Below are 41,280 nucleotides of genomic sequence, written 5' to 3'. Positions count from 1 at the left end.
TGATTGGATAGTATGTGGGTTATGTTATGGAAAGATGTTTTATTTAAATATGGATACTCTTACATGGTCTTAAGTTTAAATATTCTCATCTATTATTAAATAACAATTTTACAAATCATTTTTAAGCCTATTCATTACTCTCATACCATAATTATTTGCTCAATAACTGAGTTTACTATATTTTTGTACACAAAACAAACCACCTTTTCAGCTGGCTAAAAAACATATATCTCAATTTCGCTTATGCAGCATATCGTCTGTATGATTCCCGTATGTTATCTTGCCGAATATTGCAATATATCAATGTAGTCTCAACTTTACTATGTCCCATTAAAACCATTACCTCTTCTATTCTCATTCCTCGATTCAAAAGATCAGTAGCAAATGTTCTTCTAAATCTATGTGGATGTACATTTTCTACATTGGCTCTCTTGCCTATTTGTTTTAATAGATACTGCACGCCCGCTACAGTAAGGCGTTGGAATGGCTTTTTTGCTGTCACAAACAACGGTTTCTCTCCTAGCTGCGATAACGTCAAATCTTCTTTTTCCATTCTCCATAAGTAATATTTTTCAATCCATCTTAACGCATTATCATGGATATACACAATTCTTTCTTTTCTGCCTTTCCCGATAACACGGAACTCCTGTTTCTGCATATCAATATCTTTCACATTAAGACTACACAATTCTGATACGCGTAATCCAGTTGCATATAAAAATTCGACAATAGCTGTCTCTCTAACGTCTTTACACGCTGCACGCAAATCTGTCATTTCTTTCCCGGAAAAAGCCTTTTTCAACTTGTTTTCAAGTTTGAATGCCTCTATTCTTTCCACTGGATTGCTTTTTACTAAACCTTCCTGCTCCAAAAATGTCCAAAATGAGTTTAGATATCTTCTGCGCCCCTGCAATGTACGCATGGAAATCTTGTCACGTTCTCTTAGAACTCCAAAGTACCATCGTAAATCCATTGTTGTGATATCTTCAAAACTTTTATTGATGGTATTTCTACATGTCATAATCTCTCTTAGATATTGTTTCAATGTACTCTCCTGCCGCCCAGAAACCAATTTACTGGCTCTGAATAGCTGCATTTTTCTTACGTCACTGTCTGCTCCTAATGGGATTATTTCGCACTTATCTTCCACTATCTTTTTCCCGTGGAAATTAATGTACAAAACATTTTGCAACTGTTCTAGTTGCTCTTTCTCCAAACTGTGACTCATAGCTTGGAGTACATTGGTAATGATCTTCTCTAACATAAAGATACCTCCTGTTTTTTATATTGCACGCAGGAGACTCTTGTTGTATAATAAAGACAGATCTCCCCCTGTGGGTGCATCTATGATATTTGAGGCATCGGTAGCCGCCAAGCAAAGCCGATGTCTCTTTTATTTTACCTTATTTTAGAGCATTTGCAAGATTTTTTACTTTGTAAAATTGTTATTTTGCTTAGTTAAAATGCCGTACAATAGTGCCATCCATTCCATACCAAGCATTTGCGTTATATGAATATATGTAGAGTTTACTGCCGCCTTCACAAGCAAGGCAAATAGTATACATTTCTTTGTCGGCTCTTGCAATTAAGAAACTCCATGTACCGTTTTTCCCAGTGGGATTATATAATTCGCTAGAATTATGTGCCCATGAGTACAATGTACCTTTTTGGCAGTTTTCAATTTTTTGCCGTATTGTTGTTCCACTCGGCTGTGTTAATAAAGATATTTTTGTGGCATCAATCCTATTAAAAAAATCACTATTTAACTTGCTACAAGTTTATTCCAGGATTCCCAAGTGGTCGGGGTGTAGTTTATGTTTCTTCGAAAATAAATAGCTTTGTCACTCGAATCGGTTGAAATGGCAAATTGCGTGATCCAAGCGGTCGAACTATTTCCAAGGTTGTTGGATGTGTTAAAGGTTATTATGATCCAATAGCCCTCAAACGGAAGATTTAAACCCGTTTTGCCTGTTTTGTAGATTCCACTCGCCAACATGTAATTAGCATTAGTGTGATATTGATATCTCGATTGAAAAGCAGCGCAAAAGCTATTTTCGCTACCACTTTCTTTTAGATGAGTGGAAGCCTCACTATTTACTGTAATAAATATGTGATGATTTGACCACTTATATATCCTGATGAAATTGTCTTTTCAGGCATATCGGCGAATATTTTTCCACCACTTATTAGGATGGTTCCATATTGTTTCAAGGTGGTAACGTTGTCATTTGTTCTAACGCTTCCGGGTGTTCGAACTTCAAGAGTATCGCTTAAATGTGCCAAAGCTGGGATATTTCTTAAGTCATCCGTTGCTTCACCGTAATATTTATCAAAATCATCAACAAGTACGTTAACCCTTATCACTACAAGTTTTCCGAAGATGAAAACTTCTATTCTTGAATAGGTTTTATTTATTTTGTCTCTGAAATAGGATACAGGAACAAAAAAAGCCTCACTATTTAACTTAGTAATCGCATTCGCATTCGCAGTGATCGCCTGTTGCATCGCATACGCCAATGCTGAAGTCGGCACATGGTCTCCATCATTAACTTGCACACCACTCATCATAGATTTTGTCACATAATCAGCAATCGCCGTGTTAAAAGCATCATTGGTCATGAGCTTATTGGCAATCGCATCAGCATGATCCGAAATCAATTTATCCATAGCATCCAGTTTATCTTTGAGCAATATATTTTTCGCTTTATCATAAAAAATCGCCTTGACATGAGACCAGGCGAATCGTTCTTTAAAATCTTTTGCATCTGTCGGAAGTCTTAACCATCCTGTTGGGTATGTTGCCATTATATCTCCTCCTATTCTTAATCTGATATATCTGCTCCATCAACAACCATTAATTTTGCCTCTTCAATTTTTTCGTTTAGAAGTTTTCCTTGTACTGCATCTAACGCATATTTCCCTGCGGTTGTTGTGGTGGTATTGTTGGCGAGTGGGGGACGAACATTTCCAATTTTGATTTTAGGCATTACGCATAATCACCTCCATATTTACTCCGAAATTATTACATAGAGATCTCCCGTTGATTCATCTAACTCAAACTCTGGAATGTGATCCCCTTCTTCATAATACAGATATAAAATTCCAGTGTCCTCATCTACTGATAAGGCAAAAGGAGAATTTCCTTTATCTCCTTTGGGGCCTACAACAGACCCCAAGTCAACCTCTCTTGCCATATATACATCCTCCTTAAAAAGTTACGATGTATACACCGCATATAAATGACCATTGCTGATTTTAAACGTTGGGACTTCTCCTGTGTCTCCTTTGGGACCCTGTGCCCCCGTTTCTCCTTGTGGTCCTATAGGCCCCTGTATACCTTGTTCTCCCTTTGGACCTTGAGGACCAGTCAAACCAGTTGCACCAGAAAGATCGGTAACGAATTCATAAGCAGATGAACCTTTTCTATACAATTTTGAGTTGTCAACATGATTGACATCCCCAGTATCAATCATAACAAATTGACCTACTTTTACTCCATCGGATGAGTATCCGCTGTTCATTAATGATATGGATTTATATACCTTGGCAATCGTAAAAGGTTCTCCCGCTGGTCCCTGTGGTCCTTGTATCCCTTGTTGTCCTTGAGGACCTTGAGGACCTGTTGCGCCCGCAGAACCGGTATCACCCTTTTCACCTCGATCTCCTTTATCGCCTTTAGCTCCTTTTAAGGATGCTATATATTGTGCTTCTGTCTTTCCAGAATTTCCACTTTGCGATAGCCAAACTTCATAAGCTGATTTTCCTTGATCTCCCTTTGGGCCTTGCGGCCCTGTTGGACCAGTTTCTCCCTGCTTTCCTTGTGGACCTTGCGGACCAATGATATTTCCTAAATCAACTTCTCTTGCCATTACAACCATCCTCCTTATCAATCATTTTGGTAAATTGCATATAAATGTCCTTCTCTTATCTCAAATTCCGGTGTTTCTCCCGCGGGACCTCTAATTGATTCCAGATCTATTAATTTTATCCAGTCATTACTATCGGTATACCTCCATTGAATTTCCACCCCATTATTTTTTAATTCAATTTCTCTGCCAGACGTACCAACCGGCAATCTCACTCTGGACAATTCCACTTCTCCTGACAACAAAGTCAATACCTTGTCATTCAATTGCAGATTATCTGCCCGGTACCCCCATTCAACTCCATTTATGGCATCATCAATTCGAACCGGAACTTGATTGATACTTCCTCCCAATGGAAGTAATCTTTTATATCCGTCATAATCAGATGGCTCAATATAGTCTTCTGGTTTGTTTCGCTCTTTTATTGGAAAATATCCCGTTAATATTATTCCCTTATCTTCGTTCAAATAAACAATCACTTTGATTTGAGCGTTTATTTGGAGCATTTTATCCGGTATCGAAAAAGAAGAATTTATAATTGAAGTATTGTACAACTTATTCTGTTGAAATATTTGAACTCCTGTGCCATCAGGTATTGGATCTTTATATAAAACAGTCACAGTTTGGTTATATGCCCACTGATCCAGTTCATAAAAAGAACCAACCGTATTAGAACCAAAATTCGCATAAATCATTCGGATATATTCCCCCCATTAACAACAAAGTCTGTAGCTGAAAGTGTTCCCGCTGCATCAATCGTTATACTGGTCCCATCTGGTTTGCTAATACCATTTTTGGATGTAGTTGCAACCACAGCACCGCCAGATGCCAATACATCGTCTCTGGCTTTCTCCGCCGCCGTCTTTGCTGATTCAGCCTGCTCCTTGTAATACTTGGCATTATCGGTACTGCTACCTTCATAAGACGCATCTCCCACAGCCCAACGCTTAGCATCCTTAGAATACGTCAATGCATCATTTGCAGCTGTTTGCGCGGTATTTCGATAGTTCAGTATATCAGCTCGATAATCCGGATTAAGATGATTTTCGTTGATACTTCCTGCTTTAACATCGGCAGTAACATGATATTCATCGTTCGAAAAGCTCTTATTAAATGCGATTGTGTCTGTATCGTCAAAGCTATATGCTTTTATAAGTTCCGCTATATTACATTCCCATTTTGTCCCATCATCTGTCGTCATAGTTAAAATTCCAGCTTCACTTAGCGAAAATGACACAGGAATTTTTTCAATGTTCTGATCGAATGTCTGGGTTGTTCCGTCTAACTGCCGAAAAGTCCAAACACCTGTTTTTTGGTCATATTCAACACTTTTCAACATAGAATTTCCAACAGATACATTCAATTTTTCTGCATCCATTGTCACCAACGCGTCATCTACCTCATTCAAGAACACATCCATGTGATTCAGATTGGTTGCTCCAAGGGCAGTTGCTGTAGATGGTCGGTTCTTCCAGTTGATTCTATTGTACTTTTTTGTCGTGTACGACATTTTGATTCTCCCCCTTTTCTAAAATCTCTCCAATAGTTCCAGAATCCAAAATATCAGCGATTTCCGCAATGATACGTGCCTGTGCTATTCCACAAATTGATATAGTATTCAATAGCTGTACTGCTCTTTGCATTTTTTTATAATCATACGTTAATGTTTTCAATGCTATTTGCCTTTCTGCTTCATTAAGCTATTAAGTCTGCGACTCATGTTTTGAACACCGGAAATTAAAATTCCAATATAGTTGTTGTAATCGATAACGAGATGATCATCTTTTCCAAACTGATACAATGCATTTCCATATTCTTCTGATAGAACATTCTCTGCCACGTCCTGTGCAATTAGTCCAGCACTGCTGATTCCGTTTCTCTTATACTCAAAAAAAACAGGCGTCAAAGAATTTAGAAATTCTTCTGATTCCTGTGTAGCCAAACTTGTTATATTCCGTTTTAGACGCGAATCCGAGTCCTCTTTGGGGATCGGACCCGAATATTTTTTTGCAATAACCCAGTCAATCTGAGATGGATCATCACCTTTGCAAAGAATGATTCCAGCGGCAATATTTTGAATGTTGACTTGAGCACTGTCATCAGCGCCAATTTCATCATCTGTTTTCAACTGTACTACATCCAAACTTCCCAATTCAAAATTTGTACCATCTATTGTGGATGCTGATATTTCATTTGCCGTAATAAAATTACCTTTTATCTCAATACCAGTTAATGTGGAACCAGATATATTCGTACCTGTTATTGTACCGCTGAAATTACCACTACTAGCCACAATCCCATTACAATTCAATGTGCCGTCAGCTGTCATGCTAGACTTGGTAGCTTTCCATGTAAATCGGTTTCCTGTGATGGAAATTTGCCCCGATTCTTGAGAAATTGCTGCTGACAATCCGCCTTGACTAACTAGCAACGAAATATTCTTTGCATTCTGGCTGATTTGACTCTGCAAATTTTCATTACTTTTTGTCAAAACGGTTGTGATCTCCGATTCAGTCTGCGTTATGTTGTTAGATATCTCTCCCTCCGCATCAGTAGCTCTTTTGACTTCAGCCGATATATTCCGATTTGTTATCTCAAATTTAGATGATATATCTTTGCTCAAATCATCCATCGAAAGAACAATTTTGTCCGCTTGCTCCATCAATAGATATGACTTTCCATCAACTTCTTTTATTGGATTGTATAAATCATTGGTTGCATTTTCACTTTCATCAGCTGATGATTCTATGGAATCCATCATAGCTTGACATCCGCTCATGGTTCGTTTCATGCACAAAGTTTCAATCACATCATCGCGAGTTATAATCCGTAGCGCATCTCCGGGTTCTATCCAGGGCATTGCTCGGCATTCCAATGTGCATGGTCTGTATGTTCTGCCATAGACATATGGGAATATTGACTGTGCTATATTAAGCAGCTCAACAACAGTTTTGCCATAAAGTAAGAAGTTCCCAGAAATTGTATAGAGATTTCCCGCATCTCCTACACTAGCGCCAATCTCTCCGTTCTGTTGAAAAATCTGTAATCCAGTATATCCTTCAATCATCTTATCTTCATATTCCAAAGATTTGAAGGACATAATCTGCTGCACACTTCTGCCATCACTTCCCAATTCAGACGGGTAAAGTTCATTGTCATCTGGATATAATGTTTCAGATGGATATAATCCCGTCTGTTGAATCTGAATGTATTTAAGCAATCCATTCTTATCTATGTACCAAAGGATACGTTGATCTGGCAGATGGCTTTTAATATTTCCATGCCAGAAATTTCAACTGGGTTGATTGTCTTTTCAACTTTTAGGGAATCAAAAAGCAGATCCGTTTGAATCTGCCTTACTCCAATATATTCACACAAAGAATCTCGCATCTCACGAATGCTTATCGGAAATGTTAAGCCATTGTACCAGCTTGATACATCCGTATTGAAAAGCCGCATTCGATTGTATGCTGTGATTTTTCTCTTTCGCCTGTCTGACTGCCTCACATATGACTCTACGGTATAATACCCTAATGGAATCTGATATTCCCCCACTTCTTCTGTCAGAAAAAATTCTTTTCCAGTTAAATCTTCAATGACATCTGCCACCACAATTTCCAATAATGCAGAGGAGCATGAGCCAAATTCCAGATTACTGTTATCACACAATGACTCAATGATTGTCAAACTCTCACTTTCAATACGATCGTTTTCAATAAGCACCCATACTTCATTCTGTTCGGACGGGAACAAACTATCTTCTGGGAATAATGTCTCTGCCGGAAATAATGAATCATACCCTTTGCTGTAAAAAGATAGCTTAAATTTTCTTGCATCAGATGGAGTAACATTGTCGCTGACTAATACTTTTTTGAATTCATCAGATATATTAATCATCGTTTCCCTCCAGTCTTTTCAATCTGCTATCCAAATACTGAAAGCAGGCAATCAAAATTCCAATAAAATGCATATATGGGATTCCATAATAACCTGTTTTTGGATCAACATCGTACAACGGCCAGTCAAGGTTATTTTCCATCAAAACTGTTTCAACCTCCTGTGCAATCAGTCCGATTGCTTCATCTCCGGACGATTTGAACTGATATTTCACTGGTCTTAACGCGTCAACCACTTTCATTGCTATTTCTGGCGGAATATCCCGTATATTCTTCTTTAAACGTCTGTCAGAATAATACGTAAACTTCGAACATTGCAAATAACTGAATTCCCCTCTGGTTGCATTAACATACGTGCATTCCTCTATGGATTTTACACTTAATACACCAAGGTTCAACTCTCCTGTGGCCGTTACTTTACTAGCTTTTATATCGGAACCAGTGATCGTGGAACCTTTAATTGTTGCACCAGATACAGTGCCACCGCTTATCGTATTACCAGTAATCGTTGCGCCGGTAATCGTTCCACCACTAATCGTTGAACCTGTGATGGTTCCAGAAAAAGTTCCGTTCGTAGCTTTGATATTCTGGCAAGTCAAAGTGCCATCCGAAGTCATGTTGGAATATGTGGAATTCCAAGAAAAGCGATTGCCTTGGATATTAACTCCGCCACTTTCCACGGAAATTTCCGAAGAAACACTTCCCTTGCTAACTTTTAGCTTGATTGCATCCGCATTCTGTGTAATTTGTGACTGCATCTGATTTGCAGAATCGGCGACTTGTGTTTTTAAAGATTCTGCTGTCAACGTAATTTGCGATGAAAGTTTATTTTCTGACTCTGTCGCTCTTGTCACTTCTGCGGATATCTGATCCGCGGTAACTTTAAATTGTGCTTCTGTTTTCTCTCCTAAATCCGTTACTTTCGCAGAAACCTCTTCGATATTTCGCGTAATAACTGCTGTCTTACCAAGGAGCTGGATAATCTGCTTATTGACTCCAAATACTTCTTCTCTGGTCTGATCTCCTGTTGCCTCGTATGTGTCCATCATAGCTTGGCATCCACTCATGGTTCGTTTCATGCAAAATGTTTCTATGATGTCAGTTTGAGTGACAGCTTGAAGATAGTCTCCTACCTCAATCCAGGGCATCGCATAACACTCGATATTTGCCGGGCGATACGTTCTCCCAGAAATATATGGTAATAGTGTTTGAGCGATGTTTATCATTTCCGCAGCGCTTTTCCCGTATACCAAAAAATTCCCTTCGATGGTATAAACAGAATCACTTGTTCCTACGCTGGAACCAATATCGCCTTCTTCCTGTCGAATCGTCAACCCTGTGATGCCATCGATCATGTAATCTTCATACTCCAATGGCTGTTTGTAGTAGTTGATATGTTCAACTGCTCGATCATCACTACCTTTTTCCGATGGATACAATTCATCCTCTGGATAAAGAGATTCTGACGGATACAATCCAGTTTGTTGCAACTGAATATACTTCAAGGCTCCGGTTCTATCCATATGCCCAAAGCATCCATTCAACTGGCAAACTGCCTTTAATACTTCTAGCCCAGAGATTTGTTCCGGTTCAATGGTCTTTTCAATTTTTAACGAATCAAATGGTAGCGAAATCTGAATCTGACTAATTCCAATGTACTCACATAAGGAATTTCGAAATTCAAACAATGTCATTGGGAACGTCAGTTCATTGTACCATAGAGCCACATCCACATCGAATAAGCGCATATTGTCATACGCTGTAATCTTCCGTTTCCTGCGATCGGATTGTCTTGTGTATGATTCTACGGTATATACACCAAGAATCATTTCATATCCGCCGCATTCTACGCTCAGGGTAAAAGTCCGTCCAGTCAGATCCTCGATAACATCTGCAACCACAATTTCCATGCTGGATGCTTCACAAGCGCCAAATTCCAATTCATCCGAATCACAAAGAGCTTCTGTGATAGTCAACGACTCACTCTCGATCCGATTGTTTTCAATTGTTACCCAGGGAATGCCATTCTCAGCCGGAAATAGTGTATCTTCCGGAAATAACGTCTCATAAGGGTACAATGTATCAGCAGTCTCATCATAAAACGTTAGTTTAAATTTTTTTTGCGTTTCTACACTGGTATTCCCGGAACGATATAGGTCTTTGATTTTTTCTGGCATATCAAGCATATCTACACCCCCTATCTTGCCGCGCCGTACTCAATAAACGCAACTCTGGTAGGATTGTACAGAATATCGTTTCTCTCACGATATACCATATAAGGCTCAAACTCAATGTCTGGCATATACATTTCCCCAGTACAATAGCTCATTGTCCAGTCATTCCAGTATTCTACTGTCATCTTCTGCCTATCCGCTGGAAGAATGGATTTAATTACTGCCATATCAGCCAGTCGTACAGGTTTAATGTCAAATTCTATCTTGGTTGCTTTCGCCGGAAGTACATTCCTGTGGAAAACTCCGTCATTATCGGTATAATCGTCTAGGTCTGTCTCTTGATCTGGCGTACACTTATAAGAACCGGCATGGATATATTTGTTGGGAAATTCCACGCCATTCACTTTCAGCAACCATCCCTCAAATCCATGCATAAAATCTACCTCCATAAATATTCGAGGTTAGCGGCCAACACATATTCGCTGGTCGGTTTCCAAAGCAGACGGATAAACCTTATTCTGCATGATACAATCATATCATGGTTTTATAAGTCTTAAAAACTCACATACAGTAACTAGACAATGTGTGTAATATGCATAAAGATATACTCTCTAATGTTTCCAGACATAAAATGGGACAGTTCCCAATTGATCCGGATTCGCGGTCCGCGCGTCCTGGTCTTAGAACCAAATTTTGTCTTGAAGTATCTATCAATCATCTCTTTGTACATTTCCAAGTCATAAACATTGTACTGCAACAATCTTCCAGTAGGGTTAAGGTACTGGTTGATGATCTGCTTGTACGCTTTGTCACTAAGGATTCTATGAGGAATTCCAACATACTGCTGGTACTTGTCGTAAAAATACAAGATAATCTTGACAAGCTCTTTCTTCCGGTTATCATTGTCTGTCTTTCCAATCATGAAGTATGGAATCTTTTCCGAGATGTATGCCCGGAGCTGTTCGTTGGTGTATTTTGTATGAGGACAAGTACACTGCCCCGTCACGCCCCTATTGGAAATATAATTAGTTTCTCTGCTACTCTGAAATTGAGTAGTATACTTTCTCTTTTTGACATCTTTTTGTGTCAAAGTATACGTTTCCCCTATATTGAGATCTTTATCGCGATCCCGGTAGGAATCTCTGGCCGTCGTATAAGTGAAGTTAGTCTCTGTTGTAGTCTCTGGTAATGGTTGGGTCAAATTGACCTTTCCATTGGTGCAAATTGATCTCTCCATTTTCTCCTTTTTTCGATCAATTTCAGAGGTCTGAACCGGCTGCTCTGCTTTAGTTGGAATCGATGGTTTCTCCAATTTTTCCAGTGCCTTATAATTTATGGAATACCACAGAGTCTTGTCGTTTTTCATCCGGTTAAAATTAGCAACCAGAATAAGCCCTTTCTTTTTCAGTGACTCGAACGCACGTTTTACTGTTGCCACTGAATAGAACGGGAAATTTGTTTTCTGCCAATTCTCGATGGAATTATACACCCACTTTTTACCGCGGATTATATGTTCTGTTTTCTCCAGCCAATAATGTAGCTGCTGTAAAATCAACGCCTCTTTCACTCCGATCTTACATGCCAGCGACGGCGAAAGTAACAATGGATATTCGTTTAATAACAAGCCCATAAATTTTCCTCCTCTTTTTCTATTATGGTAAAAATCAGATTCCCAGATCGGGAACCATATATCACGAATCATGATGTGTTTCTCTAATTATAAGTAATTTCGTATTTCCAGCGCAAGTAAAAAATTTCCTATTTTTTTCTACTTGACTTTTTAATGCAAATTACTTATAATGACATCAATAACAATCCTATAATTTTTCCATCAAAAGTCCGGGTGTGAGGCGATCGCATTCCGGGCTTTTGGTATATCATGACATAAAGAAAGCCCCGGCCAATAATGACCAGGGCTGTTTTAATCTATGAAATTATTTATCTGCGCGTCCAGTAATATGTACTTTTACATCGTCATAAGTTCCTGATGTTGAGTACATTTCAGCTGTATAAGATTCTCCAGCCTGTAAACTAGCGCTTGCACCCATATAGACACGATAAAGATCTATCGGTTCTCCGTTTTTATAAAATACAGCAATCGCTTCTGGAAAATCAATTTTAACAGAACCATTGTTCGTTGCTGCAACTATGGCTTTTTTGCTCTTCTTGATAACATTGGTTGAAATGTTCTGGAAAACAGGTTGCCAATATTTTGTCTGCGTTACTTTTACTGTTGAATCAAACTCAGCTACATCTGGCGAATCAGAACAAATACTATACATGAAAAACGTAGTACCTGCCGGAATATCACATTCACTTAAGCTATCGGCGCTTACTGTCGAACCAACATGATTTTTTCCAACCTCGTTGATGGAAATATCTATAGTAAGAGCGCTATTATTGGTGATTTCGTACAGATGATATGTCGTATAATCATTTCCAAAAATCCAGTCAGAAATCATCAGATCCTTTGTGACTGAATCCGCCGAATACGTGATATGGGACCGGTTCTGAGTCTTGATTAACGCTCCATCAGCTCCAACACGCTGTCCATCCGGTGCTACTCCATTCGACAGCATATAGCCATCAGCTCCGAAGTAATAGTATTTTCCCTTGATTTCTTTCCAGGTATTCGTAGGATAGGAACCATCGTCCTCTTGATACCACCATCCCTTATCATCCTGTTTCCAAGAACCGGCAAATGCTGTTGATGCCATACTCAATGAAAGAGCTGCTGCTAATGCTAAAGCCTTTAATTTTCTCATCCGATATACCTCCCCATGTTTTTCTTACATTATACCATCCGACATGGAATCCGTCATTTGGAAACATTGACAAAAAACAAAAAAATTCTTGTTGACTTTTTCTGTTAGAGTTCCGTATAATTTACTTGTTCATTTAACAGAACCCCTAATAAATCAAATTTTCATTTTTTTGATCCTTTCAAAATGAGCCTCGGAGTAAAAACCGAGGCTTGTTTTGTTTTTTAAGCCCCAGCCAAGAACGACCGGGGCATTCTTTTACTGAATGAGAGAACGAATATCACTGATTTTTAAGTTTTTCTCTTCCATCAGGTCTAAGAGGGATGCAAGCTCCGCGTCTCTCTTCTCTTCCTGCGCCTTTTTCAGATCAGCTTTTAATTTCTCTAATTCTGCTTTTTTCTTCTCAATCTGGTTTTTCAGCTTCTCAATTTCCGTGTCAAAGTTTTTCTGTCTTGCCATGATACAATCCTCCAGTTTTTCTTTTGAGTATACCACGGCAGAGTAGAAAATTGAAGCAGAAGTTTGTTTCCAGGCTACAGCGCCATAACCTGTTGAGCATTGGCGTTCCGGATCTCTTCTTCCAGAAAATACGGCGGCTGGTACGAATTGATGATATCGATCGCTTTATCACACTGACTCCGCTTAATGCTCTTATACGAACGCACTCCAAAATTATATTTCAGATTCGAATATAGGTTGCTGTATAATTTCTGTCGTAACCCTTTGTTCCTATACGCGCTGGAATTGATTCCGCCCAAAACCTCGACGCCCTTTTTCTTGGTCGCTGTCGTGATCCGCTCCGCCTCGATCGGGAGAATTGGAAGATCCGCTTTGATAGCTTCCACATCAGACTGAATCGTATCGATCTTTCGTTCCAATTCCACATTTCCTCTCGCAAGAAGCTGAATCTGCTCTGGGATTGTCAGCGGAATTCCATACGAACCGGTTCTACGGATGCTTGGAAGCACCTCCGATGTTACCCAGCGTTTGAAACGTTTTGCAGAATCCAGTTTGCTGCCGAAGATCAATGAGTATAAACCGGATTCATTGATAATATACATTTCTCTGCTCTGACCTGAGTCGGTAAAACGCCTAGTGAGCTTATCATCTTCTGATATGTGCTTTTTTAGTGCATCAGAAGTGTCTTTATATTTTAATGCTTTAGCCACATCCTTGCCGACAAACCACGGTTCTCCATCAATAGTTACTGTCCGGATGTCTCCGAATTCTCCGCTATTGAAAATTTGCATTTCTTCCATCAGTCTTTGTTCTCCTCCACATCATCATAAATATCCTTCACAATAATGTGAATGTAGCGCAATACCTGCGGATTATTGATTTTCTCCAGCATTTTTACAATGTTTTCTTTGTAATCCATTTTAACTTACCTTTCTTTCCTAAATCTAGTATTGAATTTTTCCTTTGGAAATGATAAGATAAGTAGTGTAAGATTTACTTACATTATCACTTCCACATGGAAGGGCGGATAGAGTAATTGCGGACGGTCAATCTGGTAATTACTCTATTTTTTTTATTCCTCTTCGCTCAATTCTTTATCAACGATTTCTTCAAACCATTTAACCTTTGTTTTTCCTTCCAATTGAAGTTTTTTCTCCAAAGCTTCTATTTTTTCTTTTTTTAAAGAAACATTAAATTGTTTGAAAACTTTTCTGCGTTCTTTAAAGTATTCAGCGCGTCCCTGCTTAGCAACCATTATCAATCCCCCTTTCTTTGTTGCTAACAATAGTAATTATATGCTTGTTGTTAGCAACAGTCAATCCCTAAATTAAAAAATCCCCCAGAAATTTTCCCAGGGGATCTTTTTGATACTAGAACGACACGCCTAACTGTTTACCAGTCCGTTTCCGATACGAAGTGGCTGCTTTCTTGTATTTTCTCTGGAACGCATTGTCATCAAAGACAAGACCTTTACTATTCATTTCTTCCAAAATCTGATTCTGTTCACGTATCGTGCTTTGCAACTGCCGCATCTGATACGTGTACTCTGCCATTTTTACGTCCATCTCTCCCTGCATATTCAAGGAGAGAGCATCCATGTCAAGAGATGCAGATTTGAGATTCGGTTTTTTCGGCAAGTCGAAATTTACCGTTGGAGTCTGCAAGGCGAAATTCTTGTTTATGCCTTTTGCCCATCCTTTTACCGCATCATATGTGGAATCAGCATTGTCAGTAATTCCGAGGTTAAAGCCTTCAACGAAATACGCACCAATTTTTTTCATGACCTTAGATGGGGATGCAACTCCACCTTCTTTTTCTGTTTGACCTACTACAATAGATGCTAAATTCCTAGCAGCCGCTCCAATACTTCCTAGCAATCCATTGTTTTTCAGACCCTTAAGAAAGCCTTCTAGCATGAACTTTCCGACGCTTTCCATGCTATTGCCTTTTTCGTTACTAGCCGCATTCGCACTGTCATGAACAGTCCTGGGCAAATCCTTAGATGCATCCGATAACTGCCCTTTGAGCCCTTCATCTTTAATACCTTCAATCAGGTTCTGATCTACATCCAGACCTAATTGTTTCAGTTTATTAACCAACGGTCCGCGCTCACTAGATTCTGCCTTATCAATTTGCTGTAACAGGTTAATGGCAGTTGTTTGTGTCTCTGATTCCTTGCCTGCAATCGCTTTAATCAATTCATCCGGCACATCCAGACCAAGACCATTAAACAGATTAATCAACTCTGGCTGTTTCAGTTGAACACCATTATTTACCTCCGTCAGCAGACCAATCACCGTGCTTTGAACTCCGGCATTCTGACTGGCGAGGTTTGTAATCAAATCTGACGGAAGTGTGATTCCCAAACTCTTGAACAAACTTTCAAGCTGTGGCTGTGTTGCCTGTACACCAGAAGAAATATTTGCCAACAGTGTTGTTACACTCAACTGAACTTCTGGGGACTTATTGGCAAGAACTCCGATAAACTCATCAGTCATTTGCGGAGCATCTGTCCAAACAAAGTTTTCAGTTCTTCCGCTGATAACTGTGTCTGCTCCATCATCTTAGAGAACATCCCCTCAATAGCCGTGACTGAAATACTGTCGCTGGTTGCAATTTTCTGGGCGAAATCATCGGTAATCGTGATACCAAGATTCTGGAACTCTGTTTTGAGCCCTTCAATACCAGTTTGAATGGTTTGATTGTTTGTTGCTACTCCTGTAGCCGCGTTTTGATAGGCGGTACTGAAATATTCGATATCTCCATTAACATCTGACAACGCTTGTCTGGTATTTCCCAGTGTTTCCGTTGCTTGGTTAAACGCATCATTTGCTGCCTGGTATTCAGCGTCAATTTTTCTCCATTCTACACCGAACGGATCGTAGGTGGTTGTCATACTACCCTCTCCACCAATTCTGCCAGCTTCTGCCTTTTTCTTATATTCATCAATTTTCTTTTGCGACTCCAAAAGTTTCTTCCTGGCTTCTGTCTGGGCATCAACCGCATCCGCAACTGCTTTTTCGCCCTTAATCTGCTTTTCATAAGACTCTTCCAAAGAACTCATAGCAGCTTTAGCTTGTGCTAACTCTTTCTGCTTATCAATGGTTTTTTGAAGTTCATCACGGTTGACTTCCAAAAGACCTGTTTCCCCGTTAAAGTACTGCTCCAGTTCCGGGTACATCTGAACCAAATCTTTGCTATACTGTTTCATTAAAGAGATGTCTTCTGCGGTCGGGTTAGCCTTGCTATGAAGTGCTTCGTACTTATCTGCCATATCTTCTGCCATTTTGGCTTGTGCTTCTCCGGCAGTTCCAAAATCATCCTTCATCTTTTGCGTGGAATCTCTCAGATCCTCGATACGCTGATTGATGTCTTTTTGGCGGGAATCGAAATTGTTTACCCATTCATCGAGTTCTGGTGTTTCCGATAATCCTTTAAGAAAACCACTCCACAAAGAAACAATACCTGTAATCGCTGCCACTGCTAATCCGGCTGGTCCGAACGCTGTATAAAGCGCAGCACTTGCCAATCCAGCAGCAGTTATAATAGCCATGATGTTTGTGGTCAGATTTCCTGTTCCTGTTGCCAAATTTTCAGCTGCATTATATAAAGTGAAAAATTCTCCGGCGACGGCTCCAATACCTAGTGCATATTGAGCAAAAGTAGACAATTGACTTCCAATTGCTTGTAATGTTGTTGGTAATGCGCCAAGCCAATTTCCACTCTGTACGGAATCTCTAAATGTAGTAAATGCAGTTCTAAGCAAAACCACAACTTTTTCAGCTTTCGGCGCTGCTTCTTTTAACGCCACAATGGCATCCGTACTACCTCCTAAAGCCGTTATAAACAGTTTCGCTTTTCCAACACTATTTCCTAAAGCATTCGCAAATTTCTGAATGTTTCCGGTTTTCAACATCGCCGTTACACCAACCAATGTGAGCAACGCCGTCTGTAATGGTGCTGTTTCAAATGTTCCTTTGTAAAGGTTAAAAGCTGCGTTAATTCCGTTCCAAATTGCCTTTCCGACACTTGCTAGGATTTTGGCATAATCAATACTATTGAGGAATTTTCCGATCTGCTGACCGATCATCTCCCATTTGATTTTTGACAGTGCCTCATTAATTGCTGTCAATAAGCCAAGCGCCCACGTGCTAATCGTATGCCCTAATAATCCAAAATCAAAAGTGGAAAAAAACTGGTTTACGCCTGCCGCTATGGAAGCACCAAAGTTTTTCCAGTCAAATGTAGTTCCGAATGAATCAAGGAAATGCAGTGCTGTATTCAGCGCTCCGGCAATCGTTCGACCTAATGCCCCGAACAAATCTGGAGAAATCAGACCGTTCAAAAAATTTGCCAAACCTTTACCGAAATTCTCCGCGCTCTGATAAACGCTATCCCAATCAATTCCGTTCATAGCATTTGTCAGTGTGGTTCCAATATATTTTCCCAGTTCGTACAGAGAATCAATTTCACTCTTGTATTTCTCCAGATAGAATCTCTCCGCACCAGTTTGGCATCTGCACCATTAGCGTTTCCGCCACCAGCACCACCGCCACCGCCTTTACCGCCGGATCCGGAACCATCGTCTGATGTCATGTTGTTTACTTCATGCCATGCAGCAATATAGCGATTCAATTTCTTCGCATTATCAGCAGCTTTACCGGTTCCATCTGCCATATCCTCTGCACCAGCACCAGCCGCATCGAAATCATTCGCCAGTCCTCCGGCATCAATTTCTATTGTCCAGCCGAAGATCGCGCCAAGCGCATTTGCCACCGTTTTTGCAAAAGCAATTACCGATTTCATGACACTATTCAATGCTGTAATAAACGGCTTGAATGCATTAACTAAAACGCCACCGACAATTCCGCCTAATTGCTGGAATTGCTGTACTAAAATTCGCGTCTGATTGGCCCACGTACCGCTAGTACGTGCAAAGTCTCCTTGCGCGATGGCCGTATTAGCCATGACATACTGATAACGTAGCATCGTCTTTTGTGCTTGTGTCATCGAAGATATGTTAGCATCAAGACCGTTTTTTAACGCATATTCTTTTAATGTCGTTTGGGTTAAGTCTAGGCCGTATTTTCTTAACGGTTCTGTCTCACCTGAGAATACAGCCTGTAAACTTCTCGCAACTTCTTTCTGAGATACGTTATAAAAAGATGCCATATCCGCTGCTAGCTTAGTCAATCCGATGGACATATCAGACATCTTACCTTGTGCAAATCCCATCGCCATTCCCATTGCCTGGAAACGACCAGAAATTTGTTTCGCAGTCAACTCAGACATGCCGAAGTCCTGGATAGAATGCTGAGTCAGTTCATCAACCTTGCTTGCGTAATCGCCGAATGCGTTATCTACAACGTTCTGAACCTCTGTTAGGTCTGAAGAAATATCGATCGCTTTCTTAAACCCTTGTAATGCCCTAAGCAACATCCAATAAGTCGCATAGAATTTTCCAATCGCACCGGCCAGACCAGAGAAGGATTTCTTAGCCTTGCTAGATGCACTTGGCAATGACAACAAGCCTTTTGACAGATTTCGAGAACTGTTTCCAGCCTTATTACCTGCATTTGCCAAATTTGCCAACGCCTGTGTCATTTCAAGCACATTTTTGCTGACTTTCGGTGCGGTTGACAATGTTGTCAGCATCTCCTTCAGTGCTTTTGCCAGACTGGTAATATTTCCACTGGCAGCTCTGGTAGCCGTTACTGTTCCAAGCTTTGAAATTCCATTAGCAAGTTCAGTCAATCCCTGTACATCAAACCCACTAAAATCCAATCCCTTTAATTCTGAGGACAGATTTTTGATAGGTGCAATCAGTGCTGGAATATTGGCTGCCGCTTGAGTGACTGTCTTTCTGCCAAGCGTTCCGATCGCCGTCGCGATGTTTCTGATTCCAGTATCATCAAACTGGATTCCATTCAGCATTGCCAAATTGGATGCTAATTGCTGGATCCCGGCTGACGTCTGCCCGATCTCCTGCATTCCAGCCGCGGACGAAATACCATTGGTGGCATTTGCCCCCTGCGCTGACATTCCACTGAGCATGGAAGTGATTCGCTGAATCGTGCTTTCCATCGACGTCAGAGAAGTGATTTCATTTTTCACAGACGCAGAAACGACGCTGCCCTCTTGCTGAAATGCTTTGGTTTTCTCTTTTACTGCACTCGTTACTTCAGAAACTGTAGCTTTGAGATTTCCAAGCTCGGAACTTATTGTATTTTTTCCACCCGCTTGACTAGACAAATCAATACCTTTCATAGTATTTTGAAGCTCTGTTGCGGATCCTGATAACTTTGTAAATGTAGATGATAAATTCGTCAGCTTACGAATATCAATCATATTCACACTGGATGCCAGTTTCTCCAGCGCATTTGACATTCGCTCAATTGATGCGTCCGCTCCCCCTACATCACTGGCTATTTCCAATAATAAAGAATCTATAACATTATCTGCTGCCATTTCTACCTCCATTTGTTTGAGGTCAACAGTTACATTTCATTTCATGTACCGGTAATAAAAAAAGCGGACAAACATTACTGTTCATCCGCCTCTTTCTTTTTATAGCTTCGCGCCATGAAATCCAATTGAAGTAAATATTTCTCCTGCATATCTGCCAATTGTTCCTCATTCAGATTTGAAACATCAACAGGTTTGTTTTGCTCCAATGGATTTTTGGGGTATTTGGCTTTTTTAGAAAAAGCCGCCGCAATGGCATTCATGGTATATGCTCCAATTAGCCACGCTTGATATTCAGTTCTTTCCCACTCGTTTTTGCGACGTTTCCAATATGCATCAATATGCCGTTTAACTGCACCAAATGTCATATGGAAAGCATCTTTTTCGGATAAACCACATTCCAAAGCCGATGGGATTAACTCATTGAGAATTAATTCTCTGAAAGTTTTTTGACTTTGGATGTTGCCCGTCTCTGCGCCCGATTCGGTTTCGGTTCGCTCGATTCTTCCGTGTTCATAGCCTGACTCATGATCTTGTTCAGACCGGTTCGAACGAAAAAATCATCTTCCGCCATCTGATTAAGGCAAATTGTGAATAAATCATAAAAATTTCCAGTACCATCCTCGGAGTGCTCTTGGATATACTGCTTTGCAATTTTCTTGGCGTCATGCATGGAGGATACGGTTCCATCTCCATCCATTCCATGATACTCCTGCAATCCAGCATAAAGCATCAAAATTGCAGTCTGAGGCAATTTTGAAATCTCATTTTTAATTCCCTGCACAGATTCTTTAATCACTTTTTTTCGTGAATCCGGATCGAGTTCTGCAAGAGCATCATCAGCCAAATACGCAGAACCGGAGACTCCGCCCAAAAACTCGATTAATCTATCGATGCAATCGGAACACAAAGAAGCCTCCAGAGTGTATTCAAGATGATAATCCTTACCACCAATAGTTAATGTCTTGTACATAATCAAGATACCTCCCTATCCTTGATTTTATGATCTACACATCTTCTCCATCTGTTGTCGGTTTAATCGCTGTCAACATACCTTTATACTCATCGATTGCCAGAGACAGCTCTGCTACCAGCAATTCATTCTGATCAACCGCAGGCATCGGGATTTTACCGCCCGGCTGAGCAACAATGAAGAATGCCTTAGTAAGATTCGGACTCCAAACAGTAAACCAGGTTCTCTTGTTGGCTGCCAGTCCTTCTGCCGCATCTTCCAACATTTTCTGGTAAATCGTTTCTGTTTCGTTTGTCAAGTTGAACGAAATTGTCCAGTCTCCGCCGGTATCCTGTCTGCCTGCAACATTTCTTGTCTGCTCATCTTCGATGGCAGATGCATCAATTGTCTCTGTACTCAAAGAAATCTCTCCGATAGAGTTACATCTTTGCAGCCATGTATACGCAGTCGGAGCTACACCAGGCGTTGTTTCTACGGCATAACCAGCTCTCATTTTAAGGGTAGAAATACCAGGAATATTTGCTATTGCCATTTAATCTCCTTTCCACCTCATTAATTGTTAGAGGTTAGCGATCACTTCATTTTCAGTGACCGGATTTTTTTTATTTTGTAAACTGTTTCTTTGTTTGATCAATCCATGTTGCCGATGCACCAGATACCATTCCGATCGCGACGGCATTCAGAATATCAGTTGCCGGATAGTTTGGCATGACATACATTCCGACTATTCCCAATATGCCACCAATGGCAGCTACGATAACAGTAATCCACTTATTGTCAATTCCGGATGCCTTAACACCAAGTCCGATGAAATAGCAAATCGCCACAATGGCAGCTACACTAGCAATTCCAAAATCCATTGTCCTACCTCCTTTCCGTTTAATTGCACGAAAAAAGAGCATTAACATTAATGCCCTTATTCCCTTATACTATTTTAACTTATGTTGTTGTTTTGTAAAAAGTCACATTAAAAGGATTCTCCGCAATAAAGCCTATTGTAACGACTGACAACGCGAACAACCGTCTTGTCCGAACCCTCTATCTGTTCTGGTCCGTATGTTCTCCTAAATCCCATTTCCGTCATAGCTTGATGACTGATATTGTCAATTTCATACGCTTTACTTAATGCCTTTTGCCCTTTAGCATAAGAATCCACTTGAAATGCCGGAATGATTGCCGATTCATTTCCATCTAAATCCCATTTATTCCCAGGTGCACCCATCATATAGATAGTAGAATATGGATATTTGTTTGGAATGGCACTCTTTTGCATAGAGCATGTAATGCCCTTTATGCTCTGCATATTTGATAACCATTTTTCAAAAACATCAAGAACAGGATTTTTTACTGTTATCATTAAATTCCACCTCCAAACACTTCCTTGGCAATTTCGTGTATTTTTTGTATAATCTCTACACTAGCTTTATACATTGGCATCGTTGCTTCCGTACCGAAGGATCTAACACTTTCTCCGGTATCAGCTGTATAAAACCATGAATCGTTTTTTCCGTTTCCTTTTCCGTAAGAACCGATTGTATAACCCATTTCCGCACCTTTAGGATTAGGGCTGGTTCCCGGAGAAGTATTGTAATGCACACCAGCACCAAACTCTATAAACAGGATATCTGAGCCCTCGCAAACAAGCGTTGCCTGCGCATAATCTTGGAACGAATTAATTTTTATATATGTGTTGTGTGTTTTATCTGAATCGCCTTGTGCTGCATCCACGTTTTCATTGACAATAGGAATTCCTATTTCCGCTAGTTTCTGCACAAACTCCACATTCTTACTTTTTAACACCTGTCTATATCGTTCCAATTCTTTTTGAGCGTTTCGAATGCTTGATACAGACAGATTAATCTTGATTTTCTTCACGATTTGCTCCTATCTTTTCTATTCCGTATCTGTGAACCAATCCCTTTTCCGCGCCGATACATTTTTTTAAACGGTAATCCGGCAATACTGTTGGTTCTAATGTTTCTTCATCCATTTTTAAAGTTCCATCTTCATTTAATTCTGGTTCTTTGTCTACCCATAACAGCATTCCTTCTTGTGGCTCAAATGAATCCCATCTGTTTTTCCATCGTGTTAAGTATCGATCGTAGTTAGGTACTAAACCGGCAGCTATTTCTTCTGGCGTCCCAGATGTAGAAGATACTGTCATATACCTAATCTCTGGTTTTGAAAAAGTTTTTATCGTATCTATTCCGTTCAATTTTTCAGTTACCATTGAAAAATAAATTTTCTGTTGTTCTCGATTATTACTTCTCACTACGAAACCATCCTTTCTATTATCGTGGGTATATAAAAGATTGCTTTTCCTCCTAGACTCTCATAAACCGATTTGAATATTAAATATCCATAATTGGCAACAATATTGCACACCAGTTCTTCCATGTCAATTACATATTTTGGTTTGGAATATCTATGTATATCACTGATTATATCATATTCCCATAATACTGTATGAGTCATTTCATGAATAAACACAGTAATCAATTCTCTTCCATATAAATCGTTTGAAAGGTAAATCGTATGTTCTGATGGAACAGTAACTCCAAGCGTATAACTTCCCGTTCTATCAATCAATTCTGGATTATATGGACTAACAAATTTCACTTTCCAATCATGATTATTTACCATTAAATATCTGTCCATAGCCCCTCCAATAGCAGAAAAGACCCATGCCACAAAAATGTAACACAGGTCCCTCTTATAACTTACTGCATCTGTTGTACTAATTTAGTTATGTCTGCTTTCATCGTCTGGCGCAATGTAGGATCTGCATCCGACCACATTTCTTTCAGATTTCGAATTACATCATCTGTATATTCCTTTGTGCTATTATCCATCATTCGTTTTGATTCTGCATCTTTGGAATCATGATAATGTCTTCTGTACTCATCGTAACGATCATAAGACTCTCCATATCTGGAATTTTTCTTATCATCTTTTCCTTTGTATGTCAGATAATCATCCATCCACTCATCATCTTGTTTGTACAGATAGGGACGATATCCCATTCTATGGCCTCTGCCTTTTGGGGCAAATCTGCCGTTATCATAGCGATAACGGTCATAGCCCATTCGTTCCATGAAGTCTTCAGAATCTTCTTCATCCATAGCTTCTATGATTCTCATGTCCTTATCGTACTGAGCAAGATCTTTTGCAATATCAACCCACTGTCCATAAATACTCAGGTCCGCCGGTGTGATATTATCCAGCCCTTTAGCCTCAACTTCTCTTTTGACACATTCCGCTATTTGTTTTGCAAATCTATGCATTATCTTACCCCCTTAACAGTCACAGCATTAGTGGCGGATGCCGGTGCTGTGCCATCAATCGATGCCAGCGTATTATTCGGCATACATGACGGATTCCCTAACATCTTAAAGGTTCCTCCGGTCGCGCTCGTCTGTACTACTGTAGCATATCGAGTTCTTGTTCTAACTCCGCACGCTGTGACTTGACGGCAACAACGATTTACCAGAGGATATTGAACTGTCCCGGCGCCAATCTGGAACACAACCGGAGCGCCGATCGTTGCTGTGGTTGGAATTGTCTGACCTAATATAATGCAGTATTTCTGCCCATCGTTATAACTTCCTGCCGGAAGCGTAACAACCAGGTTCCCGTCCGTAAAAGTAATCGCCGTGGAAACAACCAAGTTATCACACATGCGACAAACATTTCTACAAGCCATATTTTACCTCGCAATCTAAAAAAGAGGCGGAGATACCGCCTCTCTGATATTTGTCAACCATAAAAGGCGATTAGCAACAACCGGTATTAGCTGTGCAGCAATTTCCATAGTATCCATACAGATTGGATGCTGGGTATGCCGGAACCGGTAACGGTGCTGTTCTGCGAAGAATCTCTGCCGTATTCGCATCCATTGCCGCCTGCAATACTGCATTCTGGTTAGACTGCGATGCTGCCAGTTTAAGCGACTGGTTCTCTGCCCGAAGATCTGCAGTTTCTTTCTGACACAGATAATCAAGAATTGCTCTCGTTCCCGCATTTTGGTTGTCGATGATATCTCTTGTGTTGTTGTTCATGGTGTTCTGCAAAGCACATGTATTCTGTGCCATGTTAAAGTTGACGCCCTGAATCGCTTCGCGTGTCTCACAGCAGCAATTAGATAACTGTGCCTGAAGAGCGTTTGTATTCTGCATTCCGGCTACGGTATCTGCATTGATGGATTGCTGAATTCCGTTGAATCCTTGCAGCATTCCCACATTCAAACCGTTAAATCCACTCTGCATTGTGTTGTTTAATGCATAAGTACTGTCACAAATCCCCTGCTGAATACCGCGGATGCCGTTTTGAATGTCATTAAGGGCAAATCCCTCATTTATATCTGCTCGTGTCGCCCAGCCCTGGAAACCGGCTCCATTAGTGCCATTGGCACCATTTCCGCCCCAGCCGCCATAGCCGTTTCCCCATCCGCCAAAAATAGCAAAAATCAGGAACAGCCAAATAAACCAGCCGCCATCTCCCCAGCCATTACAGCCATTATCTTTAGAGTTACCTGTTGCGGCAGCAATGTCCGCTAACGAGTATCCGCTTGAAGTCATCATAATTTCAAGCCCCCTTAAATATATTTGTAAATCAAGAGGAATCCTAGGCTTTCCACTCAATCTTACAGCAAAGTTATTTCATGCCAAATTGATTTTTGAGCTGAGATAATGCTTTTTCCGGATCGATATGACGCTCTTCGCATAGATTCCTAGCCAATCTCTCTATTCCGGTACCATCTCCATTTTTCATCATTTGTATAGCATTGTTGAGCACAGGATTGTTCCCGGCTTCCTTTTGTAAAATGGTATTTAATGCTTCTTGAGGATTTCCACCACTTCGCATTAATCGGATTAACTGCATAGGATTAATCATTTTTGACTTCCTCCCCTCTGTATGGATTTGGACGCTTCCATGTGCTGTTGATTATTTTTATTTACCAAATCTTTAATTCCAGATATCTCCTCGAATATATCTTGCCTTAACTGTTCAAACAACGTATTTAGCGTTTCTTCATTTATTCCAGTATTGAGTTGTTCCGATTTATTTTGAGACTCTGGTTGCATCAATCGATATACGCAAATCTGACTTTTCCCATCTGCCTGCAACTGCTTTCTGTATATTTCAGTCCCATCAGATTTTGGATACCAGACTGGATTCCCACTCATATCAACGTCTTTTGCCTTTACCGCATCGATTCCATCGACAATCTGCCCAGAAAGAAACTGATTCTGCTGATTCACTTGCTGTTGTATGGGAACGTACTGCATCTGTGGTTGGTAATTATTGTTTGGTAATTGGGACAATCTTTCCTGATATGGATTGATTGGATTCTGATATGTAGGATATGCCATATTAGGCCATGTTGGATAAGGTTGCACCTATCTTTCCTCCCTTCTTCCTACCTCTATTATACTTAACCAGATAGGAAGAAAACAGGACAGAATATAGACACTTTATGGACATGATTTGAAAATTACTTTTCGAATTTTGTTTTTGATTTTTATGTTTATTCTATAAGCAGTTTTAGACGATATATTCATTCGTTCTGCTGACTGTTCAAGGGTAAAATTTTGAGCTCTTAATAGAAAAAGTTCGTTCTCATCGGGTGTAAAATTGCATTCACTTTCTAGCACTTCTATCTCTGATTTTGTGAAGTCACTAATATTCATTCTCTTGTTACCCATAAAATCCATTCCTCCCTATATGGATCTTATCCGGGGAACGTTCCACCTTTGAGAAAATAGGCGACTACTGCGCCTATAACGGCTCCGATAATGCCAGTAATGGCCGATTCGTATCGTTTGCTTGGCACTGACATTAAGGATTTTACATTATTATTTACTTCATCCACAGCATCTCGAATATGCTGTAAATCATTGGATACGACATCCATACGACGTTCCAATTCTTCAATTCTGGAGTAAAACTTTTCATGCTCCTGACTGATTTTTTTCTTTAAATCCCGAAAGTCATTTTCAAGGGATTCGATTCGATGTATATTTACGCATTCTGATTCACATCCCATCGCCATACCTCTTGGGCCCTTTCTCTCCCGTAAGACTATACTTCTCCCCACCACCGCGCGAAGTATCCCTGCAACACAACGGGAGGAATTGTGTCACGCACCGTCTGTGTTATAAAATTTTTGCAACCGGGATGATTCCTCGAAGATAACTTGCTGGCGTTCCAGCACTGTTATATGAAACCGATACTCCAGATTCAGAATAACTCGTAACACCTTCTTTGCCCTGCTTATCATAGTGATACTGGGCGATTTTTCTGATTTTACTTTTGTATCTTTTCATTGCTACGTTTTTCGCAATATCTTCATCTTCCTTATTTGTGAAACCAAATGGGAACATTTCCTGGACAACATCATCAATTGCATCATCGATCAGCATAAGCAAAAAAGAATCCTGTTCTGGAATATAATCGTGTCCAATATATTCAATTAATTCTCTCAAAATTTGTTCTTTCAAGCCTATACCTCCATCATTTATTTTTTCGACGGTCTGCCTCTTTTTGCTGCCGGGGCAGGTGTCTCAATATCTCCATCGTTAGAAGAAAACGGAGAAACTGTGCTCTCCGCCTTAACCTCATCATCTGGAACCATCTCTCCGGCCGCATAGTAAATACCATCGTGTTTTACAACGTGATCGTATGTCATGCAATGCCTCCTTATTCCTTTACTTTCAGAACATAGATGCTGTCCATGCCCTCAAAGGACGGCAGTGCAATCATAGACGCTGTAGTGAAATACTCTACCGGCGGTCCGTAGATGGTTTTTGTTGCAACTGCGATTCCGCTGTCCAGTACAGTTACATCTACATCAGCATTTCCTCTCAGGGTTCTCTCCTCCGGAGTTACGCCAGCCCAAGTATTACCAAGCGTACCATCGCCAATGATTGTTACGTAATCATCTGGGAAGAATCCTTTCTTGGTTCCGTCAAAATCCTGGTATTTCTTATCGTACAAAACCGGAATAAGACCTGTCTGCAACCGAAATACTTCTTTTGCCTTTGCCTGAGACATGAAGTCTACATTGACACCAGATGTGGTGATAAATGCATTCTTCATTTGTTTGCTCTTGATTAAGTAATTGAATGTCTTACTTGTCATAAGAGCATATCTCGGTGCTTCTCCGATACTTGTCAAGTAATCATAACCATTCTGAATGTCATCCAGAGGAGCAGCGCTATCTGCTTTATCCCATGTACTCGTTCCGCTCAGAGATGCATAGTGCTCGCCCTTCCAAGAAGAATCCTCATCGTAGTTGTACGCATAAATGGTATTGTCAGCTGCGCCAATGGTGATTTTCATTGCTCCATCAAGCGGTGCCAACAAGCTCATTCTCATCTTTTCCATAGAAATTTCAGCACCGTTTACCAAGCTATTTACATCATCATAAATGTGGTTTAAAACCTCGTCGATATACGGATCATTGGAATCCTGCGCTCTCTGAATGTCCATCAGATCACGTTCATCAATCTTCATGGACTCACGGAAGATCGGCATCTCCTCTGTTCTGATTTGGAAACCTCCACGGGTTCTAATGGTTGCCATGCTGTCCAATGCAGACGGTTTCAATGCAACGCCCAACCCCTTGTGCGCTTTGATCCATTTCAGGTCTATACCATTTTTCTTTCTAACCGGGAACCATGTAGTACCCAGGAAAGGAATCGCATTACTTGCTTCTTCTGTTCTACGAAATGCAACAGCAGCCGTAGAGAAAACATCTGTTAAATTCATAAAACTCCTTTCTTCCCCTTAACTATTTGGGGTTAGCGAATGTTATATTCGGTGTAATTAATTATGATTGAGCTGCCGGGATAGTTCCAACAATCGGTGTAGTAGCCTCTTCAAAAACAATGCGGCATCCGGCATTTACCAGTGCGGCTACAAGCGCAGCATCATAGGTTAATCCACTGTTTTCCTGTGCTCTTTTTGTATGGATATATGCTTTTTTAAGCACTGCCGCCTGCGGTCTACTCTCATATACATCATGACGCAGAAGACCAATTGCGCCTGTCCACGGTGTAGCAGATACCGGTCTGCCATCTTTGTCTACCGGTGTACCTGCCGGAACAATTTTTTCTCCATTGTCCGCAGTTTTTACCACTGACGTAAAATCAACGGTCATTGCCGTAGCTTCGCATTCTTTACGATTTAACACTTCTTTCTCCAAACCGACAGAAATGTTTTTTACTTTCATATCGCCTCTTGCCATCGTTAAACCTCCTTATTGGTTTTACATATAATGTTTAATAATATCTGCATTGGCTGTTTTTTTAGATGAACCAGCGGATAACTGCTTTGCTTTCTGCATTGCAAGAGATTCACTTCCATCTCCATGACCAGCAGAGAAATCTTTACGGGACGCTACAAATTCCTGCTCCCAAGCAGCCTTTAATGCTTTAATATGAGTTCCAATAGCTGAAAAAATCTTATCAGCATCCTGTTCCGTAATGGCTTGTGCAAGCTCTCTTGCCTCATCTTTTGCCATCCCGATCTCCTGACTCATACATCTTTCCGTGTACTCTCCAATCTGAAGCTTGTTTTCCAGCTCTTTAATCCGATTCTCACGTTCTTGCTCATGCTCTTGTTTGGCCTGCTGCTCTGCTTCCTCGGCTGTCATTTTGGCTCTTAATTGCTTTTTGAAGTTTGCTGCTTCTGTAGATGCGGTATTCTTTTCATTCTGCAATTTGGCACTTCTGGCTCTTTCTTCTGCCAACTGTGCCATCAATTCTTCTACAGTCGGATGTTTGTCGCCATCGCCTTCGCCACCACCACTACCATCATCGCCATCACCTACACCAGAATTTCCACCATCAGCACCAGTGTCGCCACCATCAGCAAAAATCTGTAAGTGCATTGGAAATTTGTTACGTGTCTCGGAATTAAAAGTTCTACTGATTCTATTCAGCTTCATAATAAAAACCACCTTTCTAAATTAGCTCTGTTTAAGCACATTTCTCTTGTGCCGACTCTTTAACGCCTTGTCGCAGGCGTTCGCTCCTTTAGGTTCTTCTCCAACCATTTATATAAAACGTCCAGTTCCCCGAACGTTATTTTTATTACATGTATTTGATTGAGCATCGGCAGTTCACAATCTGACTTGCACTTGCTCCATATGAAGTGTCTTTAGGATAATCCATGACGGAATCTCCTACCAAAAACGGCTCTGTAATTGGCTTAATGGTACCGCCGACTTCACGGTGATCCTTCCGCTCTCTTTTGTCCCGGATATCAACCCATTTCTTTAAAGTGAATCCAGCAGCTATCGCATCCATGAAATCTTGATGATTCAAAGATGTATTTGATTCGTTCTCTGCCATATATTTAGCTCGATCTGGAGAAACATAATACGGATCATCTGGATTATTCTGCGTTGCTTCAATGACATCATACGATAATGACTGAATGTAATTTTCCATATAGTCATCCAATGCTACTGCACCAGCTATAGCACTACGATATTGATAAATGAATTGAGAACGCACAAATTCAAAATCTACAGTTCCATATTCTTGCATTGAAAACAGAAGTGCAATTACAATTAAAAAGCTCTCTTCCATCTTCTTTGCAAGTTCTATTCTCTTTTTCTTATCTTCTTCGGATAAATCCATGTCTCCGAAATATTTTTCAAAATCAATGCTTCGCTTATTTTCAACAAAATCGTTGACTTCGTCAAAATTTCTAATTCCAATCACAAGGCATACCTCCTTTACGACTGAACTTTACTATCATCAGTATTCATTCCGTCAATAATGGGAGAATTTCCAGTCTGATTGATTGGATCGCCCGAAGTATTAAAATTATGTTCCTGAGATGCATCAGAAGCAGATCCGCTACTCTTCATATTCTCTTGGAGAGCATCTAACATATCCTTGGAATCCAAATATACTTGCTCAGTATCCTCGAACGCATCCACCATTTTAAGAATATGTCGCGGATGTATTCCAGCATTGAAATATGTCGCAAACGTATTCGCCTTAACACTCATGTCTGTGTTTTTCTTGCGCGTGAAGTGCAAATCGATATCACTAGTATGAATCAATCGAATTGGCGCATCCATCGGAAGTTTTCTTTCTGGCACTTTAGCAATCGCTTTCAAAATCAGTGATAATTCTTCACGTTTACCATGTGCGATCATCTGTTGCTCACGAACCGCATCCAGTTCTGTGGCACTCCAGCCTGCTGACATATCTGTGGCGCTTCCTGTTGAACCACCACCAGAATTGTCATATTGAAGAGGGACCTTACAATCTTGCAGAATTTCTGTTCTAGTAGTCTGAATAGCGTTCAATGTGCTAGAACCATCAAACGTACTGGAAAGCGGTTGTATCTTAGATACTTTTCCATCGTCAGAAAAGGTGCACACCCATTCTCCACTCTTAGGACTTCTGCTTTTTCCGTCTTTATCTATAAACGATACGTTATCAGCCCACCATATTTCCTGTGTGCGTTGTGCTACATCATTGGTGAAATCCGAAAGCAGAACATTCAGTGCATCCATTCTGGCTATTTCTCGTTCAAAACATCCAGTGCGGTCGAAAGCACGTTCATACTCAACAATCGGTATTTTCTCAAGCGGATTTTTTTCTTCGCTAACAATTTCTCCGTTTTCTACTTCAAATCTGCTCTTATCTGTATAGCAGGTAAAGTATTCCGAACCATCACGGCAGGAAAAACTCACACCTAATACTTTTTTTTGACCAGGGCCATCATAATAAACCACAAAAGCATACTGTGAATCCAATGTATATAAATCCACCAGAGAACCATCGTCCCAATCATCCGTCTTGATATCAACCATTCGATGACCAATACCACACACTTCAACAAATTCTGCCATGCACTGATCTAGCCATCCAATGTTTTCCCCGTTGATTAGAGTTTCATTCAAGGCAGAAATTCCAGAATCGTCTGTATTGGAATCTGTATCGTGCAACTCTTTATTACCGCGCTGCACCATCGTAACCGGGTTTCCCCAGTTATACGCGATTTTGAACTCTTTCACATAATTCGCCAAATTTGCATGTACTCGGATGTCGATATCTGGACGTATTGTTTTTGGACGAACAAGAGGCTGTTTTCCACGTTCATACTCAATCAGGAACTTCATCTCTTTGACATTTTCTCTGTGGATATTCATTGCTTTATCCAATACTTCCAAAAGATTGTTTCTGTCTATATTTTTATACCTGCTATAAATTCTTTTTCTCCCTATCAACTGTCTTGGCCTACCATTGATGGCAATTACTTTCTCTTCTGATTCCATGCAAAACACACCTCCCTTCTATTCAAAAAGAAAAGCGCCTGGAATTCTCCAAACGCTCTAAATACATTTTTACGATATTATTGTACAATAGTTATATGTATGCTAAAAAGTCACTTTTTTCGAACATTTAATAAAGCAAGAAAATATCTTCTCCTATCATTCATCGCACTCTGTGAACAAGGAACTCCCATCACTCCACGCAAATAGGCATACGAACAATCACGGTCACAAACGAACTTAATGATAAATTTCCATAAGTCTGCATCTACTTCTTTTGCCGTATTTTCAATCAAATCAATCTTTTGCTGTAAAGCCGTGTGTCTCATTGCGAGTTCTGCCGTTGGATCGCTTTTATTGTTGGTCCTTGAAAATGGCATACCATTAAATCCGGTACTATGAACGGTATCTTTGTTATACAGCAATTCGTCTTTCCATTCCTGGTACTGTTCGCAAAAGGCGATCAATTCTCTCCTACGTGCCGGTGTCATGTTGTAATCTTTATAAGTGAATTTTCGTTTATTCATGATACCTCCTAAAATGGACTTGTCATAATTCTGGTTCGTGAAACTCCACTGCCCTTATTCAAAAATACTGCTAATGCCGCCAATGAGTCCGGTGCATCATCATGCTTATTTTTACCAGTGATTGTAAAACTGTAAACTTGATTAAGAAACTTTCGATATTCTTTTGATTGACAACCTGAATCTCGAAAATAAAAGCTCCGAATAGCTTGTGCATTATCCCATATTCTTTGTTCCTTTCGTTGCGATGTTTTTTTTCCTCCTTTTCCGGCATTGACGATCATCTGTTGTGCAAATCTGGAAATCAAATTGATTTGAACTCCACGTTCTTTCAGCATTCCATTTATATCATCCTTGTAACCTTCGCCACCATTATTCGCCTCAAAAAAGGCATTCGACACATGATTCCTGATTAACGCATCCAAGACTTTCGGCTGTGTAATCATCTTTTCGCTGCTATCAAACACAACGTCATGAATGTAAACCGAACCATCTTCATATACATAAGCAATTGGCATGGAAAGATAGTCTGTTCCGCCCAAAGCCACATCACACGCAGCGACCACTTTCAGCGGTGCCACATCAGGCAACACACCATTGTAAAAATTCATATGCTCTGGGTTAAATACCGCGCCATCACGTTCAATCGGTTCCTGCTGACATTGTGCGAACCACGATGCCATATCGTCATTTTCTTCAAATTTTGCACGTTCAATTCGATAATATTTCGTACTGAACCCGACATTATAATCATAATCAAAGTTGGATTCATCTGTTTCTGGGTCTAGCGCCGGTATCTTTAAAACTTCCCATCTGATTCCTTTTGCCTCTGGATTGTTCTCCAGAAATCCCATACGATTCATATAGATATCATGCAGACTCCAAATGGTTCCGTTATAAAGGACCTTGCATTTCTCTTTTTTACGTTTCATAAGGTTGTTATCAAACAACATCTGCTTTCGTGCTAAAACATCCGGACTCAAAACATCCTCAATACCTGCCAAAATATCATCCGCCACCAGCCATCCAGTTGCATCATACAAACCATTCAAACCAGATGTCAGTCCTTTTCCAGATAATGATTTGTATTTTTTCTTTCGTTCCAAATCAACTGTATTAGCTTTAGCATCCGTGGATACGATTCTTGCATTCGGGAAAACATCTGTATGCAAATAAATCGGATCCGTCCATATCTCCTTCACACCATCAAGGAATGCTCCTCCGGCATCCTCTTTATATGAACAGTAAAGATTACTCAGCTCTGTATTTCGGCAGCAATGCCATGCCATTCCAAGTGTGATTATCTGCGTATTATGTGTTGGAACCATTGTTTTCCCAACCAAATACAAACCATCACTATTTGAAACCGTAATGCAGTTGCCTTGTTTTGGAATGCTTCTTGTGATTGATTTGATAGAAATCCTATGTTTCTTTGAAAATTCTTTTAGTTTCTTTCGTTCGATTGTACATGGTATTTCAATTGTTGGATTAAATCCAATGGTATATACTGCATTTCTACCAATTACACCACTGCTTGATATTTTCGGTTCTTCCTTTTTTATAGATGCTCTCCATCCAAACGTGGATATTAAAGAAACAAAGTCGTTTTTTAACGTTTCATTTGCGGTTGAAAACTGATATCTTCTTTCTTTTCTAATCAAACATCCATCCGTGTCCAGCAAGCCCGCCAAAAGTTCCAGTCGCTGCTTTACAGAAGCACATAAATATTCTTTCGGTATGTGTTTATTACAAATTTTCGTATAATAACACATATCATAAGTTCTTAAATCGTCTACCAGTTCCCTGCCAAATACTGTTGTTATTACCCCTGTCGTTTTATGAACGTATTGATGTTTTATTGGATATCCATACTTTACAATTTTATCGACAATAGCAGAATCCGATTGAGGCCCAGAAATGGCAGGCTTTTTATTGGTTCCATCACCCAACCAGGCCCCTAAAACATACGGATGTACTTTTAGTTGCATTTCCGTTCCTGCCATTATCGGCTTTTGAGGAAGATAAAATCTATATCTATCATTAAATCGTTCTTTTCCTATTAAGTTTTGAGTTTCTTCTGTTTCCCAGACACCTCTTTTTTTGTCATAGACAGTCCATTCGTGTCTAAAGTGGCATTCAATCTTTGTGCCATCGGACAATTCCACTGTATGAGTTGTATGATATTTAGGATGAACGCAAATCACTGTAGTAAACTTTCCATCGCTACCAATGACTTGATCTCCTAATTTTAATTCTCCGTGAGTTTTCCATCCACTCTTTGTAAACACTGGCGTATCATCGGCTAATAGCTTACCAACACGCGCCGGCATGTGAATAAATCCCTCATCCAGCTGATCATCTTCCAGTCGTTGAAGCAGATTGACAACCTTTATCAATGTCTTGCGTCTAGGCTGATAAAAGCGTTCCTGGGGTTTTCTATCCTTTTCAACATACAAAGCATAAGAATCCAACAGATCTGGAGCTTCAAATAAAAGCAACTGCCAGTACAAATCATCAAAATTTCCACTTCCTGTTTGTGCTGCCCTATAAGCCGCCATCTGATGCAAATATTGACTGATTTTCAACGCACAGTCTTTAACATCCTTATGTTCAGCGAATACATAATCGCTACGCATATTCAAAATAAGCTGAAACAAATCTTCCTGGCTTTGATAATCTTTCAAACCACATTTCATAATCCGGTCCGCAATGTATTTATACCATTCAAGACTGCCCTCTATTAATTTTGACATATAAAAAGAACCACGCTCCCCCTTTATCAAAAAGTGAAGTCATGGCTCTCTAAATATTGGCTCTCTTGACTAACTATCCATTATTCTGTTAATGATTGGCATAGTGAAACAAAATCGTTTCTACTCAAATTTTTCAATTGCTTACTTGCCAATTCGTGTGTGTATACTGGTCTCCCCATCAACTTGTATGCGTACTGATAGACATACTTCCTATCCTCTCCCGTCAGCATACAAATTCCCGTATAGGCTTCCACAATAGCTGCTTCCTGTTTTGTCATTTGGATAAATTCCCCCATTCCAACAAACCATTGAAATCTATTAAATCTGTGTTACATATTTTTCCATCATCAGTGCAATAGCAATAACCCGTAATAGGCCGCTGCAATAGTTTATGCCGCATGATGCATTTGGAAAAGCCATTGAACGATCGTTTCTTGTCTCCATATGGAATAAATGAAATTAATACCTTTCCAGGATCAGTGCGATTAGAACGAATAATGAGTTTTCCCCACAAATTCACAACTCCGCTATTGTAGGTTATTCCTATTCTTGCCATACCTAAGATGACCTTGTATTTTGATTGAACATCATTCGACATTAATAATAAACTTTCCTTTGCATTTACTGCCCCGACAAATATAGGGCATCATATGTATCTTTGTTTCATAAAAAATTCGAATAGCCTTTTTATGACAAAATGGACAGATGATCCACACCTGTCCATCCGAAAGTATTTTTTTATCAGCTATTCTATTCCATCCCTCTTCTGGTGGATTCATGTTTTTTGAAAAATCACTCATAGCTTTCCAGCCCTTAAAGTAGACCGGCCGTTTCCTGTAAATTCGCATACATACAAGCCAGCGTATTGACAGTTACTCGTAGCTGATTGATTCTAACGCAGTCTTCTTGATGTCTACTTTCCAAATACTTACCTCTGTCCTTAAGATCGGTCAACTGCTTTTGAGTCTCAAACAGATCCTTATTAGCTTTTTCTAGTTGTTCCTTTAAATCAGAATTTAAAATCTCTAAGTCAAGATTCTGTGCTATCACTGTTCCCCTCCTATTGTTCGCAAGCATCGTCCCAAAAACGAAAGTCTGCACGATACTCTGAATCTCCATTACAGCATACGCCATCATAGTGAGCATACCATTTACAAGTGCAACAATATTGTTGCACTTGTTGTTTTTCCATAATCCAGCAAGTGGAGTCGAACCACACGAAAATCCTTCTCCACCGTCTGGAGTTTGCCGGAATCCACAACATTCGTATTCCGTTCCGAACTGTTGTGTTATATGTACGTTTCCCCGGTATATCGCACACGTTCCTCATTTTAGGCATTATCATAACCCAACTTTTATTTTGCCGGACAAGGAAATGGACCATCAGGGAATTGAACCCCGGACACACGGCTTATAAGGCCGCCGCTCTAACCGTCTGAGCTAATGGTCCTTAGCAGAAGGCAGATTGGGTAAAATCCTTCTGCTGTTGCAGTTCACAAACCACCAGCCGCAACAAAGGTATTATCCACAGAGGGTATCAATGTGAATAATCGGGCACCCTGTTAGCCGGGAAGCACAGAGTATCCCGAAAGCCAATGATCGGACTCGAACCGACAACCTACTGATTACAAGTCAGTTGCTCTACCAGTGAGCTACACGGGCAAAACGAATATCTACTATTCGTTTAATGACTCTCTGAATGGCTGATGCGTCCAGAATTTGATGTCATGATGAGCTGGAACATCATACACAATGCCGGTGGTCGGAACTTTGCACGAACGTGCCTTTCTGACAACCTTCTCAAAGCTACCAAATTTATCAATCTGAATGCGTTTTCCCTTTTTCAGTTCACGCCGCATGACTTCCAGAAACTTATCAACGATGATCTTGGTCTCATTTTCCTCAATGCCGGTTTCTTTAGCAACCATTCTAATCATTTCTAGTCTATGCATACTCTTTCACTTCCTTTCCTTAATGCTGTTAATACAGATAGTGGGACTTGAACCCACATGATGTAAATCGTCAGATTTTGAGTCTGATGCGTCTTCCATTCCGCCATATCTGCACATGTAAGTGTAAACCCTGTAAATCACTTACCATTTATTTTTTTACCGACCATGAACTTTACCCAACACATCAAACACTTAATGCGACTACACAAAGCTGTTGCAAGTATTTATATATAAACCTCTAGCCTCTCCATAACGAGATTTATTCTAAGGATTTTTGGTCAAACTGGAGCAGTCAGACTTAAACTGACGACATCTTGATTAAAAGTCAAGCGCTCTAACCAACTGAGCTATGCTCCAACAACCGGCAACGCCGGTTAGCAAATTGTTTATAGTGCTATGCATGGCACTCCTTCCATAAGATTGAGGATAGTAATCGATACGATGAGGTATTTATTACTCATGCGGGGAAATGAAACACTTATGATGTAACCTTATGGAAAAACCATCCGAGCCTTGTGACGGCTCTTTAATCAGCTTTCCGCTAGATGGTGAAGGATCTACAATCATGGACCAAAAAATAATCAGTCCAAACTGGGCTAGTTGGATTCGAACCAACGAATGCAGGAGTCAAAGTCCTGTGCCTTACCGCTTGGCGATAACCCATTTTTAAACTGTCATATATCGGATGGATTTGACAAATTCCCTAGGAATCGTGACTATCTCATTCTGGGTTTCGATATAGAAAAGTTGAGTGTCTTGTGCATATCGGTATGCGTCGCTCTTCCTTTCCAGAATATCTTCGATGTCTTCGGATGTTCCGTCAATATATTCGACTCTTACCACGTCTAAAGCCCCCAAATGCAAACCAATGACAGCACATATGTAACCAACATCGCCGAGAAACCGACAATTGAAAATTTGTTTTCTGGCATTTTAAGCCCACGCATGAAAATTACCAGGCAAGCTGAGAATACCGCAATCATAACTGTAGTAATTATCTTTATTGCTAAAACCATCTTTATCCCTCCGACATCTATAGCCTTAACGTGTCAATTTGTTCCCGTCAAGCACTTTTTTTACTTTTCCAAGGTTATAAGCTCCGAAAATGGGAGTTTTTCAATCCATTTGCAAAAATCATGCCATTCATCCAGCCTGTGATCCCTTCTGGCAAAATAAATGTTCCGCAGAACCGTATAATTTAACATCATGGTTCGTTTCTGGTTGTAGCTGGACGGCAGAAGCTGGATCATCTGCCACCACACTTCTTTTTTAGTTGGCTTGCGATATCCGTTATTGTCATGAATTTCGTAATTGACATATAAATCTCTTACCTCGTTTAAATACTTTACAGTACGCATTAAAAGTTCCATGCTTCTAGTGGTACAGTGCTCATGGCTAAAGTCCTCCAGCGTAAATTCTTTAGCCTGAATTTTATGCATGGTAGAACATGAATTCGCCACAGTACCAACCTTGTAAGTATCCATCTCTTTTAGCCAATACAACGGTGCAGTGACATCAACGGTTACTGGCAAGAATCGCATGAATTTCGAATGATCCGTTCCTGCCGCCACCAGCCGTTTCATCAGCCCTAAATCATTTTCTCCGATGTTCATGTGACCCGGCCAGAACGCACTGTCACTTTTATCCCAACTATTCATCGGGTTACGGGCTCCCATAATCGCTGCACGCCACTGCTCTGGTGATGCTGTTACTGTATTCTCAAGTAAAATCATACCTATTTCCCCTCTACTGTGATGCAATCGTATCTTTCTGAATTGATGGTGTTCTCCATTGCTTCAACTGGATTGTAACCAAGATTTTGAAGAATCTGTTTGAATACTGTCACAGACTGTCCGCTTGCAAGCTGCACGCCTTTACGTCTACTATCTGCATGAAATACATCGTGACGACTATTTACATTCCAGAAAATAATGTTTGGGATTACATAACCTTTTTCTCTAAATGCACGAGCCATATTGTCATAAAATGTCCAGCTATAGTCTTCTGTGCAAAAATCTATTTCCATATCAGAAATAACGACAATTGCTTTGGGCATCTCTTCCTGCGAAATTTTGTGTTTTTCTGCAATTTCAAGGACTCTTTCAAAGGCAATTTCAAGGTCTGTATTATTACCCCAATTTGCGCTGTTTACATTGCAAATTTTCTGTTCAAGTGTTTCTCCTCTCAGAATAACTGTTTCTGGAATGCCCGAAAACGTCATAAACAGATTGTGATATGCTCCAACATTTCTTTCCGCAAAGTAAATCGCAAGTCCTATTGAAGTAGCCAGCGGTCTGCCGTACATAGAACCAGATACATCCGCCATTACAAGAACATTGGAACCCTCTTCTACATAATCCGGCAGTGCTTTCCACTGTGCTTCAAGGACTTTGCTGTTCTCTCTGCCGTATAAGAATTTCTCAACAATATCGTAAGGGAATAATGTGGACGCATTGATCTTCGCATCTCCCTTTTCTACCTTGCCGATAAATTCATTGAATCGTGCCTCGTCATGTTTCATAAAAGCCTTGCGGTAAATCATCATTGCACGGCTGGGGACTTCCGGGTATTTAATCTCATCCCATTTTCCGGCAGACATAAGGCTTTCTACAACACCGATCTGTTTTCTCATACTACGGACAATTCTCTTGAAATTGTAGACCGGATAACCAAGTTTCTGTGCGGTCATAACGCCAAGCCTGCGTTTCCAGTCATTCTAAAATACTGAATTAATATCTCGGCTACCGTTTTGGTACCCCAGAATATCCCCCTTTTTGTTTTTTCGGAATTTTTTGATTTCCTGTTTTTTCAATGAAACCTTTAATAAACTGACAATGATTACAGTCATAAGTTGGATAATTGTCGCACGCCCATTTGAGACAATCCGCACCAATATCTCCACACTCCATCGCTGCCGCGTATTCTGTTGTATAACACATCCTATGAATTGGATACCCTACTTCGAATAAGCATTTGCCCATCTTCACTCTCATAGAATCGTTTAATAGAACTGAAATCAAATCTTACCCCATATGGCACTGGCATATATGTCAAAAGCTCTCCTGTCTCCAATCTCATTTCGCAGGTCCTTGTGCCAAACATTTTTGATTTACACGTTATCTTGAATCGATACCTACCAGTTTCATTCATGCCAATTCGACCCCCTTTTTGTTTTTTGGAAATTTTGGAGGCTCACCCCGCCCCGACAGCCCCGCACGTTTAGACCCCTCCCCCCATGCCGATCCGCTGGTGCTTTTCCTGGGACGATTCCAACAAAAGCGAAAGTGATGAGCCTATAAGATGCTTTCCGATTCGCTTCGTTGCTAACTATTCGTGAAAGAAATCTTTGCCGAATAGTTGAACGTGTAAATATGCCGTATTGTGTTTATTATTTGCATTATTCAAATCTATTAACAGATTTCTTTTATCGCGCCCGTCTGATATAACACGGCTCTTATAACTCCGGCGCTTCCGGTTCTGGTAATTCCAGACTGTCGGCGTATTTCTGGGCGATTTCTTCCCGGCTCTCCTGCGCTGTGGTTCCGGTTGTTACCCTGATTTCCTGCGCTGCCTCCGCGTATCCGTGGCAAGCTTTCAGTGCAAAGATGCAGCCGATGCTGTTTTTCTCGGTCGCTCCATCAAACAATGCGGACTCACTTTCCATTTTCCACCTTTTAGCCGCTCGAGAATGTGCAGAACTTGTTCCGCCTCTAATTGTCCCATTTATCCATGTAGTGATGGTATCGTTAGCCACTCCCACCATGATCGCAAAGTTTAAAATCGTAGGCTTTTTTTGATAACGATAGCATAAACCCGTGTATACATCCCACAACTGATCCAACAGCTCTATATTATCCAAATCTAAATTTGTACCAGTAACCCAGATTGTTTTGCGTTCTGCCGGATTAGCTTTAAACAGATGCATATAAATATGCTTCATCATTCCAGCAAAAGCGGAAGGATTCCCGATCATCTCTTCATGAGATATTCCAAGTTCATTTGTTATATAATCATCTGCATAGTATTCAATCTTATTCTTGTATATTTCAATATTATTCAAATTATTTTGAATATTGACACTATTATCATTTACTGTTTTAATATCATGTTTACCATGAGCCATATTATAAAATTCACATCCTTTTACATGCTATAAA

The 41,280-nt window shown here is 40.2% G+C and carries 51 protein-coding genes and 5 tRNA genes; all 56 read right to left on the bottom strand.

Annotated features, from left to right (window positions below; translation table 11 throughout):
• Positions 1-241 precede the first annotated feature (241 nt).
• The 56 genes from DWX91_RS13500 to DWX91_RS13230 all read right to left on the bottom strand — a co-directional run bounded on the left by DWX91_RS13500 (position 242) and on the right by DWX91_RS13230 (position 41,246).
• The gene (locus DWX91_RS13500; RefSeq protein WP_118539225.1) at positions 242-1,264 is read right to left on the bottom strand and encodes a tyrosine-type recombinase/integrase; all 1,023 of its coding nucleotides are present in this window, start codon (positions 1,262-1,264) and stop codon (positions 242-244) included.
• An 830-nt stretch (positions 1,265-2,094) separates the two neighbouring features.
• Entirely contained in the window at positions 2,095-2,805 is a 711-nt protein-coding gene (locus tag DWX91_RS13495) for a hypothetical protein (RefSeq protein WP_118539223.1), read from the bottom strand.
• 17 nt (positions 2,806-2,822) lie between these two features.
• Positions 2,823-2,987: a hypothetical protein gene (locus DWX91_RS16705; protein WP_182431908.1), complete on the bottom strand. Its 165-nt coding sequence runs from the start codon at positions 2,985-2,987 to the stop codon at positions 2,823-2,825.
• Positions 2,988-3,008: 21 nt separating this feature from the next.
• Positions 3,009-3,194 carry a hypothetical protein gene (locus DWX91_RS13490; RefSeq protein ID WP_118539221.1) on the bottom strand — a complete coding sequence of 62 codons (186 nt, stop codon included), beginning with the start codon at positions 3,192-3,194 and terminating at the stop codon, positions 3,009-3,011.
• Positions 3,195-3,215: 21 nt separating this feature from the next.
• Positions 3,216-3,869 (bottom strand): collagen-like protein, encoded by a 654-nt coding sequence (locus DWX91_RS16445; RefSeq protein ID WP_147354410.1) that lies wholly within the window; start codon positions 3,867-3,869, stop codon positions 3,216-3,218.
• A 17-nt stretch (positions 3,870-3,886) separates the two neighbouring features.
• Complete coding sequence (locus DWX91_RS13480; protein ID WP_118539219.1) at positions 3,887-4,561, bottom strand: hypothetical protein; 675 nt, start codon at positions 4,559-4,561, stop codon at positions 3,887-3,889.
• On the bottom strand, positions 4,558-5,376 hold the full coding sequence (locus DWX91_RS13475; RefSeq protein ID WP_118539217.1) for a hypothetical protein: 819 nt from the start codon (positions 5,374-5,376) through the stop codon (positions 4,558-4,560). Before DWX91_RS13475 ends, DWX91_RS13480 begins: the two co-directional genes overlap by 4 nt.
• Complete coding sequence (locus DWX91_RS13470) at positions 5,348-5,539, bottom strand: hypothetical protein (protein WP_118482457.1); 192 nt, start codon at positions 5,537-5,539, stop codon at positions 5,348-5,350. The genes DWX91_RS13475 and DWX91_RS13470 overlap by 29 nt, the downstream gene beginning before the upstream one ends.
• 2 nt (positions 5,540-5,541) lie before the next feature.
• A complete protein-coding gene (locus DWX91_RS13465) occupies positions 5,542-7,086 on the bottom strand; it encodes a tail fiber domain-containing protein (protein WP_147354409.1) in 1,545 nt (514 codons plus the stop codon).
• 11 nt (positions 7,087-7,097) lie between these two features.
• A complete protein-coding gene (locus DWX91_RS13460; protein WP_118539213.1) occupies positions 7,098-7,763 on the bottom strand; it encodes a hypothetical protein in 666 nt (221 codons plus the stop codon).
• Positions 7,756-9,948, bottom strand: a complete 2,193-nt coding sequence (locus DWX91_RS13455; protein WP_118539211.1) for a tail fiber domain-containing protein — start codon at positions 9,946-9,948, stop codon at positions 7,756-7,758. The genes DWX91_RS13460 and DWX91_RS13455 overlap by 8 nt, the downstream gene beginning before the upstream one ends.
• Before the next feature lie 11 nt (positions 9,949-9,959).
• Positions 9,960-10,370, bottom strand: a complete 411-nt coding sequence (locus DWX91_RS13450) for a DUF6711 family protein (protein WP_118482454.1) — start codon at positions 10,368-10,370, stop codon at positions 9,960-9,962.
• Positions 10,371-10,510: 140 nt separating this feature from the next.
• Positions 10,511-11,566, bottom strand: coding sequence for a hypothetical protein (locus tag DWX91_RS13445; RefSeq protein WP_118539209.1), 1,056 nt, complete (start codon positions 11,564-11,566; stop codon positions 10,511-10,513).
• 304 nt (positions 11,567-11,870) lie between these two features.
• A complete protein-coding gene (locus DWX91_RS13440) occupies positions 11,871-12,701 on the bottom strand; it encodes a hypothetical protein (protein WP_118539207.1) in 831 nt (276 codons plus the stop codon).
• A 255-nt stretch (positions 12,702-12,956) separates the two neighbouring features.
• A complete protein-coding gene (locus DWX91_RS13435; protein WP_118539205.1) occupies positions 12,957-13,157 on the bottom strand; it encodes a hypothetical protein in 201 nt (66 codons plus the stop codon).
• A gap of 74 nt (positions 13,158-13,231) precedes the next feature.
• Positions 13,232-13,957, bottom strand: a complete 726-nt coding sequence (locus DWX91_RS16700) for an ORF6C domain-containing protein (protein WP_182435086.1) — start codon at positions 13,955-13,957, stop codon at positions 13,232-13,234.
• Between the two features lie 272 nt (positions 13,958-14,229).
• Complete coding sequence (locus DWX91_RS13425; protein ID WP_243015358.1) at positions 14,230-14,412, bottom strand: hypothetical protein; 183 nt, start codon at positions 14,410-14,412, stop codon at positions 14,230-14,232.
• Between the two features lie 115 nt (positions 14,413-14,527).
• Complete coding sequence (locus DWX91_RS13420; RefSeq protein WP_118539203.1) at positions 14,528-15,655, bottom strand: hypothetical protein; 1,128 nt, start codon at positions 15,653-15,655, stop codon at positions 14,528-14,530.
• A complete protein-coding gene (locus DWX91_RS13415) occupies positions 15,652-17,571 on the bottom strand; it encodes a hypothetical protein (RefSeq protein WP_118539201.1) in 1,920 nt (639 codons plus the stop codon). The genes DWX91_RS13420 and DWX91_RS13415 overlap by 4 nt, the downstream gene beginning before the upstream one ends.
• 8 nt (positions 17,572-17,579) lie before the next feature.
• Positions 17,580-19,625 (bottom strand): hypothetical protein, encoded by a 2,046-nt coding sequence (locus tag DWX91_RS13410; RefSeq protein WP_118539199.1) that lies wholly within the window; start codon positions 19,623-19,625, stop codon positions 17,580-17,582.
• A 74-nt stretch (positions 19,626-19,699) separates the two neighbouring features.
• Positions 19,700-19,990 carry a hypothetical protein gene (locus tag DWX91_RS13405; RefSeq protein WP_118482447.1) on the bottom strand — a complete coding sequence of 97 codons (291 nt, stop codon included), beginning with the start codon at positions 19,988-19,990 and terminating at the stop codon, positions 19,700-19,702.
• A gap of 62 nt (positions 19,991-20,052) precedes the next feature.
• The gene (locus DWX91_RS13400) at positions 20,053-20,595 is read right to left on the bottom strand and encodes a hypothetical protein (RefSeq protein WP_118482446.1); all 543 of its coding nucleotides are present in this window, start codon (positions 20,593-20,595) and stop codon (positions 20,053-20,055) included.
• A gap of 34 nt (positions 20,596-20,629) precedes the next feature.
• The gene (locus tag DWX91_RS13395; protein WP_147353579.1) at positions 20,630-21,127 is read right to left on the bottom strand and encodes a hypothetical protein; all 498 of its coding nucleotides are present in this window, start codon (positions 21,125-21,127) and stop codon (positions 20,630-20,632) included.
• A gap of 70 nt (positions 21,128-21,197) precedes the next feature.
• Positions 21,198-21,455, bottom strand: a complete 258-nt coding sequence (locus DWX91_RS13390) for a phage holin family protein (protein ID WP_118482444.1) — start codon at positions 21,453-21,455, stop codon at positions 21,198-21,200.
• 107 nt (positions 21,456-21,562) lie between these two features.
• On the bottom strand, positions 21,563-21,952 hold the full coding sequence (locus DWX91_RS13385; RefSeq protein ID WP_118539197.1) for a hypothetical protein: 390 nt from the start codon (positions 21,950-21,952) through the stop codon (positions 21,563-21,565).
• Positions 21,952-22,470: a hypothetical protein gene (locus DWX91_RS13380; RefSeq protein WP_118482442.1), complete on the bottom strand. Its 519-nt coding sequence runs from the start codon at positions 22,468-22,470 to the stop codon at positions 21,952-21,954. The genes DWX91_RS13385 and DWX91_RS13380 overlap by 1 nt, the downstream gene beginning before the upstream one ends.
• The gene (locus DWX91_RS13375) at positions 22,451-22,867 is read right to left on the bottom strand and encodes a hypothetical protein (protein ID WP_118482441.1); all 417 of its coding nucleotides are present in this window, start codon (positions 22,865-22,867) and stop codon (positions 22,451-22,453) included. The genes DWX91_RS13380 and DWX91_RS13375 overlap by 20 nt, the downstream gene beginning before the upstream one ends.
• On the bottom strand, positions 22,867-23,253 hold the full coding sequence (locus DWX91_RS13370) for a hypothetical protein (protein ID WP_118482440.1): 387 nt from the start codon (positions 23,251-23,253) through the stop codon (positions 22,867-22,869). The genes DWX91_RS13375 and DWX91_RS13370 overlap by 1 nt, the downstream gene beginning before the upstream one ends.
• A gap of 62 nt (positions 23,254-23,315) precedes the next feature.
• The gene (locus DWX91_RS13365) at positions 23,316-23,879 is read right to left on the bottom strand and encodes a hypothetical protein (protein ID WP_118482439.1); all 564 of its coding nucleotides are present in this window, start codon (positions 23,877-23,879) and stop codon (positions 23,316-23,318) included.
• Complete coding sequence (locus tag DWX91_RS16440) at positions 23,879-24,298, bottom strand: hypothetical protein (RefSeq protein WP_147353578.1); 420 nt, start codon at positions 24,296-24,298, stop codon at positions 23,879-23,881. The genes DWX91_RS13365 and DWX91_RS16440 overlap by 1 nt, the downstream gene beginning before the upstream one ends.
• Positions 24,299-24,368: 70 nt before the next feature.
• Positions 24,369-25,175 (bottom strand): hypothetical protein, encoded by an 807-nt coding sequence (locus DWX91_RS13360; protein WP_118539195.1) that lies wholly within the window; start codon positions 25,173-25,175, stop codon positions 24,369-24,371.
• Between the two features lie 73 nt (positions 25,176-25,248).
• Positions 25,249-25,488 (bottom strand): hypothetical protein, encoded by a 240-nt coding sequence (locus tag DWX91_RS13355; RefSeq protein ID WP_118539193.1) that lies wholly within the window; start codon positions 25,486-25,488, stop codon positions 25,249-25,251.
• Positions 25,485-25,994 carry a hypothetical protein gene (locus tag DWX91_RS13350; RefSeq protein WP_118539191.1) on the bottom strand — a complete coding sequence of 170 codons (510 nt, stop codon included), beginning with the start codon at positions 25,992-25,994 and terminating at the stop codon, positions 25,485-25,487. Before DWX91_RS13350 ends, DWX91_RS13355 begins: the two co-directional genes overlap by 4 nt.
• 75 nt (positions 25,995-26,069) lie before the next feature.
• Positions 26,070-26,300, bottom strand: coding sequence for a helix-turn-helix transcriptional regulator (locus DWX91_RS13345; protein ID WP_118482435.1), 231 nt, complete (start codon positions 26,298-26,300; stop codon positions 26,070-26,072).
• Between the two features lie 26 nt (positions 26,301-26,326).
• Positions 26,327-26,641: a hypothetical protein gene (locus DWX91_RS13340; RefSeq protein ID WP_118482434.1), complete on the bottom strand. Its 315-nt coding sequence runs from the start codon at positions 26,639-26,641 to the stop codon at positions 26,327-26,329.
• A gap of 109 nt (positions 26,642-26,750) precedes the next feature.
• Positions 26,751-27,095 carry a phage head-tail connector protein gene (locus DWX91_RS13335; protein ID WP_118539189.1) on the bottom strand — a complete coding sequence of 115 codons (345 nt, stop codon included), beginning with the start codon at positions 27,093-27,095 and terminating at the stop codon, positions 26,751-26,753.
• Positions 27,096-27,112: 17 nt separating this feature from the next.
• Complete coding sequence (locus DWX91_RS16695; RefSeq protein WP_182429171.1) at positions 27,113-27,283, bottom strand: hypothetical protein; 171 nt, start codon at positions 27,281-27,283, stop codon at positions 27,113-27,115.
• A gap of 11 nt (positions 27,284-27,294) precedes the next feature.
• Positions 27,295-28,365: a major capsid protein gene (locus DWX91_RS13330; protein ID WP_118482432.1), complete on the bottom strand. Its 1,071-nt coding sequence runs from the start codon at positions 28,363-28,365 to the stop codon at positions 27,295-27,297.
• 61 nt (positions 28,366-28,426) lie between these two features.
• On the bottom strand, positions 28,427-28,843 hold the full coding sequence (locus DWX91_RS13325) for a hypothetical protein (RefSeq protein WP_118539187.1): 417 nt from the start codon (positions 28,841-28,843) through the stop codon (positions 28,427-28,429).
• A gap of 21 nt (positions 28,844-28,864) precedes the next feature.
• Positions 28,865-29,545, bottom strand: coding sequence for a hypothetical protein (locus DWX91_RS13320; protein WP_118539185.1), 681 nt, complete (start codon positions 29,543-29,545; stop codon positions 28,865-28,867).
• A 145-nt stretch (positions 29,546-29,690) separates the two neighbouring features.
• The gene (locus DWX91_RS13315; protein ID WP_118539183.1) at positions 29,691-30,326 is read right to left on the bottom strand and encodes a hypothetical protein; all 636 of its coding nucleotides are present in this window, start codon (positions 30,324-30,326) and stop codon (positions 29,691-29,693) included.
• A 14-nt stretch (positions 30,327-30,340) separates the two neighbouring features.
• Positions 30,341-31,897: a phage portal protein gene (locus tag DWX91_RS13310; RefSeq protein ID WP_118539181.1), complete on the bottom strand. Its 1,557-nt coding sequence runs from the start codon at positions 31,895-31,897 to the stop codon at positions 30,341-30,343.
• A 110-nt stretch (positions 31,898-32,007) separates the two neighbouring features.
• A complete protein-coding gene (locus DWX91_RS13305) occupies positions 32,008-32,421 on the bottom strand; it encodes a hypothetical protein (RefSeq protein ID WP_118539179.1) in 414 nt (137 codons plus the stop codon).
• A gap of 8 nt (positions 32,422-32,429) precedes the next feature.
• Positions 32,430-35,171 carry an LAGLIDADG family homing endonuclease gene (locus DWX91_RS17600; protein ID WP_243034119.1) on the bottom strand — a complete coding sequence of 914 codons (2,742 nt, stop codon included), beginning with the start codon at positions 35,169-35,171 and terminating at the stop codon, positions 32,430-32,432.
• Between the two features lie 587 nt (positions 35,172-35,758).
• Complete coding sequence (locus DWX91_RS18230) at positions 35,759-35,950, bottom strand: cysteine-rich KTR domain-containing protein (protein WP_347559248.1); 192 nt, start codon at positions 35,948-35,950, stop codon at positions 35,759-35,761.
• Positions 35,951-35,984: 34 nt separating this feature from the next.
• The gene (locus DWX91_RS13275; RefSeq protein WP_147354408.1) at positions 35,985-36,221 is read right to left on the bottom strand and encodes a hypothetical protein; all 237 of its coding nucleotides are present in this window, start codon (positions 36,219-36,221) and stop codon (positions 35,985-35,987) included.
• Positions 36,222-36,547: 326 nt separating this feature from the next.
• A tRNA-Ile gene (locus tag DWX91_RS13270) sits at positions 36,548-36,621 on the bottom strand.
• Between the two features lie 140 nt (positions 36,622-36,761).
• Positions 36,762-36,833 (bottom strand) — tRNA-Thr (locus DWX91_RS13265).
• A gap of 14 nt (positions 36,834-36,847) precedes the next feature.
• Positions 36,848-37,123, bottom strand: a complete 276-nt coding sequence (locus DWX91_RS13260; RefSeq protein WP_118482422.1) for an HU family DNA-binding protein — start codon at positions 37,121-37,123, stop codon at positions 36,848-36,850.
• Between the two features lie 32 nt (positions 37,124-37,155).
• Positions 37,156-37,236 (bottom strand) — tRNA-Leu (locus tag DWX91_RS13255).
• A gap of 170 nt (positions 37,237-37,406) precedes the next feature.
• Positions 37,407-37,480, bottom strand: a tRNA-Lys gene (locus DWX91_RS13250).
• Between the two features lie 234 nt (positions 37,481-37,714).
• Positions 37,715-37,786, bottom strand: a tRNA-Gln gene (locus tag DWX91_RS13245).
• Between the two features lie 182 nt (positions 37,787-37,968).
• Positions 37,969-38,139 (bottom strand): hypothetical protein, encoded by a 171-nt coding sequence (locus DWX91_RS16685; RefSeq protein WP_182431905.1) that lies wholly within the window; start codon positions 38,137-38,139, stop codon positions 37,969-37,971.
• Between the two features lie 60 nt (positions 38,140-38,199).
• Positions 38,200-38,856 carry a hypothetical protein gene (locus DWX91_RS13240; RefSeq protein ID WP_118539173.1) on the bottom strand — a complete coding sequence of 219 codons (657 nt, stop codon included), beginning with the start codon at positions 38,854-38,856 and terminating at the stop codon, positions 38,200-38,202.
• Positions 38,857-38,858: 2 nt separating this feature from the next.
• Positions 38,859-39,812: a DUF2828 family protein gene (locus DWX91_RS13235; RefSeq protein ID WP_412693916.1), complete on the bottom strand. Its 954-nt coding sequence runs from the start codon at positions 39,810-39,812 to the stop codon at positions 38,859-38,861.
• Positions 39,813-40,577: 765 nt separating this feature from the next.
• Positions 40,578-41,246, bottom strand: a complete 669-nt coding sequence (locus DWX91_RS13230; RefSeq protein ID WP_118539171.1) for a hypothetical protein — start codon at positions 41,244-41,246, stop codon at positions 40,578-40,580.
• Positions 41,247-41,280 lie beyond the last annotated feature (34 nt).

Source organism: Clostridium sp. AF22-10, assembly GCF_003478725.1.
Lineage (GTDB): Bacteria > Bacillota > Clostridia > Lachnospirales > Lachnospiraceae > Otoolea > Otoolea fessa.
The sequence above is the reverse complement of the archived record's forward strand: the minus strand, read 5'-3'. Positions and strand labels throughout refer to the sequence as shown.

Coding starts and splice junctions, on each gene's coding strand:
- DWX91_RS13455 (WP_118539211.1), bottom strand. CDS start 9,948: ATGCTTGATATGCCAGAAAAAATCAAAGACCTATATCGTTCCGGGAAT.
- DWX91_RS13480 (WP_118539219.1), bottom strand. CDS start 4,561: ATGATTTATGCGAATTTTGGTTCTAATACGGTTGGTTCTTTTTATGAA.
- DWX91_RS18230 (WP_347559248.1), bottom strand. CDS start 35,950: ATGAATCCACCAGAAGAGGGATGGAATAGAATAGCTGATAAAAAAATA.
- DWX91_RS13370 (WP_118482440.1), bottom strand. CDS start 23,253: ATGGACAGATATTTAATGGTAAATAATCATGATTGGAAAGTGAAATTT.
- DWX91_RS13415 (WP_118539201.1), bottom strand. CDS start 17,571: ATGAACGGAATTGATTGGGATAGCGTTTATCAGAGCGCGGAGAATTTC.
- DWX91_RS13435 (WP_118539205.1), bottom strand. CDS start 13,157: ATGGCAAGACAGAAAAACTTTGACACGGAAATTGAGAAGCTGAAAAAC.
- DWX91_RS13345 (WP_118482435.1), bottom strand. CDS start 26,300: ATGGGTAACAAGAGAATGAATATTAGTGACTTCACAAAATCAGAGATA.
- DWX91_RS13385 (WP_118539197.1), bottom strand. CDS start 21,952: ATGATAACAGTAAAAAATCCTGTTCTTGATGTTTTTGAAAAATGGTTA.
- DWX91_RS13340 (WP_118482434.1), bottom strand. CDS start 26,641: ATGGGATGTGAATCAGAATGCGTAAATATACATCGAATCGAATCCCTT.
- DWX91_RS13360 (WP_118539195.1), bottom strand. CDS start 25,175: ATGATGACTTCAAGCGGATACTCGTTAGCGGACATTGCTGCCGCAACA.
- DWX91_RS13460 (WP_118539213.1), bottom strand. CDS start 7,763: ATGATTAATATATCTGATGAATTCAAAAAAGTATTAGTCAGCGACAAT.
- DWX91_RS13325 (WP_118539187.1), bottom strand. CDS start 28,843: ATGGCAAGAGGCGATATGAAAGTAAAAAACATTTCTGTCGGTTTGGAG.
- DWX91_RS16440 (WP_147353578.1), bottom strand. CDS start 24,298: ATGGCTTGTAGAAATGTTTGTCGCATGTGTGATAACTTGGTTGTTTCC.
- DWX91_RS16700 (WP_182435086.1), bottom strand. CDS start 13,957: ATGGAAGAAATGCAAATTTTCAATAGCGGAGAATTCGGAGACATCCGG.
- DWX91_RS17600 (WP_243034119.1), bottom strand. CDS start 35,171: ATGTCAAAATTAATAGAGGGCAGTCTTGAATGGTATAAATACATTGCG.
- DWX91_RS13330 (WP_118482432.1), bottom strand. CDS start 28,365: ATGAATTTAACAGATGTTTTCTCTACGGCTGCTGTTGCATTTCGTAGA.
- DWX91_RS13500 (WP_118539225.1), bottom strand. CDS start 1,264: ATGTTAGAGAAGATCATTACCAATGTACTCCAAGCTATGAGTCACAGT.
- DWX91_RS13450 (WP_118482454.1), bottom strand. CDS start 10,370: ATGCATGGATTTGAGGGATGGTTGCTGAAAGTGAATGGCGTGGAATTT.
- DWX91_RS16695 (WP_182429171.1), bottom strand. CDS start 27,283: ATGACATACGATCACGTTGTAAAACACGATGGTATTTACTATGCGGCC.
- DWX91_RS13230 (WP_118539171.1), bottom strand. CDS start 41,246: ATGGCTCATGGTAAACATGATATTAAAACAGTAAATGATAATAGTGTC.
- DWX91_RS13445 (WP_118539209.1), bottom strand. CDS start 11,566: ATGGGCTTGTTATTAAACGAATATCCATTGTTACTTTCGCCGTCGCTG.
- DWX91_RS13475 (WP_118539217.1), bottom strand. CDS start 5,376: ATGTCGTACACGACAAAAAAGTACAATAGAATCAACTGGAAGAACCGA.
- DWX91_RS13260 (WP_118482422.1), bottom strand. CDS start 37,123: ATGCATAGACTAGAAATGATTAGAATGGTTGCTAAAGAAACCGGCATT.
- DWX91_RS13320 (WP_118539185.1), bottom strand. CDS start 29,545: ATGAAGCTGAATAGAATCAGTAGAACTTTTAATTCCGAGACACGTAAC.
- DWX91_RS13305 (WP_118539179.1), bottom strand. CDS start 32,421: ATGAATAAACGAAAATTCACTTATAAAGATTACAACATGACACCGGCA.
- DWX91_RS13405 (WP_118482447.1), bottom strand. CDS start 19,990: ATGACATTTGGTGCAGTTAAACGGCATATTGATGCATATTGGAAACGT.
- DWX91_RS13490 (WP_118539221.1), bottom strand. CDS start 3,194: ATGGCAAGAGAGGTTGACTTGGGGTCTGTTGTAGGCCCCAAAGGAGAT.
- DWX91_RS16445 (WP_147354410.1), bottom strand. CDS start 3,869: ATGGCAAGAGAAGTTGATTTAGGAAATATCATTGGTCCGCAAGGTCCA.
- DWX91_RS13395 (WP_147353579.1), bottom strand. CDS start 21,127: ATGGCAATAGCAAATATTCCTGGTATTTCTACCCTTAAAATGAGAGCT.
- DWX91_RS13410 (WP_118539199.1), bottom strand. CDS start 19,625: ATGGCAGCAGATAATGTTATAGATTCTTTATTATTGGAAATAGCCAGT.
- DWX91_RS13235 (WP_412693916.1), bottom strand. CDS start 39,812: ATGACCGCACAGAAACTTGGTTATCCGGTCTACAATTTCAAGAGAATT.
- DWX91_RS13440 (WP_118539207.1), bottom strand. CDS start 12,701: ATGAGAAAATTAAAGGCTTTAGCATTAGCAGCAGCTCTTTCATTGAGT.
- DWX91_RS13365 (WP_118482439.1), bottom strand. CDS start 23,879: ATGCATAGATTTGCAAAACAAATAGCGGAATGTGTCAAAAGAGAAGTT.
- DWX91_RS13495 (WP_118539223.1), bottom strand. CDS start 2,805: ATGGCAACATACCCAACAGGATGGTTAAGACTTCCGACAGATGCAAAA.
- DWX91_RS13425 (WP_243015358.1), bottom strand. CDS start 14,412: ATGGTTGCTAAGCAGGGACGCGCTGAATACTTTAAAGAACGCAGAAAA.
- DWX91_RS13390 (WP_118482444.1), bottom strand. CDS start 21,455: ATGGATTTTGGAATTGCTAGTGTAGCTGCCATTGTGGCGATTTGCTAT.
- DWX91_RS16685 (WP_182431905.1), bottom strand. CDS start 38,139: ATGGTTTTAGCAATAAAGATAATTACTACAGTTATGATTGCGGTATTC.
- DWX91_RS13355 (WP_118539193.1), bottom strand. CDS start 25,488: ATGATTAATCCTATGCAGTTAATCCGATTAATGCGAAGTGGTGGAAAT.
- DWX91_RS16705 (WP_182431908.1), bottom strand. CDS start 2,987: ATGCCTAAAATCAAAATTGGAAATGTTCGTCCCCCACTCGCCAACAAT.
- DWX91_RS13420 (WP_118539203.1), bottom strand. CDS start 15,655: ATGACTGATGAGTTTATCGGAGTTCTTGCCAATAAGTCCCCAGAAGTT.
- DWX91_RS13240 (WP_118539173.1), bottom strand. CDS start 38,856: ATGATTTTACTTGAGAATACAGTAACAGCATCACCAGAGCAGTGGCGT.
- DWX91_RS13310 (WP_118539181.1), bottom strand. CDS start 31,897: ATGGAATCAGAAGAGAAAGTAATTGCCATCAATGGTAGGCCAAGACAG.
- DWX91_RS13400 (WP_118482446.1), bottom strand. CDS start 20,595: ATGTACAAGACATTAACTATTGGTGGTAAGGATTATCATCTTGAATAC.